We start from the raw sequence: 57,093 nt of genomic DNA, 5'->3' as shown, positions 1-57,093 counted from the left end.
CCGCTACCGCGTTGATCCAAGTCAGTTGTTTACGCCCGCGATTAGCGCTTTGTATTTCTCGTGCTCGACCGCCCATAAATCCATGCGCGATTCGATCGTTCTTCCGTCCAGAAGCGCCTCGATAACGTCCAGACAAACGTGCCACCCGGCAAGGTCTTTAGGCGTATGATCCGTTATTTTGCCGATCTTCTCGATTAGCAGCATTCGACAGCCGCCGGGCTCCGAGCTCAACTCGAACCGAACGCTATCTTCGCCCCACGTATAGGAAAGAACGGAATTAGATACCACCTCTATAATCCGCATATCTATGAACGTGCCGTTGCGCATATCGAATTTAATGATGCCGCCTTCCCGAAGGTCCTCGACGCTTAATTCGGAGAACCATTGCGATAGCTTGTCATTGTGCGTCAACCATGACCACGCTTGTTCGACCTCATGCTTCAGATGACGTTCGAAACGCGCTATGTATTCGCCGCCGGCTTTCTCTAATGAAGCCAAAGCTTGCATGCTATCTCTCCTCTAATGAATGCGTCAGACGTGCGCGTCCGGAAATTTATCGGCTACCAAGTTCAAAATAACGTTATCCGTTCTCGCCGTGAACGTCCATTCGGCCACGGTATAACCGCCTGGCTCTCCCCTTCCGCTATTATCGTTATCTCTACTATAGCATGCCCTTTAGTCTCTCATTATTTACCTTCTCATAGACGGCTACGCTCAGTATACTTTCAGCCAATTATCATATTCGTTTAAGGAATGGGCTCTATAATGAATTCGTAACCGGGAAATATCCGACTCTGTTACACTCTACTTGCACGGAAACGATTCAAGGAGGCTCACACGCCAATGAAAAAGGACAAATGGCTGAAATGGAAAATAGGCGCAGTCGCTTCCGTCGGCGTTGCCCTCTTGTTTCATGAGGTCAGATCAAGCGTCGCCTTCGAGCAAGCGACCGCCTCATCCTTGAACGATTCGGTGCCCGTCGCCGTCCAACAACAGCCGCAGCAACTTCCGGCACCCGATCAACTCGATCGCACGGACCGTAGTCAGACGAATAACGGCACGTTCGAGAATAGACACAATCGCTCCGAATTCAGACCGCAAACGAGAACAAGACGTTCTTAACCCACTCCGACGCGAAATAGGTGCATGAATAATGCCAAATCCCGTTCAGTCGATTACGTTCCAAGCCATGAATACGCATATAGATCTTATGTTCGTAGCCGAACCGACGGCCGTCGCCCCTATAGAACGGTTCGCTGTCGATTCGTTCCGCGCCGCCGAAGAGAGGTTCAGCCGGTTCATCTCGGGCAGCGAGCTCAGCCAACTGAACCGCGTAGCCGGAGCGCGTTGCCTGGTGTCCGAGCCGATGATAGAAGTGCTCCTGCTTACGGAAGGTTATCGGCAAATAACCGACGGCGCTTTTAACCCGTTAATCTTGCAGGCCCTTGAGCATCTAGGTTACCGTGAAACATTTGACCTCGTTAAACAACGTGCGGAATACCCTGTGCAGCCGGAAGAGATTAGCGTCGTTAATCTAGCGGAGCTACTTATAGACCCTTCGATGAAATCCATCAAACTCCCTCCGCAGTCCAAGCTCGATCTAGGCGGCATCGTCAAAAGCTGGACCGTCGACCGACTCGCTAGCGACCTTAGAAGTCTGTTCGGCGTTCAACAAGCGTTCGTTAACGCAGGCGGAGACCTTACGGCGTGGGGAGGATCGTTCACAAGCGGAGATCCGTGGGTCATCGGAATCGAAGATCCTTGGGACACGCAAGTCGATATTGGCATCCTGACGTTAACCGACGGTGCCGTTGCGACTTCCAGCAAGCTAGGCCGACAGTGGTCGACGAGCCAAGGAATGATGCACCATCTCATCGATCCCGTCCGCATGCTTCCGAGCCATAGCGATGTCGTCCAATGTACGGTCATCGGTCCCAATGTCATGGACTGCGAAGTATGGTCGAAAACGATTTGCATACGAGGCTTCGAGGTCGGACTGGCTTTATTCGAACAGAACACGCTGGGCTACGAGGCGCTGCTTTTCACATCCGACCGCCGGGTTCATTACTATGGTAGCGAGAGTTCGCTTGGTCAAACGTGGCACGGTATTCCGATCGACCAATGCCGGTTCCGGCCGGCGATTATATAAATGAAATAAGTAGGTGAAGCCGTTGATCGATCTATTCGTGGATTTACCGACTTGGCCTATGATCCGCTCGCTCGGGATCGCGTCGTATCTCATGCTGGGCATCGGCATTTGCCTAGGCATCCTATATAGCTGGCCTAACCAACTCCCCAAGAGAAAGCTGTTCCGCTATAAGCTGCATACGTTCTTCACCGTCGGCGGAACGGCCGTCGGCATGCTTCATGGCGTCATTACGGTCATCGACACTTATATGCCGTTCGATTGGAGCGAGGTTCTCGTTCCTTTTACCGCGAAACACGAACCCCTATTGAACGGATTAGGGACGTTAACCGTCTATGGTCTGCTGATCTTGATCTTCACTTCGGATATTCGCAACAAGTTGAAAAAGAAGCTATGGTACGCCATCCACCTGTTCTCCTATCCGATTTTCGCGATGGCGTTCGTCCATGGTTATTTTATCGGAACAGACACTTCGAACGAAGCCATCCGATGGACGTACTTCGCGACTCTGATTGCCGTATTGGGATTGACCGTCGCTCGGGGGATCGTACGGAGCGCGCCGGACAAGAAGCGACTTGCGTCGCGGGGGACGAGTTCTTCCGCTAGGTAAGGGTTGTCTTCTGACATAAGTTCGACTTCCCTAAGATACACATCTCTTTAGGAACATTTCCTATACGGAGGGGATGCTGTGTCCACGGCTTTCGTCGCGCGGTCATTAGACGAGGTCAGGTTCTGGTCTCGAATCATGAAGGAGCACTCGCTGTTTTTGCGGCTTGGATTTCGATGCGAAGATACGCAATTGATTAACGAGGCGAATCAGTTTTATTCCGTTTTCGAAGCGATCGAGAATAGAGCCAATACGTTCGACAAAAACACGGACCCGCAAGTGATCCAACGGTTTAACGTTGAAGTCCATACGGCCGTCTCCCACATTTGGGCGTTCAAACGGAAAATACTCGGCCTGATCCTCCAATGCCAGCTACCCGGCGCGAATAATTTTCCGTTGCTCGTCGATCATACGAGCAGAGAAGCGTTCTACTTCAGGAATCGGCTGGAACAGCTCAATGCGGGGAAGCTGGACCCTCTGCCGGACGCCATCATTAACGAGAACGTATTTTTCTTAAGAATCATGGCCGACCACGCGAAATTCATCGGTCACCTGCTGGATCCGTCAGAACGGAAATTGGTCGATCAAGCGCGCGAGTTCAGCGAGGACTTCGACAAACTGCTCTTCCAGGCCAGAGACCTCGATTCCATGCGTCCGCAATCCCAGACCCCGCCTCTGTTGGATCAATTTTTAGATCAGAATAGAGTGTCCGTTAAATCTTTGCGCGATTTCAAAAAGACAGCCAGCGACTTGATCGCGGCTTGCCGAATCAAAAGCATCATACATCCGTTGCTCGCGGACCACGTCTACCGCGAAGCGGAAAGGTTCCTGCACATTATCGACATGTTCGAGAGTGCTTTGACGGGCCAGCCCATGCCAAGTATGTCGTTCGAATAACCGTACGCGCACGAATAAAGCCCCCTCGTTCGAGGGGGCTTTGCTTGTTGCCCTATTTGACCGCCAGCAAGTACAGAGGCAGGACGATCGCCATGCACAAGGCGAATTTGTAATTCGCCCTCGCGAGCTCGAACACCGGCTTCTTGAATAGCCCCGCCAGCAAATTGTTGACGGCGGAAGCCGGAGACACGGAATTGGACGCCCCCCAGCTGCCCAGAAGCAGCACGGCAAGCAATACCGGCGTGAGCCCGACGGAAGCCGGGTCTATTCCATTGGCGAGCACGGTGACGAGGACGATCGGATGAAGAGCGATCATCGAAGTCGCGACGATGAGAATAACCGTTAAAGCGGAGAACGTTACGTCGATCGGCAGCGGGATTCGATCCAGCAGCTTCGGGATAGATTCGCCGAACCCGGTGGAACCGATGGACCCGCTGAAAAATCCTGCCGCCAAGAACAGCGCGATCTCTTTCTTCAACGCGGGCAACGTAACGGTCACGTGGTTCGCCAGCCCTTGCCGGTAGGTTGCCATAGCGTTCTTCGCCATGCACCAACCAAGCGGGAAGAGGACTGCGGCCATACAGGTGATGAGGAGCATCGGCAATTCGAACAATCGCTCAAGTGCCAAGACCGCGACGATTGCCGATCCTAAGTACATGCTTAGGCCCGCCGGGAACGACGCCTTGGGAGGTATCGCGTCTTCTCTCGCCACAGTCTTACCTTCGCTTCGTGCTTCGGTTGCGCGCAACCCCCGCCAGTCTACGGCCAAGCTGACCAGAAGGGTAAACGCCGACAATGCGAGCGTATACGGGAGCAGCGCCGACCAGCTAACCGACAGCGCGGAAGTAATGAGCGCCATCGCCGCAAAATACGGCGACCATAGGATCGCTCCGGCGAACCCGCGGTTAAGCGCATTGGCGAGAAACGGCGACAAGCCCGGACGCGGCTTAACGAACGCCAAGTTATAGACAACCGGAACCGATCCCACGTTGATGAACACGCCCATGATCATCGTGAGCAGCTGCGTGCCGAAGAACATCAAAATCCCGCTCCGCAGGCTCGTTTCGTAGAATCGCCTTAACGCTTCGATGTAAGCCGGAATTCTTACCGGAATACCGAACAAGGGCGCGAAGACGAACAACGTAACGATCGTGGCGTTAACGCCGGCCGCGTCGAACCACGTTCGCGCATCGGCCCGCTGAGTAATCAGCAATAACGAACCGATGACCATGAACGCAACGGTGAGCCATAGCGTCATGCCTCTCAGCTTAGGCGTCATAACGGCGATCGAGAGCAGCACGAGGCCTCCGGTCGCCCAAAACAACGGATCCCAGTGCGTGAGCGCAGTCACGATGTATATCGCGGCAAGCGCGAATATGATCGCAAGATCCGGGGCTTTTCTGAATGTCGATAACATGTTGATTCCCCTTCGCTGGTTCCGCGATGCTAGCTCAAATTCTGGGCGAACTTCAGATCGCTTATGAGTATCATCTTACTATCGCTCTGGAGCCCGAACGATATGATGAGCTTGTCGGTATTCGCAAGGTTTCTGTCGTCGGTGTTTTCGAGGATCTCATAAGCTTTACCGCCCTTCGGCGTAAAATAATAATCCCTGAACGTATACGTGTCGGGATCCATTCCGGGTGGCGCTTGGGATTTCCCGTAAGCCCGAATAATCTCGTCGTCCGCGCTATGGATTCCGATATTTCTCATCGTAACATATCGATCCGAATTTATGACTTGCATGCCCGCGATATGGTCCTCGCGATAGTAGATCCTGATGCCGCCCGCGTATTCGAACATGCCCGGAACGAGTACACCTCCATTCGGCTTCCCGACAACTCGTTCCGCTTCTTCCTTAGTCATGCCCAAATAGATCTTGCCGCGAGATTCCGTGTCGTAGAAAGCCAAATCTTCCTTAGTGAATTTGCCCACTTTGTATCCGTACTTCGGACCCGAAGCAGATGATCCGGAATCGTACCAACCGAGCTTGTCTCCCAGCAGCGCTAGCACCGCGACGGCTAGACAGACGATGACGACAGCGAGAAGCGTAATGATCTTTTTATTCTTCGCAGTTGCGGAAGTCAGGCTCACTCGATTCACCCTTCTTTTCCCAATCTCATTGAACTATATTATAAAGCCACTCCACGTTATGCGGAGCGGCTTTAGTGGATTTTAATAATAAGTGTTCCCGAAGTCGTAAGAGACGTCTAGCGTCTTCCCTTTCTTGATCTCGATTTCCCGGACTTCGTGATTAGTCAGCTTCAGATTGAACAACACGAACGTATCCCAATCCGCGAACAACGGCTTCAATGTCGATACGACATAGTCGCTTAAGTCCTCGTCCGAGTTCCTTGTCGTGTTCTTGGACGAGATGACGATATAGTATTTGCCTGCAGGAATATCGTTCAGTTCGTATTGTCCGAAGCCGTTTACTTTAACGAACTGCAGGCCCGAGCCTTTCGGTACCGCTCCGATCATGGAGTAAAGATTGCTTTCATCTGCCGTTATACTCTTCTTATCGAAGCTAGTCGGTATCAAGAACACTTTGGCCCCGACATCGGCTTTCGTTCCGACGAAATCGTTGTACTGCCAGGTGATTGCCCCTTTAACGTTACCGACTCCGGCTTCCTTGGCGGGAACGGAGCTTTTGTTCGATATCGTATAGGTTTTGGTCTTATCGTTATATTGCGCCGTATAGCCTAGCAGCGTCGAGATTTCATTCAAGGACACGTAATCCGTTTTATTGATCGTGACCGGTTTCGTCTTCAGCGACTTGGCTTGTCCGTTCACCAGCAGCTTCATTTCCGAATATACGGCGGATATTTTACCGCTCGCGAACGCCACCGACGTACTAGCAAGCATCACTCCGAATACTAATCCGACAACCAGACTCTTTAAATGTAATTTCTTCATTATTAAGCTCCTCAAATATAATGTGTATTTCTTCCAATACTACAATTAATATCGAAATTGTAACATGCAAATAATTCCACATGCACAAGCGCTTTTGAAGTCAAAAAAGGGCTCTCCTCCTCTCCCACGTCCAACTCTCTATCGGCCTGGACACAGAAGACCCTATTCGCACCTTGTAAACGTAATATTAAAAGCTGCGGACATCAGAAGCTTTATCCAGGACCTAACGCCGCTATTTCAAAGGGTTTTAGCGCAATAACGGCCCCTATGACCGCAAGTTAGACCGCAAGTTAGAGAAAACACAAGTAATTCGGTCGAATAACGCCTTGTGTGTCCGGTTCGTTAAAGACAATCGAAAATCGATAGGAATAAACAAAGAGGCTGTTCCGAAAGTCATCTTGCGATGACTTTCGGAACAGCCTCTATTGCGATAAATTCGGGGACTCCGCGGCTCTTACACCGCCACTCGCTCGCCCTTCTGCAACTGGTACATCTTATAATAGCGTCCGCCGAGCGCCATAAGCGTATCGTGGTTGCCGCGCTCGACGATCTCGCCGCGATGGAGCACGAGAATTTGATCGGCCTCGCGGATCGTGGACAGCCGGTGCGCGATGACGAACGTCGTGCGACCTTCGCTGACGACCTTTAGCGCGCGTTGGATAAGTCCTTCGGTCTCGCTGTCGATGCTCGCGGTAGCTTCGTCGAGAATGAGGATCGCAGGGTCGAAGGCGAGCGCGCGGGCGAACGAGATGAGCTGGCGTTGGCCGGCGGACAGCGTGCTCCCCCGTTCGACGACCGGCTCGTCGTAACCGCCGGGCAGCTGCTCGACGAACGTCGACGCGCCGACGTCGCGGAGCGCTTGCTTCACCTGCTCCGGCGAGATGCGCTCATTGTACAAGCTCACGTTAAACTTAATGTCGCCCGCGAACAGGAACGGATCCTGCAGCACGATTCCCATATGCTTGCGAAGCTCTTGCTTGGACGTGTTCGCGACGTTGCGCCCGTCGATCGTAATCGCGCCCTCACCCGGCTCGTAGAAACCGAGCAGCAGGTTCATGATCGAGCTTTTGCCCGAACCCGTGTGGCCGACCAACGCCACCGTTTCGCCTTTGCGCGCCTCGAACGAGATGCCCTTCAAGACGTTCTCCCCGTCTTTGTAGCCGAACGACACGTTGTCGAACTTAACCGCGCCTTCCGGCCTCTTAGCTGAGCTCGCGTCCTCTACCTCGACGCCTTCCATGTCCATGATCCCGAACACTTTGTCCGCCGCCACGAATGCCCGCTGCGCGTTCGTCAGCTGATCGAAGATGCCTATGATCGGATTGAAGATTCGTCCCAAGTAATCGATGAAAATATAAAAGACTCCGAAGCGGATCGCGCCATCCAACGCGTTGCCGCCGAAATACCAGACGACCATCGCCGTCACCAATGCGCCGATCGTTCCGACGGCGTTGCGGGAGGACAGCGAGAATACGCGGAACTGCTTCACCTGGTTAACGTAGCGGTCCTCGTTCAGCACCTCGAATTCCTCGAGCGTCTTCTTCTCCCGACGGAACGCTTGTACAATCGGCATAACGGCGATCGATTCGTTGATCGTCGCGTTCATGTCGCTCAGTCGCGCGCGCATAATGGTGATATATCCTTTAGAATATTTCAGATGCACGTACATAATGAGTACGAAGATCGGCGGTAAAATCAAGCAAAACAGCGCGAGTCGATAATCGAGAATGAACAGCGCGGTGTAAATACCCGCCAGCTGCAAAATACTAACGATGAACGTCGCCATGAAGCTCATGAACAGATCGCGAATCGCTTCCGTGTCGTTGGCGATGCGCGAGACGATCTGCCCGATCGGCGTGTTATCGAAGTAGCGAATCGGGATGCGCTGAACGTGCCGCATCAGGTCCATCCTCATGTTCTTAATGATCTGCAGCGAGGTCGACTGCAGCAAGTAAGATTGCGAGAAGTTCGCCGCCCCCGCGAGAACTAGCAAGCCCAAGTAACCGCCGAGCAGCGCAAGCACGGGCGTCATATCTCCCTCGTCTAGCGAAAGGTGTCCGTCGATAATCGTCTTAATAATATAGGGACCGCCCAGCTCGGCCACGACGGCGCAGCAAAGGATGAGGATCGCGGCAATAATGCGATACTTATACACTAGCGCGTACGCTAACAGCCTTCTATTCGATGATGGCTTAGTGTTCATAGCGCCTCCTCCAAGCTGGCTTCCATCTGTTGACGATCCCATTGTTCCTTATACCATCCACCGCGCAGGATCAATTGCTCGTGCGTGCCTTCCTCGATGACCCGCCCTTGATCGAGCACAAGAATCCAGTTGGCATGGCTGACCGCGGAAAGCCGGTGCGTCGTTATGAACGTCGTTTTGCCAGAACGCTCTTTGCGGATGTTATGGATAATGCGGCTCTCCGTTCGCGCGTCGACCGCCGAGAGCGAGTCGTCTAGCAATAACATTTCCGAATCTATTAAGAGAGCGCGTGCGATCGCTAGCCGTTGCTTCTGACCGCCGGACAGCATGACGCCGTTCTCCCCGACGATCGTGCCAAGCCCTTCCGACATCTGTTCGATGTCCTGCGTGAAGGAGGCCATCTCGACCGCGCGCGCGATTTCTTCGTCCGTCGCGTCCGGCTTGCCGAGCGCTATGTTGTCCCGAATCGACTTGGACAGCAACAAGTGCTCCTGCGGCACGTAGGCTACCCAGCTTTTCACGCGCTCAAGCGCGATATTCTCTATCGGCACCCCAGAGACGAGCAACTTCCCCTGCTCTAGCGGGTACTGCCTCAATAGCTGCTTCAGCAGCGTGCTCTTGCCGCCGCCCGTCTTGCCTACGATCCCGAGCGTCTCTCCCCGCTCCAGCTTGAAGGAGACATCCGATAAGCTAGCCTGTGCCGCCGACGGATACGTGAAGCTAAGCCGCCTCATCTCGATGATCTCCGGCACCTCGACCGGAACCGGATCGCTCGCGTCCGTGACGTCCGCCTGTTGCTGCAAAGCCTCGTCCAGACGCTCAGCGGAGGCGCTCCCGCGTTGGAGCACGTTAATGAACTCTCCGAAGGAGATCATCGGCCAGATCAGCATGCCCAGGTAAATATTGAAGGAGATCAGCTTGCCGATCGTAATCTGATGTTCGTACACCAAGTACGCGCCGTAGCCGATACCGATCGAGAAGCTTAAGCCCACGATAATCGAGATGAGCGGCTGGAACAAAGCGTTCAATAGCGATACGCGGCGGTTTTTGTCCCGCACTTGCGACGTGATGCGATCGAAAGCCGCCAAGTCGTTCTCTTCCTGCACGTACGCGCGGACGACGCGAATGCCCGAAATCGATTCCAGCGCATGGTCGTTCATTCGCCCGAAAGCCGCTTGCGCTTCCATGAATCTGCCTCTGACTTTATTGCCCAGCTTGCTGATGACGACCGCCAGGAAAGGCAACGGTACTAACGCGGCGAGCATCAGCTTGAAGCTGATGAACGATACCATCATTACGATGACGACGGAAGCCCCGACGAGCGTGTTCACAAGCGTCATTACCCCGTATCCGGACGTATTGCCGATCGCCAAAATATCGTTAGTCGCAAGCGCCATCAACTGACCGGTGCTGTTGCGTTGGAAGAACGACGGCGACATTTTCGTTAAATGCGCGAGCAGCTTGCCCCGCAGTACCTTTTCCAGAAGCACGGAATTTCCGAACAGCGTCGTAATCCAGAAATACACTAATACATATAGAAGTATGGCGAGACCGCCCAACCAGCCGACCGTGGCATACAGATCCGAAGCGACGAGCGATCCGCTCCTAATATGGTCGATCGTATTTCCGATCAGCTTAGGCGGAATCGTCGCGAGCAAGCTGACGGTCGTCATTAACGCGATTGCGACGGCGTAAGTACGCCACCTTAGCTTGAAAAACCAATCTAATCTCCTAACGAAGCTCATGTCCTCACGTACCTCCAACGCCATAGGTTAAGGGCAAGAAAGCCTCGGGCAACGCCCGCGGCTCTCTAGTCTTCCGGCAAATTATCTTTGCAAAACGCGGCGAACTCCGCCTTTTCGTCGTCCTCGACGTCGATGTCGAGAAATTTGTGCGTCGTGCGCTCGTATAGATCGCACGTTATAATGCCGGAACGCTCCTCGTCCGCCTTGTACACGACTTTCGCGTAGACGCCATGCTCCGAGTGGAGCTCGTCGTCCTCGGGCACGTCCAAATCCAAAATGAACTCGTATCTCTTGCCCGACAAGATCCCGAACGGATCCTTAATCAATTCGACGCTGTATTCCGTAATCGCAAGCATTTTCCTCATCCTTCCACTCCAGCTCTGTTCCTATTATACACGAACAAGCCTAAACGACTCACGCCGTTTATTGGAACAAATAAACTTTCAAAAGTCGACAAAAAGCGTAAACCATTTTGCCGCGTCCTTCGTCTAATTTAATGTCCAGAAGAACAGAAAGCGATTATCGGTCTCGGCGGCCAGGGGTGGGGATCCCTCCGGCGAGATCATCCCCGTCCGCCTCTCGTATCTGTTGGAAAGATGAACAGTGGAGGACTCCATTTATGAGGGGAACACGAAAGCAAGTCTCACGATTCCGTACAAAACGGTACCGTCTGTTCGCCGTCGCCGTGCTCGCGGCAGCGATCTGCGGCTTTACGGCGCTTCAACTATGGGGCGGAAGCCTGCTAGGAAATAGCGGCCTTTCGGAGGCCGCCGCTGCGGCGCTGGAGACGCCGGCGCCAACGGCATCGGCATCCGCTGAGCCTACGATGCCGCCGGAGGTAACGCCGGAACCTAGCGCGCCCGCGCCATCGCCAAGTCCCGAGGCAACTTCGTCGCCCGAGGCTCCGACAGTTGCGCCCGAGAAGCCGGTCGTCACGCCGGAGAAGCCCGCAGCCACGCCAGTAACACCAACGCCTTCGCCGGACAAAGCAACGTCTAGCGGCAAAGATAAGCGCAAGCTCGTCGCGCTGACGTTCGACGACGGTCCGGACGGCAAATACACGCCCCAGGTGCTCGATATTTTGAAGAAGCGCGGGGTTAAGGCGACATTTTTCCTAGTCGGCCCTCAAGTGAACAAATATCCTAAGGTCGCGAAGCGCATCTTGGATGAAGGACATAGCATCGGCAATCATACCTGGTCTCATAAAGACGTATCGAAGCTTACCGCCAAGCAAGTCGCCGATCAGATCGACAAGACGCAGCAAGCGATCGTCGACGCAACCGGATTTACGCCCGAGCTCATGCGCGCTCCATATGGCAGCATCTCCGACACTTTACTGGACGCGCTGCACGAACGCGACATGCTGCACGTCTATTGGACGGTAGATACCCGAGATTGGGCCGGTACGCCCGTCGCGTTCATGCGCAAAAACGTGCTCGCCAACACCCGTCCCGGAGCCATTATCCTCATGCATTCGTTCGGCGGACGCAAAAACGCATTGGAAAATACGACGAAGCTGCTTCCGCTAATCATCGACGATCTAACGAAAAAAGGCTTCGAATTCGTTACCGTGGACGAGATGATCGAAGCCGGCCAAGTGCATAAATCCGTCGTTAAATAACTGTTAATTGAAAAGCAAGCCCCTCCGCCTTATGCAGCGGAGGGGCTTGCGCGCGTTAGACGAAGCCGCGCTTAATCCATGCGGTCCCGTTCGGGATGCCGCTCGATCAAGCTCGCGACCTCCTGCTCCCGGACCGCATGAGGGCTGTATCTCGCCTGTTCGTATAGACGGAGCAACGATTGGCGCATTCCCGCGAACCAGCTCCAATAGGCGGCTTTTTTCGCCGGTTGCGCGTCCGCTTGCCCTTCTCGCCATTGCTCCAGTCCTTCTAAAGCTTCCGAAGCCGTATGGTGCGCTTGGTGGGCGTACCCTGCCGTTACGCCGGCCTCCATAGCGTCCGCATACAGTCGCCGAACCTTCTGCGCGTTGTTCAATCGCTTCCAATCGGGACCGCGCGGAGCTCGCTGGAACAGCTCTCCCCAACGCGACTTGCGCTTCGCCTTCTTCAGACTTCGTTTTTCTTCCACGTAAGGGAGCTTCTCGTCCCTCCGGTCGCGCATGAACAATTTGCGCAGCGCATCTTTCCACGCTTGCCAAGTCCATTTTCTATCCCGCCACAACCATAGTGCGAACCATGCCAATACGAGGATTGAGAGTCCGCCCGCGATCCACGCGATTTTATTCCAAATGGGATTCGGATGATACGGTTCGTGCGGGAGTATCTCGATCGGTTCGGTCTCCTGAGGCTCGGGCAGCTCTGGCGCTCCTCCCGGCGGTAGGCTCATCTTCACGTGAGGGAGCTTGAGCCATTGCAGCGCGTAGCTTAACGTCACTCCGAATAGAACTAGCGCTACCGCAAGGAATAGGAGCGCATACTTGCGGCTATCTTTGCGAACTGCCCGGGTGGCGATCGAACTATACAATCCGGCCTCGTTCACGAAGTAGCGGTTTAACGAAACGAAGTAAGCGATAATCCAACCGATCGCAATAACGATTAGATAAATCCGATATTGCGATGCCTTGTCCACGTTCGAGGCGACAAGAACGCCAATGGTGGCTACCAAGAAAGCGAGCGCGTAATGCGGAGGACCCGTGTTCCCGTATTGACCACGCCATGTGACGGCTGCCAGCCATACGCCGATCCACGCATAGTGCGGGTCGATGCCCGTCGTCCCCGCAACTAAGCCGAGCATGACGACCAAAATCGCAATCAGTCGCCAAGGCGGCCGCATATGAGCGAACAAATAACCTACGAACATGCAGCATACAGCCGCTGCCAGCGACTTAAGCTTCATATCCGGTTCATAGAGCAACATGAGGATGAGCCATGCCGGAAGCCAGAGCATCAGCTCGAACAGAAGCCTTCCCGCCAGCCTTGCCGCCGCTATCGGCCAAGCAGGTGTGCCTTTCATGTTAGGCAGCCTCCTTATACAGCAGCATCACTTCGACCGCGTTGCCGCATTGACGCAGCCGCTGAACGAGTTCTTCCTGCGCCGCGTCGATGAACCCGGTAATATACAAGAAGTTCAGCCCCCGCGTACGCTCGGCAATGAGTTGTTCCAGCAAATAGGACATCCCGAGCCTCGTCACCGGCTCGATTCGCGCCAATGCTTCCATGAGGGTATCGAGATGCGCCGCACCTGCTTTGGCCGGTAGCCGATACACCGTCTCCCCATGGCCGACGACCGTCCCGTTGTAGATTAATCCAGCCTTGCCGCCTCCCGCGATAATATAATGCGCAGCCGAAGCGGCATAGCTAAGCGCACGCTCGAATTGCTCCTTCGTCACCCGCCGGTTATTCGCCTGATCGAGCAGCTCCGCGTTGACGAGCAGGTGCAGGTCGTTGTCGCACATGCTTTCTCTCTTATGGACGAGCAGTTCTCCGGTCTTTGCCGTCGCGTTCCAGTTGATCAGACGGAACGAATCCCCGTCACGATACGGGCGTACGCCGGCCACGTGATAGTGATCCTCCCGGATCGGCGAGAGCATGCTGCGGATGCTATAGACGTATTTGCGGGCGGAGAGCGGCAAATCCTTGAAGTCCATTACTTTGGGAAAAACGACGATCTCGCTGACGGATGGCGCCCGCGCTTCCGACTTGACCGACAAGCCGACCAGATCGCCCAAGGAAATCGAATAGCTCGATACGCTGTAGCAGCCTCTTTCCGGACATAACACCTCATGCTTGCGCACGATTTCCGTATACGACGGAATGCTGAACAGGCTGGCGTGGTTTTGCAGCTGGTCTCCCCGGTTGATGGACAGGTCGGTTTCTTTGTTGATGAAAACAAGCTGAGCAGGCATAAGCGTCTCGACCCGCAGCCAAGGCAACGGAAGGCGCTTGCGGTTGGCGATCGTCTCGCTCAGCCATACCGTCTGGCCCGCGAAGAGCTTCTCGGCGCTAAACGAGCGGTCATAAGTAACGGACCGCATGCCGAAGCGACGGTAGACGACTCTCTGCAATTGATAAAGAAGCAACAGAACGATGACGATCCATAAGATGACCGTCATCGGATTATTTCGACCCTATGGCCGACTCCGTCGGCACGGCGATGTCCGCGAGCAGGTGCTCCAACAGCTGGTGCGTCCGCGCAGCTTCCCCTCGGAACGTATCGCGAAGGACGATCCGGTGCGCGAACACGGGACCGACCAACGCCTTGACGTCGTCGGGAATGACGTAGTCCCTGCCTCGAATGACCGCTCTGGCCTGTGCCGCCTTGATGAGCTGCAAGCTGCCCCGCGGGCTTACGCCGTACGCGATGTCCGGATGCTTCCTCGTAGCCGTCACGATCGCCAGTATGTATTGCACGAGCTCGTCGCTTACGTAGACGGTAGACACGTGACGTTGCAGCTGCGCGATTTCCGATTTGCCGATGACCGGTTGCAATTGCGCCAGCGGATCGCTCGTCGTAAACCGTCTGAGGATCGCTTGCTCCTCGGTTACGGAAGGATAACCCATCGACACGTTCAACATGAAGCGGTCGAGCTGAGCTTCCGGCAGCGGGAACGTACCGTGGTTGTCGATCGGGTTTTGCGTCGCGATTACGAGGAACGGCGCTTCGAGCGCGTGCGTCCGGCCGTCGATCGTGACTTGCCGCTCCTCCATGCACTCCAGCAAGCTGGACTGGGTGCGCGGCGTAGCCCGGTTCAGTTCGTCGGCTAGCAGCACGTTCGTAAAAGCCGGACCGCGCCGCAGCTCGAAGCTGCCCGTCTGCTGATTATAGAAGTTAATGCCCGTCACGTCCGATGGCAATAGGTCCGCCGTGAATTGAATCCGTCGAACCTCGCAATCGAGCGTTTTGGCTAATGTTTTGGCTAGCAATGTTTTGCCCGTACCCGGGACGTCCTCGAGAATAATGTGACCGGATGCAAGAAGCGCGATCAACAGTTGCTCCAATACGTGTTCCTTGCCTACGACGACTTTATTTACGTTAGCGATAACCGCTGAAAGTTCATGTTGCGCATTCTTTTCCATAATACAAAAAAGCCCTCCCCCCATTTTCTACATTTTAACAATGGTGGGGGAGAGCGTAAATTGTATAGAGGTCCTATCTTTTTCGGGAATGCTCACATCGGATGCCGGGAGGTATGCGGCGTGATGTATGCCGGTAATAGCTAGGCTAGCACTTTTTCGCGTTCCGGCGCCAGGGCGGGCGTTGCGGGCTCCTCCGCAAGCCCGTAGGGCAGGCAAAGCGGCGCGCCCGTGCGAGGGTCGGGTATAACGTCGGCGTCGATGCCGAATACGTCCCGCAGCATCTGGCTCGTCATGACTTTTTGCGGGTTGCCCTCGTATAACACGGTACCCTGCTTCAACGCGATCAAATGCTGCGCGTATCTCGCGGCGTGATTCAAGTCGTGCACGACCATAATGATCGTGCGATGCTGCTCGCGGTTCAGCTTCTCCAGTAAGGACATGACTTCGATCTGATGCGCCATATCGAGGAACGTAGTCGGCTCATCCAATAGCAGGACGTCCGTGCCCTGCGCGAGCGACATCGCGATCCATGCCCGCTGACGCTGACCGCCGGACAGCTGGTCGACCGAGCGATCGCTGAATTCGGCCATGTTGGTCGCATGCAGCGCCCAATCGATCATGCGGTTATCTTCCGCGGACAAGTTGCCGAAGCCCTTCTGATGCGGATAGCGGCCGAAGGACACGAGCTCGCGTACCGTCAGCCCCTCCGGGGACGTCGGATTTTGCGGCAAAATCGCCAGCTGCTTCGCGACTTCCTTCGTCGGCTGGCGATGAATCAGCTTGCCGTCCAAGAACACCCCGCCGTTCACCGGGTTCAAAATACGAGCCATCGACTTCAATATCGTCGATTTGCCGGAGCCGTTCGCCCCGACGAGCGCCGTAATTTGGCCGTCCGGCACTTCGACGTTCAGCAGTTTCACGATCTGTCTGTTGCCGTATCCCAGGGATAGATCCGTTGTGCGCAACCGAGACATATCCTCATCCTTCTTTCGTAAGCGGTATAGTATGTATTCATACAGTAGCATAGTGTCATACTCGTACATTCGTCTTATCTTATAAGTACATCCGTACCTTATCGTCTTGTGTAATGATAATGGTTCTCATTATCAATGTCAATGCTTAAAATGTGGGTTGCTCGTGCCAACTTGGCCTCAGTAACTATATGATGCACCCTAACCTCACGAGGAAACTTTACAGTAGCGGTGATGTTCCTTATTTCCAAAGTTACATCGCTCTCACTCGTGGGCTCCCACGCTCCAACCTCGATTTCCACGGTTACATCGCTCTCGCTCGCGGGCTCCCACGCTCCAACCTCGATTTCCACGGTTACATCGCTCTCGCTCGCGGGCTCCCACGCTCCAACCTCGATTTCCACGGTTACAGCACTCGCGCTCACGGGCTCCCACGCTCCAACCTGGATTTCCACGGTTACATCGCTCTCGCTCGTGGGCTCCAGCGCTCCAACCTCGATTTCCACGGTTACATCGCTCTCGCTCGCGGGCTCCCACGCTCCAACCTCACGAGGCAACGTTACAGCTGCGGCGGTGTCACTTCCGGCGCTCTAACCTCGCCTGGCAACGTTACAGCAGCGGCAGAGTCACTTTACGCTCGAACCTCACGAGGCAACGTTACAGCTGCGGCGGTGTCACTTTACGCGCTCGAACCTCACGAGGCAACGTTACAGCTGCGGCGGTGTCACTTTACGCGCTCTAACCTCGCCTGGCAACGTTACAGCTGCGGCAGAGTCACTTTCGGCGCTCTAATCTCGTGTGGCAACGTTACAGCTGCGGCGGAGTCACTTTACGCGCTCTAACCTCGTGTGGCAACGTTACAACGGCGGCGGAGTTACTTTCCACGCTCTAGCCTCGCATGGCACCGCTACAACAGCGCCGGACGCGCGCCCCCACACACAAAAAGCCCCGGCACAAGGCCGGAGCTCGCAAGTCCTATTTCGCTATCAGTCCCCGCCGAACAAGTCGCCGAAGACGTCCATTACGCTTTTCTTTTTCTTCTTGTGCGGGTATTGCGCGTGCTTGTCATCATAGTGCGGTTGGCGCTGTTGTGGCGGATACGGTTGTTGTTGCGGAGGATATGGTTGCTGCGGCGATTGATATTGCTGTTGTTGAGGCGGATACGGCTGTTGCTGTTGCGGGTAACGCCGCTTGTGCCGATCATCGTCGTCATCATCGTCGTCATCGCCGTAGTACCATTGATTATAATCCTGGCGAACTTCCTGTACGCCTTGCATCAGCTTGTCCAACTCTCCCCGATCGAGCCATACTCCTTTGCAGGACGGGCATATATCGATGAGAATACCGTTCTTCTCGACTTCTCTCATGCGAGTACCTTCGCAAACCGGACAATTCATAACGAACGTTGCCTCCCTTATCCAAATAGGTTTCCCTATCTAGTACGGGGGAGGCGTCACGCGGTTTCACCAAGCCGCGCTCTTACGCGTCATTGCTTCTTGTTCGCCGCGATGAGTTCCGCAAGTTCGTTCAGTTCGGTCCAACGCTCCAATAGCTGATCCAGCTTCGCTTCGAGCTGCTCTTGCTCGGAAGACAGCTGTTGCAGCCTAACGGAGTCGCTGCTTGCTTCCTCCATCCGCTGAGCCACGCCCTTCAGCGCCTCTTCCGTCTCGGCGATCCAACCGTCGATCTGCTCGTAATCCCGTTGCTCCTTGAACGACATTTTGAGCGCGCGCTCCTTACCGTCCGTACGTGGAACGTTTGCCGCGGGCTTAGCAGCCGAGGCCGCAGCCGCTGCCGCAACTTCAGCCTTCTCTCTAGCCGCCTCGCGCTCGCGGTACTCGGAATAGTTGCCTTCGTGCTGCGTAATGACGCCATCGCCCTCGAACGCCAAAATCCGATCCACCGTGCGATCCAGGAAGTAGCGATCATGCGATACTGTTAAGACGACACCCGGAAAATCGTCCAAATAATCTTCGAGCACCGAAAGCGTCGATATATCGAGATCGTTCGTCGGCTCGTCCAACAGCAGAACGTTGGGAGCGCCCATAAGCACCCGAAGCAGCTGTAGCCGGCGTTTCTCGCCGCCCGACAGCTTGGAGATGACCGCCCAATGCGTATTCGGCGGGAAAAGAAAACGCTCCAGCATCTGGCCCGCCGAAATCGTCGAGCCGTCCGCGATCTTGACCTGATCGGCGCTTTCGCGAATATACTCCATGACCCGCAGCGATTCGTTCATCTCTTCGTGCTCTTGGCTGAACCAGCCCAGATTGACGGTCGGCCCAAGCTCGACGCGACCGGCGTCCGGAACAAGCTTGCCCGCGATCAGCTTCAATAACGTCGACTTGCCGCTGCCGTTAGGCCCGACGATGCCGACGCGGTCTTCGGGCACCGCGATATAGTTAAAGTCCCGGATCAACGCGCGACCGCCGAGACTTTTCATCAAATGCTCCGCTTCGAGTATCTTCTTGCCCAGCCGAGTGGACGACACGGACACGTCCAGCTTGCCCGCCGCTTGCTTAGGCGTCTGCGCCTTCAGCGCCTCGAACCGGTCGATGCGAGCCTTCTGCTTCGTCGAGCGCGCCTGCGCGCCGCGGCGAATCCATGCCAGCTCATTGCGCAGCAGGTTTTGCCGCTTCGCTTCCGAAGCCGACTCGCGTTCTTCCCGCTCCAGCTTCAGCTCCAGAAACCGGCTATAGTTCGCCTCATAGAAGTATGCGCGCCCTTGATCCAGTTCAATGACCCGATTGCTGACGCGGTCGAGAAAATACCGATCATGCGTAATCATGAGCAGCGCGCCTTTGCGTTTTTGCAGCATGCCTTCGAGCCACGCGACCGAATCGTTATCGATATGGTTCGTAGGCTCGTCCAAAATGAGGATGTCCGAAGGCTGCAGCAACGCCGCGGCCATCGCGACGCGCTTGCGCTGACCGCCGGAGAACGTCGACACGAGCTCGTCGTATTGATGAATGCCAAGCTTCGATAACGCGGCCTTCGCTTCGCTCTCCATCTGCCAAGCGTCCAGCTCGTCCATCCGCTGATTCGCCGAGATTAGTCGTTGTTGCAACGCCGCATCGCCCGCGTTCGATTCGAGCGCCGCCGTTACGTCGGCGAGTTCTCTAACCGCCCGCAGCTGCGGAGAGTCTCCGCCCAGCACATGCTCCAGCGCCGTCTCGTTAAGCGCGAACGCCGGGTCTTGCGCCAGCATGCGCAGCTTCACCGATCTCCCCATGGATACGGTGCCGGAATCCGCGGGCTCGATCCCCGCGATGACTTTCAGCAACGTGGATTTACCCGTGCCGTTAACGCCGATAATGCCGATTTTGTCGCCCGACTCCACGCCGAACGTCACGTTTTCGAACAATATTTTTTCGCTGAAACTTTTTGAAACCCGTTCAACGGACAATAAATGCATGTTCAGCCCTCACTCCAGGAAGTCCTTCAACCGCTTGCTTCTGCTCGGATGTCTGAGCTTCCGTAGCGCCTTCGCCTCGATCTGCCTAATCCGCTCGCGCGTTACGCCGAAAGCCTGGCCGACTTCCTCTAACGTGCGGGAACGGCCGTCGTCCAGCCCGAACCGCAGCCGAAGCACGCTTTCTTCGCGCTCCGTGAGCGTCTCGAGCACGTCTTCCAGCTGCTCGCGCATCAGCTCGAACGCGGCCGCGTCGGCCGGCTCCAGCGCATCGCGATCCTCGATGAACTCTCCGAGCTTCGAATCGTTCTCTTCTCCGATCGGCGTCTCGAGCGACACCGGTTCCTGCGAAATTTTCATGATCTCCCGGATTTTATCGAGCGGAAGATCCATCTCCTTGGCGACTTCTTCCGGAGTCGGCTCGCGGCCGAGTTCCTGCAGCAGCTGCCGGGAGATGCGGATGAATTTGTTGATCGTCTCTACCATATGAACGGGAATACGGATCGTCCGTCCATGGTCCGCAATACTCCGCGTAATCGCTTGGCGAATCCACCACGTCGCGTACGTACTGAATTTAAAGCCTTTGCGATGATCGAATTTTTCCACGGCTTTAATAAGGCCCATGTTTCCTTCCTGAATCAAATCCAGGAATAGCATGCCCCGTCCGACGTACCTTCTGGCGATGCTGACGACAAGACGCAGGTTCGCTTCCGCGAGTCTGCGCTTCGCTTCTTCGTCGCCTTGCTCGATCCGGATAGCGAGCTCGACTTCATCTTCCCCGGACAGCAGTTGGACGCGACCGATTTCTTTTAAATACATTCTAACGGGGTCGTCGATCTTAACTCCTGGGAGCCATCTTAGGTCTTCATCGTTCAGTTCGTGCTCGTCGTTGCGCTCGTACGTCATCCTGCAACCCCTCCTAGATCTTGATCCCCGAGGCGGCTTGCCGCGTTCCGCCCATTGACGCATCGAAGAAATTATGATATATTGAAGAAAGATATGTTTACTCTCGCGCGCGACTTTTCGTCGCTATCCGCCATTTTATCAAATTTTAGAATGATTATCAACTACCAAAACCTTCTTGCTGAAGCCGGCAAGAAGGTTTTTCTAATTATACGTATGATGGACAAAAGGAGTTGCAACCTATGCCCGCTGACCTATCGAAATAAACACGGTCGCGAGTAGGCCTATCGGCAGGTTAATGTAGACACCCAGTGCCACGTCGTATGGTCGACGATCCAGCCGCCGATTTGCGGCCCTAGAACGGAAGATAAACCGAACAAGCCGCCGAATATCCCCTGCCACTTCGCGCGTTCTTTGCCCGTGAAAATATCCCCGATAATGATATGCTTGAGTTGTTGTTCCGAGGCCGATAGTTCGTTGCCGGATTCATTGGGTTCATTGATCGTGTTGACTTGAGCCCGTCCCGTCAAACGAATACTCGGACACCCGCAGTTTCCGTTCGCGCCGAAATTAGTTAAAATAGGAACAGTGCGCTCTCGGAGCAGCTTATGACAACCACGAATCGCATCCGCCATTCTGGTTTACCGAAAGGAATTCAGTTAATGATTATCAAACCTAGAACAAGAGGCTTTATATGCACGACAGCGCACCCTACAGGCTGCGCCGCGCAAGTTCAGGAACAAATCGATTACGTTCAAGGCAAACCCGCCGTTCAAGGCCCGCGCAAGGTGCTCGTCATCGGCGCTTCGGCAGGATTCGGCCTCGCGGCCCGTATCGTCGCGGCATTCGGAGCAGGCGCCAGCACCGTCGGCATCTACCGACAAGGCGAGCGGTCGGCGGGACGCACGGCTTCCGCGGGCTGGTACAATTCGGCGGCATTCGAAGCAGCGGCGAGCAAGGCAGGGTTGCAATCGTTCAGCGTCACCGGCGACGCCTTCACCGACGAGACGAAACACAAAGCGATCGACCTCATCCGCAAGGAGCTTGGACAGGTCGACCTGGTTATTTATAGCGTAGCGACCGCGCGTCGGACGAACCCCGTGACGGGCGAAGTATCGAACTCGGTACTGAAGCCGATCGGCAAGCCGTACACGAATAAGACGGTTAACTTCCATACGGGCGAAGTAACCGACATTACGATCGAGCCCGCGACGGAGCAAGAAATCAGCGAGACGGTCGAGGTTATGGGCGGCGACGATTGGAAGCTGTGGATGGACGCGCTTCGCGAAGGCGGCGTGCTTGCCCCGGATGCAACGACGGTCGCTTATTCCTACATCGGATCGGACATTACGCAAGCGATCTATCGCGAAGGCTCGATCGGCCAAGCGAAGGATCACTTGGAAGCAACCGCGAAGCAGCTGAACGATCAGCTCGCCGCAACCGGAGGCCGCGCGTTCGTAACGGTCGCCAAAGCGCTCGTCACCCAATCGAGCTCGGCGATTCCGGTCGTGCCGCTCTATATATCCGCTTTGTATAAAGTCATGAAAGAAAAAGGCGTGCACGAGGGCTGCATTGAGCAAATGTACCGTCTGTTCGCAGACAGACTCTACGCTGACGGCGCCGTTCCTACGGACGAAAAAGGCCGCATCCGCATCGACGATTGGGAAATGCGCGAGGATGTGCAAGCCGAGGTCTCGAAGATCTGGAACGCGCTGACGACGGACAACATCGAGCAATTGAGCGATCTTGTTGGATATCGCCGCGAGTTTTTCCAACTGTTCGGCTTTGAAACGGACGGCGTGGACTATGAAGCCGACGTCGATCCCCAAGTGGAGGTGCTGCATGTCTATTAAAATGCTGGAAATCTCAAGAGGCGCGCCCGGTACGGCGATTTACCCTACCGTGCTTCACGACGATACGACGTTCGTGCTCGTCGACACGGGCATGCCGGGCTTTCGCGACGCGATCTTGGAACGCGTTCGCGAAGCTGGGCTAGGCGAGCTGCGTTTGACCGACATCGTGCTGACGCACCAAGACGTCGACCACATCGGCGGATTGCCGCAGTTTCTCGGAGCTGCGGAAGCTGCCGGAGACGCTCGCCCTAACGTTTACGCCCACGCGGACGATAAGCCCTATATCGAAGGCGAGCTGCCGCTAATTAAAGTTCCCGAGGAGAGACTGAACATGATCCTCGGGCAATTTCCGGAAGAGCTGGCTCGGCAGTACCGCGCTACCTTTTCCACGGCAACGCCGGACAACGTAAGTCATCTGCTGACGGACGGACAGAAGCTGCCGTTCGGCGGTGGCGTCACCGTTATTCATACTCCTGGCCATACGCCAGGGCATGTCTGTCTGTACCACCATGCGAGCAAGACGTTGATCGCGGTCGACGCGATGATCGTGCATGAAGGACAATTGATGGGCCCGAATCCGAGCTTCACGCCGAACCTCGATCAAGCGCTTCAGTCTTTGAAGAAGCTTACCGCATTCGATATCGCGCAAGTAATCTGCTATCACGGCGGCTTGTACACCGATCGCGTGAACGAACGCATCGCGGAAATCGCCGCCCAAGCTAGCTGATGTCTACGCAGCGCACGACCAACCGGACAACCGCGATCGGGATAACCCTCCTAATCGCGTTGGTGTCCGGTTTGCTGTTCACGTTCATCCATATGCCGATCCCTTGGCTGCTCGGTCCGATGATCGGGGTATGCGCCTTCGCTAGAACCGTACGGTCTATCAAGCTCCATTGGCCTGGCTACGCCCGCAACTCAGGTCTTATCATCGTCGGTTACGCGATCGGCATCGCGTTCACGAAGGACACGCTTACGGAAATTTCGCATCAGTTGCCTACCATGGTGCTCATGACGACGTTGCTGCTATTGCTCTGCGCGCTCATTGCCTACGGCATGTCCAAAGCAACGGGCATCCCCTATCCGACGGCACTGACGGGAAGCATCCCGGGCGGGCTTTCGCAGATGGTTTCGCTCGCCGAAGAGACGAAAGGCATAGACATGACCGTCGTTACGTTCCTGCAAGTGTCGCGGCTCATGATGATCGTCGTCTTCGTCCCGCTCCTTATTTTCAGTCCGTGGCTGGACGCGGCTTCTTCCGATGCGGTTGACACGGCTATTTCGTCGGTTGCTTCTTCGTCCCGGTTGTGGAGCGAGTTGCTCCCCGACATCTTGCCGTATGCCGTTCTCTGCACCGTATTCGCGCTACTGGCCCGCCGGGTGAACTTCCCGACGGCGTTCTTGCTCGCCCCGTTGATCGTGGCAGCCGTGTTGCACCTGTGCGGATTGACGGCACCTTCTCTGCCATCTCCGATCTTAGGCGCGGCGCAAGTGTTGATCGGCTGTTACGTCGGCTTGCTTCTGAAACCGGAGAACTTGCCCAACAAAATCCGGCTCATCACGTTCGCCATCCTTAGCGGGGTAACGTTGATCGGCGGCGCATGCGGACTGAGCTACATGCTGACCCGCTTGCATCCGATGAATCTCTCTACTTCGCTACTCAGTCTTGCGCCGGGCGGGATGGACCAAATGGGCATTATCGCGCACGAGATCAACGCCAACGTCTCTATCGTTTCTTGCTATCAGCTGTTCCGGACTTTCTTCATCTTCCTAGCGGTTCCGCCGTTATTGAAAGTGTTGTTCAAGGTGCTTCAGCGACGAAAAGCGGTAGATTGAAGGTTGCGGGGTTTCGACGCTCCAGCGGTGCCACGCACCGTTAAACTAGCGGTTTACGAGATTTCGACGCTCCAACGGTGCCACACACCGTTAAACTAGCGATTTACGAGTTTTCGACGCTCCAACGGTGCCACACACCGTTAAACTAGCGGTTTACGCGATTTCAGCGCTCCAGCGGTGCCACACACCGTTAAACCAGCGGTTTACGAGATTTCGGCGCTCCAGCGGTGCCACGCACCGTTAAACCAGCGGTTTACGAGTTTTCGACGCTCCAACGGTGCCACACACCGTTAAACTAGCGATTTACGATATTTCCGCGCTCCAGCGGTGCCACGCACCGTTAAACTAGCGGTTTACGAAATTTCGACGCTCCAACGGTGCCACACACCGTTAAACTAGCGGTTTACGCGATTTCAGCGCTCCAGCGGTGCCACGCACCGTTAAACCAGCGGTTTTCGAAATTTCGACGCTCTAACGGTGCCACACACCGTTAATACAAACAAGGTGACGAGGATCATTCATCCTCGCCACCTTGTTCTTTATTACACGATGTCCGTCATCTGACTCCGGCTGTGGCTATCGAGCGCCGTCAGGTCGGGGATCTCGCAACGCCTGCCGTTCATGTCCGTCAAGATGATCCGATTGCCTCCGGGGAACAGCATGTGCTCGTGCAAATTGCGCATCGTGATCCGCGTCGGACCGAGATTCGTCTGCAGATCCCATAGCCACAAGTCTGCCCGGTGCTTCACGCGGTCGACGCGCGTCACCTTCGGCAAGAAGTACCGGAATTGCAGTTCGGCGTCGAGCTCCTTGGCGCTCTCGGCATCCAATTCGTCGATATCGCGCACGATGCCGATTTCGTCGCCCTTCACGTCCCTAATCGAAATGTACTCTCTCGTATAGGTGAAAGGGAACGCCCGGAAAATCATCAGCTCCGTATAAGATTTACTGGAGACGACGCCTTGCAGCACGCCTCCCTGCCCCCGGCTGAAGCTAGCCTTATCCGGATCGATAATCGTAATCTCGTAAGGATCTTTAACCTCGTTGACCGTCTCCATCACTGCTTCGGTTTCCGGCATTAACCTTCAACCCCCTTAATCTTCGACAGCTCTCTTTGCGCCTCTACTAGCTTGTAATAGAAGCCGCCTTCCTTCTCCAGCAGCTCTTCGTGCGTCCCCACCTCGACGATTTTCCCGTGGTCGAGGACGACTAACCGGTCCGCGTTGCGAAGCGTAGACAGCCGGTGGGCGATGGCGAACGTCGTGCGCCCCTTGATCAGCCGCGAGATCGCCTCTTGAATTTGGCGTTCCGTCTCCGTATCGACCGAAGCGGTAGCTTCGTCGAGAATGAGGATGCGCGGATCGTGGATGATCGCCCGCGCGATCGATACCCGCTGCTTCTCCCCGCCCGACAAGCGATGCCCGCGCTCGCCGACCCGCGTGTCGTAGCCGTCCGGCAACTTCACGATAAAGTCGTGCGCGTTCGCTATCTTAGCCGCACGCATAATGTCCAACGGCGTCGCGTCCGGCTTGGAATAAGCGATGTTCTCGGCGATAGTTCCGTCGAACAGGAACGTCTCCTGCAGTACGACGCCGATCTGCTTGCGCAAATCCGATTGGCTGATGCTTCGCAAATCGTGACCGTCGATCAGAATCGTGCCTTCGTCCGCGTCGTAAAACCGGCAGATCATGTTAATGAACGTCGACTTGCCCGCGCCGGAATGGCCGACTAGCCCGATCATCTCTCCCGGCTTCACTTCGAGATTAATATTTTTGAGCACCGGATGGTGTCTTTCGTAGCCGTACGTCACTTGCTTGAAGCTGACTTCGCCCTTGAGCGTGCCGATCCGAACCGGATCGCGAGCATCCGGCACTTCGGAAGGCGTATCCATAATCTCGAATACGCGATCTGCCGCCGATAGCGCGTGGCTAGCCCAGTTAATCATTTGGCTAACCCATTGCAGCGGACCGAACATCATTCCCAAATAAGCGATGAGCGCCATTAGCACGCCTAACTGTAAGTCCCCGCTCAGTACCGCCGAACCGCCGTTATACCAAATAAGCAGCGTGCCGATGGCGGCGATGAGAGAGAAGAACGGGAAGATCCCCTGCCATAGCCCCTCGATGCGAATGTTGTTGCGTACGACGTTATGGTTCGCTTCCTCGTACCGCGACATCTCCGCCGGCTCCTGTCCGAACGCCTTCACGACGCGAATGCCTTGGAGCGAGTCGCCCACGAGCACGTTCAACCGGAAAATCGCGCGCCACTGCTGATACCACCGTCGTCCGATCTTCGGCCAGATAACCATGGAGAACAAGATCATGACCGGCATCGGCAGCAAAGCGAACAGCGTCAGCTTCCAATCCAAACCGAACATAATGATGAAGATCGCGATCATTTTCATCGATTCGCCGGTCACCCAGATGACGCCGTCCGTCATGAACTGCCGCATCGCCTCGGAATCGTTGTTGACCCGTCCGATGAATTGGGACGTCTGTCTGCGATCGAAGAAGGATAACGACAACCTCATAAGAGCGTTATAAATATCTTTACGCAAGTCGCCCATCAGCTTGGAGCCGACCCACACTCCGATCAAGCCGCGAACGGTCTGCATCCCCGACAAGACAAGCGAGGTTGCGCCAAGACCTAACACGACGAGCAAGAGCGAGGTTCCGATCCCCTTCGGCTGCAACACGTCGTCGATCAAGACTTTCGTCAAATACGGAGGGATCAGCTCGACGAGCGTCGTGAGGATCAACAAGACCGCCGCGGCGATCATCTGCTTCTTATAGGGTTTCGCATAGCGCAGCATGCGCCCGATCACTTTGCCGTTATTTTTGCAGGCCGGACAAGTCTGCGTTCCTTCCGTGAGCGGATTGCCGCAGCTCGGGCAATACCTCGGAAGCTCCTTCTCCGATATCGTCGGCCTCTCCTCGGCTTTCGCCATCGCGGTAGCCAGCTTCGCCGCGAAGCCGAACGCGGACGTTAACGCCGCCGTATACCTCGCGATGACTTGCGGCCCCTGCTTCGTATCGGCAATGAGCGAGCCGCCGCCAACGCCGCCTACCGCGCGTACCTCGGTAATGTCCGCTAGGTCAAGTTGCGAACAGCGTGTGCCATTCGGCTGCCATAGCTCTATCGTCTGCTCCGTTATCGCGAGCCATAACGTAGCGAAATGCCCGTCCTGCTGTAAGTCCGTCTTCGTGCTGAATAAGGGCTCTTGCGGCAATTGCCTCCTGATCGATTCCGGAAGGTTGTTCTGGATAGACATGTGTTCCTCCAACTCTCATATAGATGGTTTCCGTCCAAGTATAAAGCCGGAACCTCCTATTTAGAAGGTTCCGGCTTTATCCTTTTTACCTCTCAAAAGCGACTTTATTTGCCCGTAATGCCGGGTCCGACGAACTCGAGCCAGTTGACGTTGAACAGGAAGCCGTCGCCGCCCTTGAAGACGAAGTAGATGTCATGCTGGCCATCCGATGGCTTAGTCTGAAGCGGTGATTCGAGCGTCTCCCACTTCTGCCAATCGCCCGTGCTCTTCACTTGAACGCTGGCCAGCAACGGCCCGTCGACTTTGTCGGCGTGCATCTCGATCGTGCCGCCAGCTCCCGCGGAAGATACGCGGTACTTAAGCGAATCGATGCCGTGCAGGTTCATGCCCTTCCACATGATCCAGTCGCCGTTCTCGATGAACGCGACGCTCTTGCCGGTTCCCGTATCGGACGTGTCTTCTTCCTCCACGCCGTGCAGCTCGTCGGCATGCTCCGCTTGGCGGTCCTCCGAGAACAGCTTCGCGGTCGCCTTGCCCGTAAGCGCCGGCACGCCGTTCGCTCCGTTATCCGTATACGTGGCTTCGAGAATGTAGAACGTATTCTCGATATTCGTATCCGATTTGACCGTCGTGAACGTACCCGAGCAGCCGGTATGGTTCGTATCGGCATGCGCGTGCTGGTCGTGACCCAAGCTTGGCAGCAAGCCGACATTATCGCAATTGATCGAGCTATCTTCGGTATCCGTAGCCGTAATCGTATACGGGATCGTATCGCCCCAAGCGAAGAAGCCGCCGTTATACGGGGTATCGATCGTTACTTTTGGCGAGTTATTGCCGACGACGATCGTCACGTTGGCGTTCGATACGCCTCCTTGATCGTCCTCTACGGTCAGCTTCGCCACGTACTGCCCGTTCTTGTCGTACGTATGAGCAGGGCTCGGTTCGGTCGAATCGATCGTTCCGTCGCTCTCGAAGTCCCATTTGAACGTGAACGCGTTGCCTTCCGGATCCGCCGTTCCTTCCGTGGAGAACTTCACCGCAAGAGGTCCCATTCCGTCCGTCTTATCTTCGGCCATCGCGATGACCGGAGCTTTGTTCACGCCGCCCGTGTATTTGATTTGCACGAGGATCGCGTCGTTGTTGTCGCCCCAGCCCGTGCCGTATTCGAGCATATACATGGTTCCATCCGGGCCGAAGTCGATGTCCACCGGACGCTTGAAGGTCGTGCCCGGCATGAACGGATTGATCTTAAGCAAGTTGCCGTCTTTGTCGAGCCTCACTTCCTTGATCCAGTTGCGGGACCAATCCATGAAGAACAGCGTCCGGTCGAAGTATTGCGGGAACTTATTTTGCGCCTTCAGCTCGGGATCGTACTTATACATCGAGCCGACGACCGCCGTCCGTCCGCCAGGTCCTTCTTCCAGCTCCGGGAACTCCGCACTCTTGCCGTACGGATAGTAGATCAACGCCGGTTGCGCCGGCGGCAAGTTGGAGATGCCGGTATTGTTCGGCGAATTGTTAATGATCGCGGCGCAATTGTTCTTCTTGTTGAACGCGGTCGTCAGGAAGTCATAATCGTTATACGACTTATTGTCCGCGATACAGTACGGCCAGCCGTAGTTGCCCGCGACTTTCGCCTGATTCACCTCGTCGTAGCCTTTCGGTCCCCGCGTTATTCTGTCTTGCCCCGCATCCGGACCGACCTCGCCCCAATAGAGCCAGTTCGTGTACGGATCCGTCGTTATGCGATAAGGATTTCGGTCACCCATGACGAAAATTTCCGGCCTTCCCTGAGAACCGTCCGCCGGGAACAGGTTGCCTTCCGGAATCTCGTACGTTCCGTCGTCCTTCGGCTTGATTCTCAAAATTTTGCCGCGCAAATCCTGCGTATTGCCGGCCGTCCGCTGCGCGTCCCACTTCGCGCGGTCTTTGCGTTCGTCCATAGGACCAAAGCCGTCGGATTCGAACGGGTCGGTATTGTCGCCGAGAGAGAGGAACAAATTGCCCGCCGAGTCGAATTCCAGATCGCCCGCCGAATGACAGCATTCGGTTCGGTCGATCGGCGTCTCGAGCACGATTTTCTCCGTATCGAACGCGATCTTTCCGTCCTTCAGCGTGAACCGGGACAGACGGTTAACGGCCTTGCTGCCCTGAGGAGAATAGTACAAGTAAATGTTCGAGTTTTTCGCGAAATTAGGGTCGAGCTCCAAGCCGAGCAAGCCGTCCTCGTGCTCGAAGTAGACCGGAACTTTGCCGACAAGCGTCGTGGCCGCCGTCGCAGGATCGTAAACCTTCACGTTGCCCGAACGTTCGATGAAGTACACTTTGCCGTCTTGCGCGACTTTGAGCGTCAAAGGCTGCGCCAGTCCCGTCTGCAGCGTCACTTTCTCGAACGAGCCGTCGTAATCGGTCGCCGTGCAGTCGCCCTCGGCCTGCCCCGCCGCCCATTGAATACCGCCAAGCACGTGCTGCATGAAGATAGGGTCGGCGAAGCTTTCGATAGTATGACCGCCCCCGGTATACCAAGCGCGACCTCCGTCATAGGCTTGGCACCACGCCGTCGGGTGATCGAAGCCCATCGTTCCGCCCTTGTAGCTCTTCTCGTCGAGCGTCGCTAAGACGTGAACTTTGCCGCGCGGATCTTCCTTGAAGTTGTACCATTCGTCCGTACGCGTCCAGACGGGCGGCAGCATGCTCGTGGAGGGATGCACCAAGTCGTTCATAATGACGTTCGCGGACTGTGGCTCCGGATGATCCTTGAAGTACGTGCCGATGAGATCTCCGTACCAAGGCCAGCTATATTCGGTGTCCGAAGCCGAATGAATGCCCACGTAACCTTTGCCGGACTCGATATACTTCTCGAAAGCGGCTTGCTGCGCCGCGTCCAGCACATCGCCGGTCGTGCTCAAGAAGATGACCGCCGCATACTGCGCCAGATTAGCTTCGGTAAATACCGATGCGTCTTCCGTAGCGTCGACGGTAAAATGATTGGCATCCGACATCTTCTTGATCGCTTCTATTCCGGCAGGAATAGAGTCGTGCCGAAAGCCCGCCGTCTTGGAAAACACTAGAACCTTATAGATCAAATGACTTGGCGCGTCCGCCGCCGTGGACTTCGATTGCTGCTGTTGCCAGACCAGCGCGCTCGCCGCGAGGATACATACGATAAGAATAAAAATAAGTGTTCGTTTATTATTGCGTAGTCGTCGCAACATGACCTTCTCGCCTCCATGAACTCTGCTCCGTATAACACTCTTATTTAACCGCTTCTGCCGGCGATACGCCATGAGTCATTGTTAAACTTTACACCCGCAGGATTAGCCCCTTAAGAGGAAATAAAAAAACCGGGAGCGCTCCAAAGGAGCGTCCCGGCTATCGGCATTCTATGAGGCTACTTCGTATTACGGTATTCCGTAGGTGTCATGTCGTACTTCTTGCGGAACATCTGAGTAAAGTGGCGAACGTCGTTGTAGCCGATTCGCTCCGCGATGTCCATCAGCTTCAGCTCGGAGCTCGCCAGCAGCGATTTCGCCTGTTCTAGCCGCAGAGAGGTCACGTAGTCTTTGTAGCCTTGCCCCGTCTTTTGCTTGAACAGCAAGCTGAAGTAAGCCGGGTTAAGAAAGACGACGGCAGCCACTTTCTCGAGCGACAAGTCCTCCGCATAGTGGGCTTGAATGTAGTGCAGCGCGATCTCGATCGCCTTGTCTCCGCCGCTATCCATCGTCTCGAACTTGCCCGTTGCCGACGCTTGGCGGAATTGCGCCACGACGCTAGGCACGTCGCGAACTTCCGTTAACCGGTCCGAGTTAATTACCTGGAACGGAATTTTAAGATAATGCTTAAGATGCGCCCTTAAATCCGTCAGCAGCTTGCCGATCTCCTCGGCTTCGGTCAAGGTGACGAGACCAAGCAAGCTTTGCCTGTCGATGGAGATAACGAAGCCGTCTCCCCGCATGTCGATCAACTCGGCCAGTACGTTCTCCACTATAAAATGCTCCAGATGAACGTTGCGGGTCCCCGCATCCAGCGCGACCATGACCAGATAAAAGCTAGGGTGCCTATCCGAGAAAGGCTGCAGATCGACCTTCCCCAGATCCAATCCCGCCGCAAGCCTTTGGAATACCGCCTCGCGCAAATATTTCAACCCGTTGCGCAGCAGCACCCCTTCGCGGGAAGCCTCCTGCTCCTGCGACACTTCCGCTTGCAGCGTCTCCATCAGCTCGCCTAGGCGCTGCTTGCCGATCGGCTTCAGCAAGTAATCCCGCGCGCCGAGCTGCACCGCTTTCTGGGCGTAGCTAAATTCGGAATGGGCCGAGATGACGACCCATTTCACGTTCGGATACTTCCGGCGCGAGACGCGCATAAACTCCAGACCGTTCAGTCCGGGCATAAGAATATCCGTCAGCACGACATCGATCGGCAGTCTCTCGAGCACGTCGGCCGCATCGGCCGCGTCGGTAGCCAGCGATACGTTGAACGACGGGAATTGCGCCAATATCGTCCGTTCGATTCCTTCCCGGATGACGCTCTCGTCGTCGGCGATTAATATATTCATCTATTGTCACTCCTCTCCGGAAGAAGCCATACCCGGATCTGCACGGACGTGCCTTCTCCCGGAGCGCTATCCACGCTTAAGCCATAGTTTTCCCCGAACATATGCTTCAATCTCCGTTGTAAATTCGAAATTCCGATTCCGCCCGCCTCTTCCGCGGACTCTTCTTGACCCGTTTCGAGCGAGCCGCTCTCGGCGGCCGTGCCGTCGTCGCTTTGACCAAGCGAGCGTCTGAGACGGATGAGACGTTCCTCCGACATGCCTACGCCGTTATCCGCGATCGTTATCGTCAGGCTGTCCCCTTCGCGCGTGGCGAATACTTTGAGCTTGCAATCTTGACCTTGCGGCTCGAGTCCGTGCTTAACCGCGTTCTCGATAATCGGCTGCAGGGTCATTTTCGGTACGCGTACCCCTCGCCATTGTTCATCTATGTCGACCTCGACGGTCAGACGCCCATGAAGGCGCAGCTCGATGATCGTTAAGTAATGCCGAATTTGTTCCAGCTCCGCGCCAAGCGTTACTTCGTCTTCCCAATGGCTGCTGTATCGGAACATATGGGATAGCGCCAACACGACCTCGGCCAAGTTATCGTTGCCCTTCTTGTCGAGCAGCCAGTAGATCATGTCGAGCGTGTTATACAGAAAATGCGGATTGACCTGCGATTGCAACGCCTGCAATTCGGCGTTCTTCTCGCTGACGGAAACGATCTTAACCTGTTCTATCAATTCGGCGATCCGCGATACCATTCGGTTGAACGAATCCCCAAGTTGCCCGATCTCGTAATACGATTGGATGGTCAGTACCCGGCTGAAGTTACCCGTCTCTACCTGCTTCATCTCGCGAACGACGCGCTTAATCGGCGACGATATCGTCCGCGCGCCCCACATCGCGATGACGACGGACAAGCAGACGAGCGCCACGAGCACGATAATCATATACCGCTGCATACGCTCCAGCTCGACGTTCAGATCGGATTCGGGCGTTTGGCTTATAATCGTCCAGCCGGCAGTCGGAATGGAAGAGATAATGATCCAGTCGTTGTTGACTTTATATAGCCCGGAGCCTTTGGCCATCAGATCCTTCAGATCGACATCCGGAGGGAACCCGGGTACGTCGGAGTAAGCAAGCACTTCGCCGGATTCCGAGACGATGTTGACTTGGCTATTCAGCCCCAGCTTCAAGTTGTCCATAGCGGACAAAATCAGCTGCGGTCTTGCCTCGAACAATACGATTCCGATCGGCTCGTATTGATTCACGTCGTAAATCAACCGACCGAACGCGAATACCGGCAACCGCTGCGAAGTATCCATGATCGAATGCGGAAAAACGCCGAGCCAGACCATATGGCCCTGCGAATCTTTAAGCTGCTTAAACCATTCCGTGTCTTTGTATGCCGGATCGATGACGTTGGCATAGTCGCCGTAGCTGATCACTTTGTTGTTCGCGTTAGAGATGACGTGAATGCCCATCAAATCTTCCCGAGAATAGTAAATAGCGCCGATCACGTTCATGATCGAGCGCTCGTTGATGAATTCGACCGCAGGTCCGGCGTTTTTCTGCCCTAACAGCCTCGCGACCTCGACGTTGTTACTAATCGACTTCGATAAACTATCGTAGCCCTTCAACAATAAGTCGAAGAGGGCTACGGTTTGCGAGCTATTTTTTTGGGATAAATCCGTTACCTTGCCTCGAAACTCGTTCGTCGAGCGGTTGTAGAACAATCCGCTTACGATGAGCAAGATCGCGGTCATACTGACAAGGAACAAGAGGAACAAGCGAGACTGAATCGTATTGTAATTGCTCCTCCGCAAGACAAACGACTCCTTAACGAAGGATGATTAGCCTTTGACGGCGCCTGCAACCATACCCTTCGTGATTTTCTCGGATAGGATAAAGTATAACAGAATAACCGGTGCCGCGCCCATTACTAGGAAGGCGCCGATATTTCCGTAATTGACTTGGTACTGGCTCACGAAAGAGTATACCCCGAACGGCAACGTCTTCAGATCCGTACTCGAGATGAACGTCGCTGCCAAGATGTATTCGTTCCAGATGTTGATGAACGTCAGAATACATACGGTCATAACCGGCGGAATCGAGATCGGAATAATGATCGAACGGAAAATCCGATATACGCTGGCTCCGTCGATGACCGCCGATTCCTCGATTTCATGCGGGATAGCTTTCATGAAGCCGCTCAGCAGGAATACCGCGATCGGCGTCGAGAACGCGATGTACGGAAGAATGAGCGCCCATCTCGTGTCGAGAAGATGCATGTTTTTGAACACGACCATAAGCGGCAGCAACGTTGCCTGCAGCGGAATCATGAGCCCGATCAAAAAGATGAGCATGACAAGGTTGCCGTACTTGAAGCGGAATCGCGTGATAGCGAAAGCAACCATCGAGCTGAACAGGATAACGCAAAGCATCGTCGTAACGGTAACCAAAATGCTATTCGTCAAATATTGAATGTAATGACCGGACTTATACGCCTGGCTGTAGTTTTCCCAGATCGGATGCTTCGGCAAGGCGAAGAAGTCGCCGCTTAGAATCTCTTCGTTCGTCTTCAAGGAATACGTGAGCAACCAGAAAAGCGGGTAAAGCTGGGTGACGCAGAGTACCGCGATCAGGAGATACACGGCCCATTTTTTGAAGTTAACCATTGGAAGTATCTCCTTTCTAGGTAAATCTGCGCTCTAACCGATTCAACAATGTGTTGATTACGACGGTAAAGAAGAGACACAGTACGACGAGGAACGAAGCGATCGCGCTTCCGTAACCGTATTGTTGGGACAAGAACGTGCTGTTGTACATATGGGTCGAGATAACGTCGGTCGCATGCGCAGGTCCGCCGGCGGTCATAACCATGACCATGTCGAACGCTTGCAAGGAACCGATAAACGCCAAGACGATCGATATTTTAAAGATCGGCACGATCAATGGCAACGTAATGTAGCGGTCCGCTTTGACCCCATCCGCTCCGTCGATTTTAGCCGCTTCATAAATTTCGGAAGGAATGTTTTGAACGCCGGTGAACTGAATCAGCAAGTGATAACCGAAATATTGCCACAACGATACGATGTAAATGCTGTACATGGCGATCTTCGGTTCAGTTAACCAGCCGTGCTTCCAGCTATCGAGTCCCAGCGTGTGGAGTACGTTATTCAACATACCGCCCATCGATTCGGGATCGTAGATCGTTTTCCAAAGCTGACCGATAATAACTACGGAAAGAATAACCGGCGTAAAATAGATGGATACGAACTTGTTCGGCTTGCGCACGTAACGGTTAAGCAGGATTGCCATAAGTAAGCAAAGCGGAATTTCAAGCATGGAAAATACGGAATACATTAACGTATGTTTGACCGATGGCCAGAAAACGGGATCATCGAACAGCAGTTTGTGCCAGTTATCGAATCCGACGTGTTTAGCCGTGTTGATTCCGTCCCAATCCAGCGTGCCCGTATAGAACGACACTCCGATCGGGATGAATACGATACACACGTACAGTAACAGCGCCGGCAAGATGAATACAGCGATAGTTCGCGCCGGAACCTTCAGGACGTTCAAGACTGTCGCCTCCTTGTTGGAAACTCGAATGGCGAAGGGGCTGCATCGCGGCGGCCCCTTCGCGTTCATTCTGAGCTAATTATCGTGGTTTGTAAATATTATCTTATTTGTTAGCGTCGTATGCAGCTTGGTGTTCTTTAGCAACTGCAGTCGAGTCAACGGATTGTACGAACAGGTTTTGCAGGCTGTTCAAGTGAACTTGAGCGATAGCTGGTTTCATCGTGTTATCGAACGCCAGGTCGCCGCCGCTTACTTTAGAGAACAGATCCATTACGGAGATCGCAAGGTCGGAGTATCCGGCTGCTTTCAGGTCGCCGTCGACTTTTTGCGGAAGACCTACAGCGTTCTTGTTGTCGAACTGCATTTTAGGGAAGTTCGTCGTGTAGAAGTGCAGGAAGTCTTTCGCTACGTCAAGGTGCTTGCTGTTCGCGGACAACGCGTATGCAGTACCTGGAGCGAGCATGAATTGGTTGATGTCGCCTTTGCCGTTAACAGTAGGGAATTGGAATGCCGCTACGCTCTTACCAACGGAGGAAGCATCGATTGCGCCAGTTTCCCAAGTACCGATTACGTACATTGCAGCTTTACCCGTTTTGAACAAGTTCGTACCTGCGTTGTAGTCGATCGAAGTTGCGCCTTCTGGGAACGCGCCGGCTTTAACGAGTTTTTGGAACGCGTCAACCGCTTCTACGAACGCTGGATCTTCGAACGTTTTCTTGCCGGCAAGTACGTCAGCCAGGAAGCCTGGGCCTCCGTTCGTGCGAAGCAAGATGTTCATGAACAAGAACGAACCCGTCCAAGTATCTTTTTCGCCGATAGCGATTGGCGTGATGCCTTTAGCTTTCAATGCAGCAACGTCAGCGAGAAGCTCGTCGAACGTAGCTGGAGGATTAGCGATGCCCGCTTGAGCGAACAGGTCTTTGTTGTAGTACACGACTTCGATGTTGTTACCGTCTGGAAGCGCGTATACTTTGCCGTCGAAGCTGTAGCTATCGAGCAAGCCGCCTTGGTAAGTATCTTTCAGGCCGTCTTTTTCGATTACATCGTTCAAAGGAGCGAACAGGCCTGCGTCAACGAATGGTTTCATTTGCGCAGATGGGTTAACCATCGTGATGTCAGGAATCGTTTTAGCAGCAGCTTGCGTTTTCAGCTTTTGCTTTTGTTGGTCCGTGTTCAACGTGTCGAGCTCGATCGTGACGTTCGGGTGAGCGTCTTCGTATTGCTTAACGAGCGCGTGCATCGTTTTTGCAGTTGGAGTAGTTTCGTCTGGGTAGATGTTTTGGAACGTGATCGTGACTTTCTCGCCGTTGTTGACTTGGCTTGCAGCCGGGCTAGATGCTGCTGGAGTCGTTGCGGATGGAGAAGCAGCGTTGTTTGCGTTGTTCTCGTTGTTGTTGTTGTTGGATCCACATGCCGCCAAGCTAAGCGTCAGTACGCCTGCCGCAGCGACAGTGCTCATCACTTTCAACTTGTTTGCCATTGTCTAATATCCCCCTTGCGTGAATGTAACCCTATTATCATGCATGTCTAGGACGCGTAACAATGCGCTAACTTTATGAGTTAAGGTTTACTTTTTTTAGGTCAAAGCGTTGCGAGTATTGGGGAAAACCCACCTAAAGGTAATAAAAACACACCCTCCTTTCGCGGAGGGCGGCAGTCATAGGGCCTATTAAATCAGCCTCCCGTCGGGTGCAGCGCGAGGAAAGGCCTCCCAAGCTGTGGTACACTTGAGCTAACGATTACCTAAGAAGGGGATTTAGTGGATGAAGCTTGTCTCATGGAATGTTAACGGGTTAAGGTCTTGCGTGAATAAGGGGTTCGTCGATTACGTGCATCGGTCGGAAGCGGATATCGTCTGCGTGCAGGAGACGAAGCTGCAAGAGGGTCAGATCGAGCTTGCGCTCGGCGAGAAATTTCAAACTTATTGGAATTACGCAGTGAAAAAAGGATACTCCGGCACGGCTGTCTTCACGAAGCACGAACCGCTGTCGGTGCGATATGGGATCGAGGACAACGAGGAGCCCGAAGGGCGGATCTTGACGTTGGAGTTCGAAGCTTACTATCTCGTAACGGTGTATACGCCGAATGCCAAACGGGATTTGTCGAGGCTGGACTATAGAGTCGAGTGGGAGGATCGGTTCCGGGGCTACTTGAAGGCGCTGGACGAAGTGAAGCCCGTCGTCGTCTGCGGGGACTTGAACGTCGCCCGCGAGGACATCGACATTAAGAACGCGAAGGGGAACCGCGGCAACTCCGGCTTTACGGAAGAGGAGCGCGGCAAAATGAACGAGTTGCTCGGCGCGGGCTTCGTCGATACGTTCCGCCACCTCTATCCCGATCGGGCCGACGCGTTCACGTGGTGGTCGAACATGCCGGGCGTTCGCGAAAGAAACGTCGGGTGGCGGATCGATTATTTTCTCGTATCGGAGAAGCTTGCGCCGGCGATCGTCGATGCGGGCATCGACGCGCACGTGCTTGGCAGCGATCACTGTCCGGTCAGCTTGACGTTGGCGCTCGATTGATCGGCAAGCTGCTCGGGTTTAGCCGGCGGGCGCCAGCCGCCCTGCAATTCTCGGATCGAATAGCCGAAATCCATCTGCAAATGCGGATAGTCAGGGAAGCTCTTCCAGTCGCCGCCCCAGGAGAAGCCTAGCCGCTTCGCGATCGCTACGACTTCCATCCAGTCCGCGCGGCCGTTGCCGTTGCCGTCGTAGTTCAAATCCCAAATCGCTTTGCCTTCGGGCGTAAGCAAGGCAAAATCGATCGCGAGCCCGTAGTTATGGTACGACTCGCCGCCTTTGGCGTTCGTCACGATGGCTCCGCCGTCGCTGCGTCCTTGGCGGTATAGGGCGTCTTGCGCTGTGACGCTGCGATAATCATCGGTAATGAGCACGTCGATTCCTTTGTCCAAGCTTAGCGCTACGAGCTTATCCGCGTTGTCCGCGACGATCGGATTAAGCTGCGTCACCTCGGGAACGTCGCGGAACCATTCGATCGGAATCCAACGGTTCGCAAATCCCGTCTGAATGAGGATATATCCGGCGGCGACGGTTAGAACCGCTCGCGTGAGCCATTTGATATGTCTATTCGCGCTAGATCTCGTTCGTTTAGCCGGTGCAGGCAACGTCGATGGGTTCATGGCACGTGTCTGAGTCTCGGGCATAGTCTGTCCTCTCTATTAAAGGTTCTTAAAAGCTATAACTCTATCACTAGCATAACCACTCTAACGATAATTATAAGGCCGGGTTGTTCTCCTGCAAGAGGAGTTCGCCCGGCCTTATGTTGCCAATTACGATTTTTGCCCCGTGTAAATCTGAATCGCATCCCTCAAAAATTCCGCCGTTCCCGGCTGTTCCTTGTCGTAGTATGCCGTGAACCGCTCGTCGTCGACGTACATCTGCGCGAGTCCCGCATGCGCTTCCGGGCTGTACGAAGGCCAATAATACAGGAGCCAACGCTTGTGCAGCTCGGCGGCTTGCTGCGCCAATTCGCCTGCCGGGTCGCCCGTGCGATACGCATCGGCCAAAGTCGTCGCAAGCTCTTCGCCCAGCTTGGTAACCTCGGCATATTGCGCTTCCGTCATGTTATGGAGCTTGGCATTCGACTTAGCCACGACGTCATCGCCGTATTTCTCGCGAATTTCTTTGCCGTACTTCCGTTCGTTCTCGTCGATCAAACTTTGCTTGAAGCCTTCGAACTTTTCTTGGTCGCTCATCGTTAATCTCCCTTCCGTTAACGCGATCGTCTTCTCCACGTTCGCAATGAGCAGATCCAGCTGGCTTCTTCTCTCGAGAAGCTGCTCGCGATGCTCCTTCAGGGCGGCGGCTCCGTCGAACGCCGGATGGGTCACGATGTCCTTGATCGTATCCAGCGGAACGCCAAGCTCGCGGTAAAACATAATTTGCTGCAGCCGCTCGACTTCCTTCGCGCCGTAAATGCGGTAACCCGACGAGTTCGTCCTGGCCGGCTTCAGTATGCCGATTCCGTCGTAATAGCGCAGCGTGCGCGCGCTGATTCCCGCCAGCTTCGATAGCTTCTGTACCGTATACTCCATGCCGTCACCCCCTAAGCCAACGGTACACCTTGACGTAACGTCAATGTCAAACGGTTATTTTCGAATATCGTCATTAAACGAGCGGATCTTTAATTAGTAGTCCATTATAGCCTTGCACGCCTTCCATCTTCTCCGTCTCCAGCGTTCCGAAATCATGGAACTTCCACACGCCGTCCTCCTGCTTGAGCTCGACCTCGAGATGCGCGGCGAGGCCGATCGCGTACCACAAGTTTAACGTGAATGTGAACCGGATCGTATCGGGAGACACGAACTCCGCATGGATCGGCGCCCAAGCGAAAGCCCGCGACGGATTGCCGTCCGCCGCGCTCTTGGCGAAGTCGCCTTGCAATCGCTTGAAGCCGGGATTGCCCAACGCTTGATCCGAGAAAAGAGCTTTCAGTTCCTTGTCATCTACATGAATATCAGAATGACTTCCTTCCGTTAAGCCTAAAGCTTGTTCCAGCAAACCCGTATAACGGTTCGTTATGCTCGCCAATCGGTCATATTCGCCACGGCGATCCGTTACACGCCTCCATCCAATCTTTTCCTAAAATAGTTAGACGAGACGAAGCCCACAATAGTTGTTGTTCGATTGCAATAATTTATCCCCAATTTCGCACTATATATTCCTTGACAGGAATATTGTCGAATGGGTAAATTAAAGACATGAACACAGCGACCTTAAGCGCTCTAGCAGAGCCCAACCGATTACACATCGTCGAATTGCTGCGCACCGGCCCTCGTCCCGTCGGCGAGATTGCCGATGAACTTCGTCTGCAACAACCGCAAGTATCAAAGCATCTTCGCGTGTTAAGCGAAGCCGGAATCGTTGAAGTACGACCGATCGCCCAACGGCGCATCTACCAGCTTCGCCCGCAACCTTTTCGGGAGTTGGACACATGGATCGAATCGTTCCGCCGATTGTGGGAAGAGCGCTTCGACCGACTGGACGACTATTTGCAAATGCTGCAGGCAACGCCGCCTACCGACGGAAGCAACGAATAACTCAGCCAATGAACGCGGATCAACCACATCTTATTGAGGGAGGACCGCAAAGCTTCACACCATTCAACGCATACAACACGATAAACAAGACCACCGAGCGTCTATTCCCGCTTCGGTGGTCTTGTCGTTCATATTTGGATTAGGCAGTCGCTTCGCCTTCGCCCAGCAGCGTCACGAAACCTTTGAACGCCGCCGATTGCCATTTTCGCTTCGCATAGATTAATTGGGTATAAAACCTGCACTCGGGATGAACGAACGGAGTCGCGCTTACGAGACCTTGGCGAACGGCTTCGGCAACCGCGATGCGAGGCAGCAGCGCAACGCCGAGACCGTAAATTACGCACTGCTTGATCGCTTCCAGATTGCCGAACTCATAAGCGAGCTGGTAACCGACTTGCCCGCTCCGCAACAGCTTCAGCAGCATCGCCCTGTAGGTACATCCGTCCTCCGTCAAAATGAGCGATTCGTTCTCCAGGTCTTCCAGACGAACTTCGCTCAGTCCGCCGAACCGATGATCCGGATGCGCGATGATGACGAGTTGCTCTTCCCTAAGTACGACCGTATGTAGCTCCGGATCGGAAAACGGAGGATCGAGGATGATGCCCACGTCCAGCGAGCCTTCCTTAACCTCTTCGATAATATAAGGCTCGTTGCCCGGTTGCAGCGTCACGTTAATGTCCGGAAATTGCTTGCGGTATGCTTGCAAGTACGGAGGCAAGTAGAACGCCGCCATCGTCTCGATCGTACCGACGGACAACGTCCCCTTCGACTGCTTCGATACGACTTCCTTAGACTCTTCGTGCAGCCTGGCGATTTCGTCCGCATACTGCAGCAGCGTCTCCCCGGCCAGCGTCAGCTTCATTCCTCTGCCGTAACGCTCCAGCAATACCGCGCCGTAAGCCGCCTCCAGCTTCTGAATCTGCGTCGTCACGCTCGACTGCGCATAGCCGAGCGTCTCGGCTGCCCGAGTGTAGCTCCCGGACTTCGCTACTTCCCGGAATGTTTTTAAATACGTGAGTTCCATCTAGTCGCTTCCTCCTACTCCGCCCTCCGTTATCTGGCTTTAATGATAACCCATTTTTATAACAGATACCTCACATACACATATCCGCTAGCCAGCACGATCGAAAGCAGCATGAGCGGAAAACCGATTTTCAAATAGGCGACGAACCGAATCGGATGACCTTCTTTCGCAGACAATCCCGCCGCGATCAGGTTGGCGCTTGCTCCGATCAGAGAGCCGTTCCCGCCGAGGCAAGCGCCGATCGCCAAGCTCCACCAGAGCGGTTCTAGATTGTCGATGCCGCTGTGACCCATCTCTTGAATCAAAGGGATCATCGTTGCGACGAACGGAATATTGTCGAGGAAGGCCGAGGCGATCGCACTAAACCATAAAATGAGCATGGAAGCCGCCGCTACGTTGCCGCCCGTCAGATCAATCGCTCGCGCAGCGAGTTCGGCGATAACCCCGGTCTCGATCAACCCCGATACAAGCACGAACAAACCGACGAAGAAGAAGATCGTCGCCCACTCCACCTTCGTGAAGGCGCGCTCCATCGCATGCTCCCCGGTTAATAACAGCAACAAGAAGGCTCCCGCCAAGGCGACCGTAGCAGATTCCAGATGTAGCGTCTGATGTAGGAAGAAGCCAAGTATCGTTAACCCGAGTACCACCAAGCATTGAACGAGCAGCTTACGATCCAATATAAGCCCGCGCGCCTCTATATCCATTATCCGCTGCTTCAGCTGCGGGGTCGTATGAAGCTGTTTGCGGTAGAGCATGACGAACAGCGGGAGATATACGATCATAATAATGACGGCGATCGGAGCCAGATTGTTTATGAACGCCATGAAGGTCAGCTCCTTCACCGCGCTGCCGATCATAATGTTCGGCGGATCGCCGATGAGCGTCGCCGTCCCGCCTACGTTAGAAGCGATAATCTGCGTAAGGATATACGGGATCGGCGGCACCTGCAATTGACGCGTGATGCTGAAGGTGACGGGAACCATGAGCAGCACGGTCGTCACGTTATCCAAGAAAGCCGACCCGACCGCCGTGATGAGCGCCAATGATAGAAGAATACTTACCGGATTTCCCTTCGCCTTCTGCGCCGCCCAGACGGCGATGCACTTGAATAGACCGGTCTCCGCCGTTATCGACACGATTATCATCATGCCGACGAGCAAGCCCAGCGTGTTAAAGTCGATATGCGCCAGCGCTTCGTGCTGGTCGACGATGCCGACAACTACCATGAGCACGCCGCCGATCATTGCCGCGATCGTTCGGTGGATCGCCTCCGAAATAACGATACCGTAGATAACGAGAAAAATACCGATTGCCACATATGCTTGCTGATCCATTGTCCACCCATCCTCCCTGAAAAAACGCAAAAAGAGCCCGTCAGTGACAGGCTCCTCCAGATTGCGTTAAAGTATTCGGTTATTTCCATTATACCCCGATAAATAAGCATTGGCAATCGCTAACGTTGTTCTGAGAACCATACGGAGCATACCTACTCCCAAATACCTAAAAAGGTATCGACAAATTCCTTCAAACCTACTAATATTATTTCTTGTATATAGTGTGGGATATATTCCCTGTACATACACATAATCTCGTACATATAAACGGAGGAATCACCCCACAATGAGCACGCTCGTAAAAGTCAGACTCATCAGCGCCGCAGTTATCCTGATCTCCATCTTCCTGCCTTACATGAAGCTAGGCGACGGCTTTCTCAGCTTGAGCGTCAGCCCCTTCAAAATGATTACGACCGGCGTGTCGTGGGATGTAGAAGGCATAAAAGCCGTAGGATTGTTCTTCTCTATCGTTCCGGCATTGGGTCTCTTAACGCTGCTCCTTAGAAAATCCAGAGTTGCGGGCATTACGTTCGGCATTATTTCCACCTTGATGTCGCTTCTAATGATCGTCATCCTCAAAAACGCGTTCGAAGACTGGCTATTCACCGTAACCGCGGGATATGGACTTTATCTTGCATTCATCGCTTCAATCGTTCTCTTCATCTCTAACGTCGTTAAAGATAAAGGCGCTGTAGCAGCGAATGCGAGTAAAGCGGCTTAATTATTAATCGCATCAAATGTAAACCCCGACGCTTCCGCGCGTCGGGGTTTTGTCATGGTATGAGCTATGTTCGCGGAAAAGCGTACGCCCGTTGGTCTGATACAGCCCCGTCTCGGGCTATTGCAAGACAACAAAACAGGCACCCAACCGAAGTCGGATGCCCGCCAATGCCCACATTCCCTATTTAAGCTAAAATTTCATCGATCTTCTGAATCGCATCAGCCGACAAAGTCACTCCGGACGCGCTGGCGTTCTGCTCGAGCTGTTCGATCTTCGTCGCTCCGACGAGCGCGCTTGCCACGCTGCCATGGCGCAGCACCCAAGCGATCGCCAGCTGCGATAGCGTGATGCCCAGCTCTTGCGATAAGGCGATCAGCTTCTCGACCTTCGTCAGGTGCTCCTCCGTCAGGAAGTTCTTGATCCACATGTTCGACTTTGCGTCGTTCGCGCGGCTGTCTTGCGGAATTTGCTGACCGAGACGGTATTTGCCCGTCAGCACGCCTTGCGCGAGCGGAGAGAACACGACTTGCGAAATGCCGTTTTTCTCGCTCACCGGAATCGTTTCTTGCTCGATATTCCGATAAAACATGCTGTATTGCGGCTGATGAACGACGATGCGGTCGAGCAAGTATTTGTCCGATACGCGAAGTCCCTCTTGGATTTGTGCCGCCGTCCACTCGCTCACGCCGACGTACAGTATTTTGCCTTGACGAACGAGATCCTCGATCGTGCGAAGCGTCTCTTCTACGGGCGTATTAGGATCATAGCGGTGACAGTAGAAAATATCGACGTAGTCCATTTGCAGCCGCTTCAAGCTCGCATGCACCTGTTCGAACACGTGCTTGCGCGACAAGCCGCGATCGTTCGGTCCGTCGCCCATCGGCCAGTAAGCTTTGGTCGCTACGACGTACGAATCGCGCTTATGTTGTTTCAGCGCTTGGCCGAGCAACAGCTCCGCTTCTCCGCGCTCGTAGACGTTAGCCGTATCGAAGAAGTTAATGCCCAGCTCGAACGCGCGGTTCGTTAATTGCGCTACGATATCCGTACCGACCGAATTGCCGTACGTTAACCAACTGCCTAAGCTGATCTCGCTCACTTGCAGGCCGGTGTTACCTAATTTCCGATACTTCATTCGTATACCTCCATGCATATTATAGGGATGACGTCCTTGAACGTCTGTCTGTAAACGCGTGTTCATTGTGCGTAAAAGCTCTCCGCGAACGCGCGTTCACTCTGTCGTAAGCGTATCAAGTCGCTTATCCGCTGTCAACCGATACCGAGCTTCCTTCGTTCGCAAAATCAGCCGGCTTCGCGGGAAAGCCGGCTTCGCGCGCTATACCACTTTCGTCACATACCAGAACTCTTCGTCCTTGCGCACCGTAACATAGGTCGGTTTAATTTTCGACCAATCTACCTCGCGATCCGCATCCGTGGACGTACGGTAATCGAATTGTACCGGATAACGCACGCTGCCGTCGTCTTGCTTGACGCCCTTGCCGATCCGGTAACGCGCGATCCATGGACTGGATACTCCGGTAACCCAATTCAGTTCCTCGAACGTCTTACGCTGTTGCTCGCGAGTCGTCGGATCGAGTACGGCGTACTCCATTGCTCCGTTGCGCGTGCGTCGCGCTTCAGCCAACGTCTTGACCGCTTGCTCCGCAGATTTGGCTCCAAGCGCCCGTTCTAACAACGAGATGCGCATCTTAGTAAGCTCTTGCTCTTGCGACTGACCGCCATCCGATGCTTGAGCTTCCTCGGACATCGTGTCGCTCGGAGCCGGGGCGGGCTCCGCCGTCGGCATCTCCTCCGACGTTATCGTATCCGAAGCCGTTACGCTCGCCGCCTCGGCTACCGGCGATTGGTTCGAGTTTGCCGTGCCACATGCCGCCGACAAGCCGACAACAACGGCGCCTACGACCAGTAGATTTATCCATTTGTACATAAGTAAGCCTCCTCCATCTAACGATTAGACGAAGGCGCTTGGGATCCGGTTCTATCGTTCTCGGCAACGAGAACGCCCGCCCCGTCTCATGCCTTGCCGAACCTCTTCACCGACCGCGCCTTCGCGCGCTGCAATTCAACCTCTCGATCTTTAGCCGGCGCGTTCGTCACGAGCGAGTCCAACAACTTGCGCGCCGCTGCGGTAACTTCCTCGATCGCGAGACGGAACGCTTCTTCGTTCGCTTTCGATGGCGCGTTAAAGCCCGACAGCTTCCTCACGAATTGAAGCGACGCCGCTTGGATCTCGTCTTCCGTCGCCGGCGGGTTGAAATTATGTAGCGTTTTAATGTTTCTGCACATCGCGCTCACTCCACTATTCCCATTTTCAATTATTATAATGCCTGCCTTACTCTTCTCCATAGATAATTCCTCGTATTCTCTCCTCGCTCAGACAAAACCGCAAAGCCAGCTCGGTTACGGTCGCCCCTAGTTGGAACGAGTTTACGATCAGAGCATTGCGCTCCTTCAGTTCTTCTCTGATTCCCGTTTTCGTTCCCCAAGCCTTGCGTTGCGTCTGCGGGATGTAGAGGTGGCCACCTTGTATATATTTCTGGATTTCTTCCACTAAGCTCTGCGGCAAAATATCCTTAGCGTTCTTGTATTTTCCCATCGGGTCACCTATATGGACTTTACTAGCTGAATTTCATGCGGCGAGAGGAAGTCGAAGCCTTCCGATGCAAGCAGCACAATTGTCGTGAAGTGACGAGAAGATGCGCGCAACCAAACCCTCTCGGCCTTCATTTGTTTAATTGCAGCTAATGTTGCGGTAATGAATCGCCTCGTATCTTCCCTAGAAATCTCGTATTGGGGTCGAAAATGAACACCGAACGCAACGGTCAGAGCATCACCACGATGCTCCCATATCTTGCAATAGGAAACTGCTTTAATCTCGCCATCCCTATTATCCTTCAACGTAAAGAACAAATGATTCGGCCCGATGTCCGGATACTGAGAACGGTACTCTTCGGCCAAGTAATATTCCCGATCCTCATCCAAGATATCGAAGATACGCGCGATGTCCGCTATGTCTGCGAATGCGATATCGTCCATGAGTAGACGATCAGGACCATTCCATTCACGGAATCGATCATTAGCCATCATGACATGGTAATAACCATCGGTAACGAACCCTTCACGCTCCCACAGCTTAAACTCCTCATTACGAATTTGCCCCGGCTGCAGCAGCGTACCTTTGAATAACTTGTTGCCCCCATGCCGCTTAACGACATCCATACACATCGTTAATAACCCGGAAACCATCTTTTCTTCTCGCTCATCGTCACATCCAAAATGCACATATCCGTTGTGAGTATCCGGGGAGATACCCACGGTCATTAGTGCTACAAGACAACCATTGCGTTCTGCCACGAAGCCGTAATAGGGTAGATGTTTAAGAATATCCCCGCGAGAATCGTCCGTTTCCGGAAATAGCAAGCCTTTAAAGTTAGTACGACGATAGGACATGCCAGGCCTCAGCAGGCCCGCTCGTGCGATCGTCTTATAGCTTAATTGCTCCATTGCCTCGAAATCATCGTCCATTCGAACTTCTCGGTACAGCAGTCGGGTATCGTTCAACGTAGTTCCCTCCATCTCTTCGCACTTCAAGCATGCCACATATCCAATGGAGGCGATAGTTCGAACTTTTTTATAAAAAATCTCATTGCCAAATTTGGAAACGTATCCGATAATCTTTCGCGAGGGAAGCACGATGCTCTTAAGAAACATGGTTCGAGGAACGGCAACGCACGCTCCGGCCAACCGAATGATTCAGCTTTGGCAACATGCTTTATTTGCTTGATCGGGGCTATGCGAAGGTAGCGCCGGTCCGGCGCGCCAAGAAGCTGGGAGGACGCAATCGCATCCATCAAGTCTGAATTAAAACGGGAGCCGCGCGAGGACGGCCTTCTGCAGTCGCTTGCAGCTGCTCGCATTGCCAACCGGCGCAGGTCACATCGGTCTCGTCCACTACGATTACGAGATCGATAATATGTTCTACGTAGCTGAGGAGTCGCGCTATTGCGCCATCGACTTCGACGATGACATGGTTCACTGGTATGGAATGGATATCGCGTTTCGATGCCGAGCAGTCGCCGGATTGGTCCGCGCAGCTGAAGGGTAAGCTTCAGCGCGTCTGCGACCGGATCCGCGCGCAATACGCTTCCGTCTCGATGACGCGGTAACGACAACAACCCGTCTCATCGGAATAAACGCGAGGCGGGTTGTTTATTTTCCAGTTCGGGAATGCAGGATTTGTCAACAAGCTATCGAATCGTACGTCATTTTCCTCTAGGAGGGCACTTGAATGGGATTGTTCAGCGGCCTGCTCAATAACTATTCCGAAGTATCCGTACAAGAGCTTACCGCTCAGTACGGCGCTTACCTCATGCCTCAAGAAAAAATCCTAATGGGCTTCAAGCTCGTTCGCGATTCGTTCATGTTCACCGACGAAAGATTAATTCTCGTTGATCATCAGGGCGTGACGGGCAAGAAAACGAGGGTCGCGTCCATTCACCTTAACTCGATCTATGAAGTGACGATGGAAACGGCGGGTACGGGCTTCGACGATAGCGAAGTTACGATTCACTACATTACTTCGCCCTATTTCAAAACCAATAACGTAAGCACGGCCACCTATAAGTTCGAATTCGGCAAAAAGTTCAACGTTCAGCCCATCTACGTCGCGCTCATGACCATCGCCCACCAGAATAACAAGAGATTGAACGCCTAATCTCGACTATCGCCAACGACCGTCTGCGAAGACGGTCTTTTTGTATCCCTCTAATACTCCCGATCCTGCAGATCCTTATCCGAGAACCAGACCTGAATCTTCTCTACAATGCTGTCGCCCTGCAACGAGATATAAAATTCGTCTTGCCGATAGAGGTGATTCTCCACGCTCTTGAAGCCTCGCTCCCAAAGCTGCATTTCCGATGACGCGATGTCGTCTTGAATCTTAATGTCATAAATCGAGTAGTCCGCGTTCGACGAGACAATATTGCACACGGAGCGATAACAGGAGCTTTCGGAATCGTCCGAGAATCCCAACTCGACCTTATGATCCTCGTACGTTCTGAAGTGCCCGCCGAACCCTTCCTGATTCGTCCCCTGTCCCCATCGATCGATCACGTCTTGCTCGGGCATATCCAGCCGGATCCCGTCCATCCGTAATTGCTTATTGATATCCTGAAAATGTAGCCGAGCATCCATGGAAAAATACACGGCGAACGACACCCCGATTACGATGACGGCCGTAAGCAGCACGACAAGCTTTTTCCCACTGAACACGCCCATCGCCCCCGTCCGATTCGTTCTCGGCAGCTTAAAGCTCAATCCCGATCATCGCGCCAGCCCTTTGAAATAATCTCTGACCTCCAACCAATCGTTCACGCGTACGTATCCCGTTTCATTTTTATTGTGGTTCGCCGTAAATAGAATGCTCTGGCCCTCGAAGCCCTTGAAATGCCTCGTATTGTCGTCGATCAGATAGTCGGCGCGAATGATGCTCTTATCTCCGCAAAATACGAAGTTCATCTCGTTAAGGAACCCGAAATGCTCCTTCAACCATTCGTACTTGGCCGTGAAGGACGTAGGAACCTCCATCGCCGCAGTGGCAATGAAGATTTCGTACGACTCCGATAGCTCTTTGATAACCTCTTGGCTGTGCGGTATTGGATTCAAATCTCGGAAAAAATCCGGCATTAGGATCAATTCGAAGATTTCGTGAGCCAACTCCGGCCGAAGGTCTCTGAGCTTCTTGCCGTGCAGCTCCTCCATCGTAACTTGTTCGTTAAAAGTGCGATTAAACAACTCCAGATGCTTAGTCGAAAATTCCGCAATAACTTCGTCCATATCGATCGCGATTCTTTGCATGCTAACCTCGCCTGCCCCTGCTGATTATTAATGTCATAATTTTGTAATGCCGTTAACGATTCTGTCAACTTCGTTATCGATTTAGTTCGGACTCGGCGGCATGTACCGTATTGCGGAGTAGCGTCGCGATCGTCACCGGGCCGATGCCTCCCGGAACCGGAGTAATCGCGCTGACATGGGGCAGACAAGCCTCATAGTCCACATCGCCAACGTTGCCGGGATTGTAACCTGCATCCAATACGACCGCGCCCTGCTTGATCCACGAGCCTTGAACGAACCGCGGCTTGCCAACCGCCGCGACGACGATATCCGCCGTCTTCACGATCGAAGCAAGATGCTGTGTTTTCGAATGGCAGATCGTCACCGTCGCGTTCCGGTTGAGCAGCATGAGCGAGACGGGCTTACCCAGAATCGGGCTACGGCCGATGACGACCGCATGCTTGCCTTCCAGCGGCACTTCGTACGCGTCCAAGATCGATAGAATCGCTTGCGGCGTGCAAGGTGCGTAGCTCGGCAGATCGAACGCGGTTCTTCCGAAGCCGAGCGTCGTTACGCCGTCGACGTCTTTCCCCAGCTTAATGCGTTCGAAGGCTTCTCGTTCATCAATATGCTCCGGCACGGGGTGCTGCAACAGAATACCGTGAACGAGCGGATCGTCATTCAGTTCGCCGATGACCCGTAGCAACTCTTCGGTTGTCGTTGCGCTCGGCAAGGTAACCCGCTTCGAACGGATGCCGAGGCGTTCGCAGGCGTTGCCCTTCATTCTCACGTACGTAGCCGATGCCGGATCGTCGCCGACGAGTATCGTAGCCAGACATGGTGTAATGCCCTGCTTCGCCAACTCCTCCACTCTCGTCTGCAACTCGGATCTCATGTTACGCGCAACGGCCACGCCATCCAAGATCGTGACTTGTTCGCTCATCCCAATCCCTCCCGGTAAATAGAAAGAGGCAAGGGATGTTCCCTTACCTCTGCCCAGGCGTACGGCTCGTGACGCCGTGCGCTCCCTCGCGGTCATCCGCGTTCGCCAGTTACGCACGGCCGTATTCAGTTGCTACCATTGTAAGCCCAACAGGCTTCGTCGATCAATACCGTTATCGAACAATCGGCTTCTTTCGCATCGTCGATATTATTGAATAATTGATTGCTTATATATTGTATAGCCGATCTTCCGTGCCGTTCGTCGTCACCGCGCAATCCGGATATTTCGATTCGATGAATAGGCACACCTGAGGATAGAACCTCGGCTTTCCCGTAAGAAACCGAACATCCGCCGCACCCTTCTCTTGAATGAGCAGATCACAGATCACCCTAGCGCTGCGAATACCGCGGCCGACATATTCGAGAACCGGCGCATGCCATCTGTCGTCCAGCTCCATCCCGACAGGGAGCGCCGTATCTTCTTGTGCGTTCTCATGCGTGTCTTCTTGCGCATTCCAGCTGAAGAGATCCACCGGAGCAGGCGGTTCCGCTACGGGCACGACGCGTTGTATCGGAATAGACTCGGCACGACGGGGAGGCGCGACATGCCTTAGCTTGGCCAACTGCCTATTGAGCAAGGGCAGGCCGTGACTCACATGCATGCGCACGTCTTCTGGAAGATTACCGCGGCCGACGATCTCAGGATCGTTCTGCCAGCCGTTCTTCACTTTGAGCAGGAGCTCGTCCAGCTCGTAGTCGATCGCGTCGAACCCTTTTTTCACCGCAGCTACGACTTCCGCGTCAATCCCGAGATGCTCCTTCAGATGCTCGATGCCAAACTTCTTTGTCTCTCCGGTCGCTTTATTGTCCACCTGATGCTGGTAGCGCAGTTGCCGACCGCATTCGCAGCGTAGCTCTGGCGAGACGCATCCCGCGTCGATATAGCCCGTATAAATCCAATCAGAAAGCAAAAACTCGATGTCTTCCGGATTCGTGTTGTCCGGTATATGGAAGCCCTTGTCGCGCGCCATCGCGTTCGCGAAGCTCGTCCGGCGGCTACGGTTCAATTGTTTCGTTAGAAAATCCCGTTGCTCCGCGCTCAAGCTCTCCATGATCGCATCGCGTTCTTGCACCGATAGAATTAACATAGCTAGCTCCTTCGTAGGCGTTACGACGCTAACAACCGCGCAAGTCTATTCTAACGGTTGCCACGGCCCTTATTCATGCGGAAAAGTCGGTTTTAAATAGAGGCTGTCGCTTCCGTTAGACAAGTTGCGGTGTTACGCGCCTCGGCATATAGATCAACGAAAGAGCAGATCCAAGGATATGCTCCTTCACATGTTCCACAACGTTAGCCTGTATTCCTGCCAGAATTTTTTGACGAATATTGACGACTGCGTAGATCAGAATTACACTCTAATTTGTGTACTTTAACTTACTCTCACAGGAGAACAATCTATTATGAACATCAAGCTCGTATTGATCAGCTTATATATCGTATTGATTTACTGGATTTCATCGCATCTGCCGTCCATGCATGCTCTGTTCTATCCGACGCTCGGCGCGTTCAGCTTCTTGTTGGCATCGCGCGAGTTCGATATGAAGGAAGCCGGCCGCGTAATGGCCGGAGCGACGATAGGCTCGGCCATCGGAACGTTGCTGCACGCGGCGAGTCCCGGCGTTATCGGGTTACTGGCCGATACGCTCTTCGTCGGATGGCTGATCCATCGGTTCCGTTGGAACGCGCCTCCGATTCTCGCCGTCTCCATTATTCCGTTCTTCGTCGCGCAACCGAACCTGTGGGCCGCCCCCTTATCCGTCATGCTGTCTATCGCGGGCTTGATCGCCGTGCTGGCAGGGGCTCGACAAGCCGAGTCGCTATGGAGGCCGGTCTCTTTTAGAAGCACAATCGCTCCCGAAGCGGAATAACCTAGCCGAATATTGAATGCCAACGCCTACCCACCTTCCGGTTAATGACATGGAGGTGGGTTTGTTGTTACTCTGGATCTATGACGCGAGCCTTATTTTTCCTATTGATTTTGTTGAAATCTGTCGGAAAGCGTGTAGAATAATAGAAGATTCGCACACTTCCTAAACATTTACATTGCAGGAAAATACGCATCTCCGAATACTCCGACACCACACAACTGGACAACCTCACCTAGACCAAGCATTTCTTCCGTTCAGTAGAATGAGAGGATGGAAAGACGACCATGTACTGTAGCCAATGCGGATCGCATAATGATCCGAACGCCAGGTTCTGTAAGGGATGCGGCTCATCGCTTCCAAAGCCCGACAGCTGTAAGCAATGCGGAGAGGAAGTAAGACCTGGGACGGCATTTTGCGCCCGATGCGGTGCCCGCCAATCGAACGGCGCAACGCCTGAGCAGCCTCAGCAACCGCAGCAGCCTGCCCAGTGGACGCCGCCATCGCCATTGCCGGTTCAACCGCCTCTGCCGATGCAGCCTCCGACCGCATTCTTTCCGCCGAATTCGCCGTTGCCGCCTATAACGCCTACGCCTCCTTTGCCATCTGAGCCGACGGCGATAATAATGCCGACACCCGAGCCTATGCCGTATACGCAGTCGCCTCAACCTACGCCGTTCGCACAGACGTATCAGGCCCCGTCTCCGTTGCCTGGTCAGCCTATGCCGACCGCGCAAGCGCAATCGGACGCAGAAGTAGCCGCTGCCATCGCCTTACCGCTGGAATCTTCCGACGCGCCTGCCGCGTCCCGGAAATTCAACTGGCTGTATGCTTCGATCGCAGGCGTTGCTTTGCTACTAGTCGTGTTCGCCGGGCTTTATTTCTCAGGCGTTATTCTCAAAGACCAATCTACCGAGGCAGTCATCGACTCCCCGCCATCCGCCGCGGCATCCGCAACATCGTCGGCGGCCGAAGTGGCCGTCGCTTCGGATATGTCCTTCACGCTCGATAGCGTAGACTCGTCGGCCTATCCGACCATTACCTTGATAGTGGGAGTTCATGGTGCATACGACGACAGCGCGATCGCGGACGCCAAGGTTGCGATTACCGAGCGCGGTCAGCCTCAGTCCATTAAAGAGAAACACGGGAGCGCGAACGCAAAGGCGCTGAATATCGTCTACGTAACGTCCGTAACGAACAGCAACCCGCCAAGCGGCGAAACCCGCATCGTCGAGCTTGATATCGCAGGCAGCAAGCTGTCCGGCTCCTATCAATCGCCGGAGCAATCCGCCGTGACGATCGGCGACCTGAGCTACAATACCGATCAATATCCGAAGGTTAACGTGTATTTCTCGCTATACGACTCGAACGACAATCCCCTCGAGGACTTTGATGGGGCTCAGTCCGCCGTATCGATCACGGAAGACGGCACCGCGCCTAGCAACGTTACCTTCGGCAAGCTGGCGCAGCTTCCGCAGTCGATCAGCACTAACCTGGTCATCGACGTCAGCGGCAGCATGGAAGAGGACGACAAGCTCGCGCGCGTCCAAACGGCGGCAACCTCCTTCTTAAGCCAGGCGGAATTCGGCGCGAACGACGTTGTCGGCTTGATGCAATTCTCGGACGAGTCGAATATTCAGCAATACGACTTCACGCAAAACATCGATTCGGTCCAAAACACGATCAACGGCTTGTATACGAACGGTTGCACGGCGCTGTACGAAGCGCTTAACCAAGCGGTCAGCAACACCGCTTATAACGACAGGGACGGGCTCAAATACGTCGTCGTCTTCACCGACGGCAAGAACGAGCTGTGCGACGGCTCTACGAACTGGGTGAGTCCGAACACTGTCATCAACAACGCGCTTCAATGGGGCGTGCCGATCTATGCGATCGGAGTAGAACAAGACTCGGATTTGCAACGCATCGCCGAAGAGACGAACGGCAAATATATTTTGCTCGGGGACGACATTACGCAGCTAAACGGCATTTACAGCGACATCTATAACCGCAAAAAGAACCAATTCGTCCTGTCCTACGAATCGGCGATTGCAGGCAAAAAAGAGCGCAGCCTAGCGATTAATCTCAACTTGCCGAACCATTACTCGAGCGGCGCCGTTGCGGTCTCGCCGAAACTGCTGGACAATCGGGACGTATCCGACGCGATGCAGAAGTACCAAATCGCATGGTCTCAGGCGATGAACGCCCGTTCCATGGATCCGCTAGTTCCGTACGTCACTTTGCCTCTAGATGCGCTAGACAAAAACTCGGTGTACAACATCGTCGACGCTCAAATTAACGGAGACATTACGTCTTCCGGTTCGCGCTCCGGTGGACTTGTTAATCTCAAGTACGACGAATCCGTCGTCTACAACATTCCGGACTATAAGCTCGTAGACGCCAACAAAGTATCGAACGACCTCTATCAGCTTCGGGTCGAGAAGCGCGTACAACGCGATGCGACCGTGCTCGTGAACCGGAACAAGCCGGAGCTCGGCACGTATCCTCCGCTGACGACGTACAAAGAAACCGCCTATACGTACAACGTCGTGCGCGATGACGGAGCTTGGAAAGTCCAATCCGTCGAAGAAGAGAACGTGGTACCGGTCTGCTACATGGATAGTACCTATACGGAGAAGTACGACCGTCAAGACCACGCCAACACGCAGGCGAACGGCAACTGTCCGGGTGTCGCGCCGAAAGAACGCTAACAAAGCAAGGAGCCTAGCAAGATGTCCGTGAACAAAATAATCGTATCGTTATTCGTCGTGTTGCTGATTGCTATCGTCTCGATCTATACGAGCAATCGCAGCGACGTGAAAAGTTTGAGCGCTCCTCCAGCGCTTCCGCAACAAACCGCCGACGCAAGTCCGACGACTCCGGCGGCCACGCCTAGCGAGATGCCGGCGAGCCCTGTCGCCTCGGCAGCCGCATCCGCTAGCGAATTAACGGAGCAGGCTGAGCAAGCCGCTTCGCCAGTAGCTTCGGAAAGCACGAAGGATGAGCACCGCGACAAAATGCCGGCTTGCCCGCTGTACGTAAGCAAAGATCCGAAGACGAAGCTTGCGGAAAGCTACGTACCGCCGGATCTGAAGCAAGTCGCCAGCCCCAAGGCTTATGACATCAAGAAGAAGCTTGCGGAAAACCTGAAGCCGGACGATGAAGAATCGCTATACAACGAGACGCTCCTGACTAAGCAAGCCGGCGAAGCGCTGGATACCCTGATCGCGGCGGCGGACAAGGAAAAGATCGAACTCGTCGCGTACTCCGGCTACCGCAGCTACAATACGCAGCGGCTTGTTTACGAGCGGTACGTGAACAGCATCGGCCAGGAGGAAGCGGATAAGATCAGCGCCGTTCCGGGCCATAGCGAGCACCAAACCGGGTTGGCAATGGACATTACGTCCAAAAAGCTTGTCGATATCTATAGCAAAGACAAAACGAAGAGCCCGCTGCAGCAATCGTTCGGCGAGGACCCGGAAGGCAAATGGTTAGCCGAGAACGCCCACAAGTTCGGTTTCATCATGAGCTATCCCGAAGACAAAGAGGACAAGACCGGCTATAGCTACGAGCCTTGGCATTATCGTTATGTCGGCGTCGATGTAGCGAGCATCATCTACTCGAGCAACGAGACGTTGGGCGAGTACGTGAGCGAGAGCTGCGGAGCGACGGAATAGTCGCGCTTATAGCGAAAAGCGACCCTTAGGGGTCGTTTTTTTGATGTACAGCTACGCGCGCGCGATGAGTGACCGGCGTAGGGGCGTATAACGTTATCCCATCATCTTATTGTTGCCTTAAGTTGCTCTTGCGCTGGAATAGCGTTACGGGATAATGTTATCGATCGTTACAATGCGCGTCTCCGCCGATTTGAAACACAAAAAAGCACCCCGCAAAGGGTGCTTCTTCGTATGCTCCTGCCTGGCGACGTCCTACTCTCCCAGGACCCTGCGGTCCAAGTACCATCGGCGCTGGAGGTCTTAACGGTCGTGTTCGGGATGGGAACGCGTGGAACCCCTCCGCCATCATTACCAGACCAGAAGTCATTAGATCAAGGCTTGCGCCGTCGCTCGACGGAGTCGAGGCGAACCGCAGACCGTAGGCAGCATTGCGAAGCAATGCGTTACGGGTCTTGCGCCTTGAAAACTGGATGCGAAATCGTGCAGCTTTAGCTGGCACGAACCGTATAGCCTGTTACGGCGATACGATCAAAGCGATTGGTGAAAGTGTATGAAACATCGTTAGCTTACCTAGTCATTAGGATAAGCCCTCGACCGATTAGTACCCGTCAGCTGCACGCATTGCTGCGCTTCCACCCC

The 57,093-nt window shown here is 54.4% G+C and carries 52 protein-coding genes, 1 rRNA gene, 3 pseudogenes and 1 riboswitch; of the genes and pseudogenes, 17 read left to right on the top strand and 39 right to left on the bottom strand.

Translation table 11 applies throughout. The annotated features are described in order from the left end of the window. Nucleotides 1-21: 21 nt before the first annotated feature. Nucleotides 22-507, bottom strand: coding sequence for an SRPBCC family protein (locus ACFPQ4_RS06255; RefSeq protein ID WP_378110924.1), 486 nt, complete (start codon nt 505-507; stop codon nt 22-24). A gap of 336 nt (nt 508-843) precedes the next feature. Between ACFPQ4_RS06255 and ACFPQ4_RS06250 the strand changes: the two genes are divergently transcribed. The 4 genes from ACFPQ4_RS06250 to ACFPQ4_RS06235 all read left to right on the top strand — a co-directional run bounded on the left by ACFPQ4_RS06250 (nt 844) and on the right by ACFPQ4_RS06235 (nt 3,650). Then, nucleotides 844-1,122, top strand: a complete 279-nt coding sequence (locus tag ACFPQ4_RS06250; protein ID WP_378110923.1) for a hypothetical protein — start codon at nt 844-846, stop codon at nt 1,120-1,122. Nucleotides 1,123-1,153: 31 nt separating this feature from the next. Then, nucleotides 1,154-2,149, top strand: a complete 996-nt coding sequence (locus ACFPQ4_RS06245; protein WP_378110922.1) for an FAD:protein FMN transferase — start codon at nt 1,154-1,156, stop codon at nt 2,147-2,149. 13 nt (nt 2,150-2,162) lie between these two features. Then, a complete protein-coding gene (locus ACFPQ4_RS06240; protein WP_378110921.1) occupies nt 2,163-2,756 on the top strand; it encodes a ferric reductase in 594 nt (197 codons plus the stop codon). 78 nt (nt 2,757-2,834) lie between these two features. Beyond that, nucleotides 2,835-3,650, top strand: a complete 816-nt coding sequence (locus tag ACFPQ4_RS06235) for a DUF2935 domain-containing protein (RefSeq protein WP_378110920.1) — start codon at nt 2,835-2,837, stop codon at nt 3,648-3,650. 52 nt (nt 3,651-3,702) lie between these two features. On the opposite strand, the gene ACFPQ4_RS06230 is transcribed toward ACFPQ4_RS06235, so the two are convergent. The 6 genes from ACFPQ4_RS06230 to ACFPQ4_RS06205 form a co-directional block, all read right to left on the bottom strand. Next, nucleotides 3,703-5,067, bottom strand: coding sequence for a hypothetical protein (locus ACFPQ4_RS06230; RefSeq protein ID WP_378110919.1), 1,365 nt, complete (start codon nt 5,065-5,067; stop codon nt 3,703-3,705). A 29-nt stretch (nt 5,068-5,096) separates the two neighbouring features. Continuing rightward, nucleotides 5,097-5,744: a hypothetical protein gene (locus tag ACFPQ4_RS06225; RefSeq protein ID WP_378110918.1), complete on the bottom strand. Its 648-nt coding sequence runs from the start codon at nt 5,742-5,744 to the stop codon at nt 5,097-5,099. Nucleotides 5,745-5,825: 81 nt separating this feature from the next. Further along, nucleotides 5,826-6,566, bottom strand: coding sequence for a stalk domain-containing protein (locus tag ACFPQ4_RS06220; RefSeq protein WP_378110917.1), 741 nt, complete (start codon nt 6,564-6,566; stop codon nt 5,826-5,828). A gap of 454 nt (nt 6,567-7,020) precedes the next feature. Next, the gene (locus ACFPQ4_RS06215) at nt 7,021-8,769 is read right to left on the bottom strand and encodes an ABC transporter ATP-binding protein (RefSeq protein WP_378110916.1); all 1,749 of its coding nucleotides are present in this window, start codon (nt 8,767-8,769) and stop codon (nt 7,021-7,023) included. Continuing rightward, on the bottom strand, nt 8,766-10,514 hold the full coding sequence (locus tag ACFPQ4_RS06210) for an ABC transporter ATP-binding protein (protein WP_378110915.1): 1,749 nt from the start codon (nt 10,512-10,514) through the stop codon (nt 8,766-8,768). Before ACFPQ4_RS06210 ends, ACFPQ4_RS06215 begins: the two co-directional genes overlap by 4 nt. A gap of 65 nt (nt 10,515-10,579) precedes the next feature. Next, on the bottom strand, nt 10,580-10,870 hold the full coding sequence (locus tag ACFPQ4_RS06205) for a DUF6509 family protein (RefSeq protein WP_378110963.1): 291 nt from the start codon (nt 10,868-10,870) through the stop codon (nt 10,580-10,582). A gap of 263 nt (nt 10,871-11,133) precedes the next feature. Between ACFPQ4_RS06205 and ACFPQ4_RS06200 the strand changes: the two genes are divergently transcribed. Then, nucleotides 11,134-12,135, top strand: a complete 1,002-nt coding sequence (locus ACFPQ4_RS06200) for a polysaccharide deacetylase family protein (RefSeq protein WP_378110914.1) — start codon at nt 11,134-11,136, stop codon at nt 12,133-12,135. Between the two features lie 71 nt (nt 12,136-12,206). Here ACFPQ4_RS06200 and ACFPQ4_RS06195 read toward each other — a convergent pair whose 3' ends face one another. The 9 genes and pseudogenes from ACFPQ4_RS06195 to ACFPQ4_RS06155 form a co-directional block, all read right to left on the bottom strand. Continuing rightward, nucleotides 12,207-13,487, bottom strand: coding sequence for a hypothetical protein (locus ACFPQ4_RS06195; RefSeq protein ID WP_378110913.1), 1,281 nt, complete (start codon nt 13,485-13,487; stop codon nt 12,207-12,209). Between the two features lies 1 nt (nt 13,488). Further along, nucleotides 13,489-14,586 (bottom strand): DUF58 domain-containing protein, encoded by a 1,098-nt coding sequence (locus ACFPQ4_RS06190; RefSeq protein WP_378110912.1) that lies wholly within the window; start codon nt 14,584-14,586, stop codon nt 13,489-13,491. 4 nt (nt 14,587-14,590) lie between these two features. Further along, nucleotides 14,591-15,550, bottom strand: coding sequence for an AAA family ATPase (locus ACFPQ4_RS06185; protein WP_378110911.1), 960 nt, complete (start codon nt 15,548-15,550; stop codon nt 14,591-14,593). Between the two features lie 140 nt (nt 15,551-15,690). Next, nucleotides 15,691-16,524: an ABC transporter ATP-binding protein gene (locus ACFPQ4_RS06180; RefSeq protein WP_378110910.1), complete on the bottom strand. Its 834-nt coding sequence runs from the start codon at nt 16,522-16,524 to the stop codon at nt 15,691-15,693. Nucleotides 16,525-16,622: 98 nt separating this feature from the next. Further along, nucleotides 16,623-17,027, bottom strand: coding sequence for a hypothetical protein (locus ACFPQ4_RS06175; RefSeq protein ID WP_378110909.1), 405 nt, complete (start codon nt 17,025-17,027; stop codon nt 16,623-16,625). A gap of 480 nt (nt 17,028-17,507) precedes the next feature. Beyond that, complete coding sequence (locus tag ACFPQ4_RS06170) at nt 17,508-17,918, bottom strand: TFIIB-type zinc ribbon-containing protein (protein ID WP_378110908.1); 411 nt, start codon at nt 17,916-17,918, stop codon at nt 17,508-17,510. Between the two features lie 89 nt (nt 17,919-18,007). Next, nucleotides 18,008-19,933, bottom strand: a complete 1,926-nt coding sequence (locus ACFPQ4_RS06165; protein ID WP_378110907.1) for an ABC-F family ATP-binding cassette domain-containing protein — start codon at nt 19,931-19,933, stop codon at nt 18,008-18,010. A gap of 9 nt (nt 19,934-19,942) precedes the next feature. Further along, nucleotides 19,943-20,827 (bottom strand): annotated as a pseudogene (gene rpoD, locus ACFPQ4_RS06160) (RNA polymerase sigma factor RpoD); the annotation flags it as partial. Nucleotides 20,828-21,085: 258 nt separating this feature from the next. After that, nucleotides 21,086-21,276, bottom strand: a pseudogene (locus tag ACFPQ4_RS06155) (MFS transporter); the annotation flags it as partial. Between the two features lie 219 nt (nt 21,277-21,495). Between ACFPQ4_RS06155 and fabV the strand changes: the two are divergent. Genes fabV through ACFPQ4_RS06140 form a run of 3 tightly spaced genes read left to right on the top strand, consistent with a single transcriptional unit; the run spans nt 21,496 to nt 24,522 of the window. Then, a complete protein-coding gene (fabV, locus tag ACFPQ4_RS06150; RefSeq protein ID WP_378110906.1) occupies nt 21,496-22,686 on the top strand; it encodes an enoyl-ACP reductase FabV in 1,191 nt (396 codons plus the stop codon). Then, nucleotides 22,676-23,413 carry an MBL fold metallo-hydrolase gene (locus tag ACFPQ4_RS06145; RefSeq protein WP_378110905.1) on the top strand — a complete coding sequence of 246 codons (738 nt, stop codon included), beginning with the start codon at nt 22,676-22,678 and terminating at the stop codon, nt 23,411-23,413. Before fabV ends, ACFPQ4_RS06145 begins: the two co-directional genes overlap by 11 nt. Then, on the top strand, nt 23,413-24,522 hold the full coding sequence (locus tag ACFPQ4_RS06140; RefSeq protein WP_378110904.1) for an AbrB family transcriptional regulator: 1,110 nt from the start codon (nt 23,413-23,415) through the stop codon (nt 24,520-24,522). The genes ACFPQ4_RS06145 and ACFPQ4_RS06140 overlap by 1 nt, the downstream gene beginning before the upstream one ends. 542 nt (nt 24,523-25,064) lie before the next feature. On the opposite strand, the gene ACFPQ4_RS06135 is transcribed toward ACFPQ4_RS06140, so the two are convergent. The 8 genes from ACFPQ4_RS06135 to ACFPQ4_RS06100 all read right to left on the bottom strand — a co-directional run bounded on the left by ACFPQ4_RS06135 (nt 25,065) and on the right by ACFPQ4_RS06100 (nt 37,395). Then, a complete protein-coding gene (locus tag ACFPQ4_RS06135; protein ID WP_378110903.1) occupies nt 25,065-25,601 on the bottom strand; it encodes a DUF1854 domain-containing protein in 537 nt (178 codons plus the stop codon). Further along, nucleotides 25,601-27,793, bottom strand: coding sequence for an ABC transporter transmembrane domain-containing protein (locus tag ACFPQ4_RS06130; protein WP_378110902.1), 2,193 nt, complete (start codon nt 27,791-27,793; stop codon nt 25,601-25,603). The genes ACFPQ4_RS06135 and ACFPQ4_RS06130 overlap by 1 nt, the downstream gene beginning before the upstream one ends. A 104-nt stretch (nt 27,794-27,897) precedes the next feature. Further along, on the bottom strand, nt 27,898-31,008 hold the full coding sequence (locus ACFPQ4_RS06125) for a ThuA domain-containing protein (RefSeq protein WP_378110901.1): 3,111 nt from the start codon (nt 31,006-31,008) through the stop codon (nt 27,898-27,900). 176 nt (nt 31,009-31,184) lie between these two features. Next, nucleotides 31,185-32,348, bottom strand: a complete 1,164-nt coding sequence (locus ACFPQ4_RS06120; protein ID WP_378110900.1) for a response regulator — start codon at nt 32,346-32,348, stop codon at nt 31,185-31,187. Further along, the gene (locus ACFPQ4_RS06115) at nt 32,345-34,156 is read right to left on the bottom strand and encodes a sensor histidine kinase (protein WP_378110899.1); all 1,812 of its coding nucleotides are present in this window, start codon (nt 34,154-34,156) and stop codon (nt 32,345-32,347) included. Before ACFPQ4_RS06115 ends, ACFPQ4_RS06120 begins: the two co-directional genes overlap by 4 nt. A 27-nt stretch (nt 34,157-34,183) precedes the next feature. Further along, on the bottom strand, nt 34,184-35,008 hold the full coding sequence (locus tag ACFPQ4_RS06110; RefSeq protein WP_378110898.1) for a carbohydrate ABC transporter permease: 825 nt from the start codon (nt 35,006-35,008) through the stop codon (nt 34,184-34,186). Nucleotides 35,009-35,024: 16 nt separating this feature from the next. Further along, nucleotides 35,025-35,915, bottom strand: a complete 891-nt coding sequence (locus tag ACFPQ4_RS06105) for a carbohydrate ABC transporter permease (protein WP_378110897.1) — start codon at nt 35,913-35,915, stop codon at nt 35,025-35,027. Nucleotides 35,916-36,018: 103 nt separating this feature from the next. Beyond that, the gene (locus tag ACFPQ4_RS06100; protein ID WP_378110896.1) at nt 36,019-37,395 is read right to left on the bottom strand and encodes an extracellular solute-binding protein; all 1,377 of its coding nucleotides are present in this window, start codon (nt 37,393-37,395) and stop codon (nt 36,019-36,021) included. A 283-nt stretch (nt 37,396-37,678) separates the two neighbouring features. On the opposite strand from ACFPQ4_RS06100, the gene ACFPQ4_RS06095 reads away from it, so the two are divergent. After that, nucleotides 37,679-38,437: an exodeoxyribonuclease III gene (locus tag ACFPQ4_RS06095; protein ID WP_378110895.1), complete on the top strand. Its 759-nt coding sequence runs from the start codon at nt 37,679-37,681 to the stop codon at nt 38,435-38,437. On the opposite strand, the gene ACFPQ4_RS06090 is transcribed toward ACFPQ4_RS06095, so the two are convergent. The 3 genes from ACFPQ4_RS06090 to ACFPQ4_RS06080 all read right to left on the bottom strand — a co-directional run bounded on the left by ACFPQ4_RS06090 (nt 38,401) and on the right by ACFPQ4_RS06080 (nt 40,465). After that, a complete protein-coding gene (locus ACFPQ4_RS06090; protein WP_378110894.1) occupies nt 38,401-39,078 on the bottom strand; it encodes a M15 family metallopeptidase in 678 nt (225 codons plus the stop codon). The two genes, ACFPQ4_RS06095 and ACFPQ4_RS06090, sit on opposite strands and share 37 nt — an antisense overlap. A gap of 126 nt (nt 39,079-39,204) precedes the next feature. After that, nucleotides 39,205-39,969 (bottom strand): MerR family transcriptional regulator, encoded by a 765-nt coding sequence (locus ACFPQ4_RS06085; RefSeq protein ID WP_378110893.1) that lies wholly within the window; start codon nt 39,967-39,969, stop codon nt 39,205-39,207. Nucleotides 39,970-40,042: 73 nt separating this feature from the next. Beyond that, nucleotides 40,043-40,465 (bottom strand): hypothetical protein, encoded by a 423-nt coding sequence (locus tag ACFPQ4_RS06080; RefSeq protein ID WP_378110892.1) that lies wholly within the window; start codon nt 40,463-40,465, stop codon nt 40,043-40,045. 170 nt (nt 40,466-40,635) lie between these two features. Between ACFPQ4_RS06080 and ACFPQ4_RS06075 the strand changes: the two genes are divergently transcribed. Next, nucleotides 40,636-40,974, top strand: a complete 339-nt coding sequence (locus tag ACFPQ4_RS06075; RefSeq protein WP_378110891.1) for an ArsR/SmtB family transcription factor — start codon at nt 40,636-40,638, stop codon at nt 40,972-40,974. Between the two features lie 139 nt (nt 40,975-41,113). On the opposite strand, the gene ACFPQ4_RS06070 is transcribed toward ACFPQ4_RS06075, so the two are convergent. Further along, nucleotides 41,114-41,998 carry a LysR family transcriptional regulator gene (locus ACFPQ4_RS06070; RefSeq protein WP_378110890.1) on the bottom strand — a complete coding sequence of 295 codons (885 nt, stop codon included), beginning with the start codon at nt 41,996-41,998 and terminating at the stop codon, nt 41,114-41,116. Nucleotides 41,999-42,054: 56 nt separating this feature from the next. Continuing rightward, a complete protein-coding gene (locus ACFPQ4_RS06065) occupies nt 42,055-43,335 on the bottom strand; it encodes an ArsB/NhaD family transporter (RefSeq protein WP_378110889.1) in 1,281 nt (426 codons plus the stop codon). A gap of 286 nt (nt 43,336-43,621) precedes the next feature. Here ACFPQ4_RS06065 and ACFPQ4_RS06060 point away from each other — a divergent pair, with 286 nt between their 5' ends. Then, a complete protein-coding gene (locus ACFPQ4_RS06060) occupies nt 43,622-44,056 on the top strand; it encodes a hypothetical protein (protein WP_378110888.1) in 435 nt (144 codons plus the stop codon). 184 nt (nt 44,057-44,240) lie between these two features. On the opposite strand, the gene ACFPQ4_RS06055 is transcribed toward ACFPQ4_RS06060, so the two are convergent. The 5 genes from ACFPQ4_RS06055 to ACFPQ4_RS06035 form a co-directional block, all read right to left on the bottom strand. Next, nucleotides 44,241-45,188 (bottom strand): aldo/keto reductase family protein, encoded by a 948-nt coding sequence (locus tag ACFPQ4_RS06055; protein ID WP_378110887.1) that lies wholly within the window; start codon nt 45,186-45,188, stop codon nt 44,241-44,243. 201 nt (nt 45,189-45,389) lie between these two features. Continuing rightward, nucleotides 45,390-46,001, bottom strand: a complete 612-nt coding sequence (locus ACFPQ4_RS06050; protein ID WP_378110886.1) for a hypothetical protein — start codon at nt 45,999-46,001, stop codon at nt 45,390-45,392. An 86-nt stretch (nt 46,002-46,087) separates the two neighbouring features. Further along, nucleotides 46,088-46,360 carry a DUF2277 domain-containing protein gene (locus ACFPQ4_RS06045; protein ID WP_378110885.1) on the bottom strand — a complete coding sequence of 91 codons (273 nt, stop codon included), beginning with the start codon at nt 46,358-46,360 and terminating at the stop codon, nt 46,088-46,090. A gap of 46 nt (nt 46,361-46,406) precedes the next feature. After that, entirely contained in the window at nt 46,407-46,670 is a 264-nt protein-coding gene (locus tag ACFPQ4_RS06040) for a CD3324 family protein (protein WP_378110884.1), read from the bottom strand. Nucleotides 46,671-46,678: 8 nt separating this feature from the next. Beyond that, complete coding sequence (locus ACFPQ4_RS06035) at nt 46,679-47,635, bottom strand: hypothetical protein (protein ID WP_378110883.1); 957 nt, start codon at nt 47,633-47,635, stop codon at nt 46,679-46,681. A 479-nt stretch (nt 47,636-48,114) separates the two neighbouring features. On the opposite strand from ACFPQ4_RS06035, the gene ACFPQ4_RS06030 reads away from it, so the two are divergent. Then, a complete protein-coding gene (locus tag ACFPQ4_RS06030) occupies nt 48,115-48,240 on the top strand; it encodes a hypothetical protein (protein ID WP_378110882.1) in 126 nt (41 codons plus the stop codon). Nucleotides 48,241-48,362: 122 nt separating this feature from the next. Continuing rightward, nucleotides 48,363-48,788 carry a PH domain-containing protein gene (locus ACFPQ4_RS06025; RefSeq protein WP_378110881.1) on the top strand — a complete coding sequence of 142 codons (426 nt, stop codon included), beginning with the start codon at nt 48,363-48,365 and terminating at the stop codon, nt 48,786-48,788. A gap of 50 nt (nt 48,789-48,838) precedes the next feature. Here the strand turns inward: ACFPQ4_RS06025 and ACFPQ4_RS06020 are convergent, their stop codons facing one another. The 4 genes from ACFPQ4_RS06020 to ACFPQ4_RS06005 all read right to left on the bottom strand — a co-directional run bounded on the left by ACFPQ4_RS06020 (nt 48,839) and on the right by ACFPQ4_RS06005 (nt 51,999). Beyond that, nucleotides 48,839-49,390: a hypothetical protein gene (locus ACFPQ4_RS06020; protein ID WP_378110880.1), complete on the bottom strand. Its 552-nt coding sequence runs from the start codon at nt 49,388-49,390 to the stop codon at nt 48,839-48,841. 6 nt (nt 49,391-49,396) lie between these two features. Next, the gene (locus tag ACFPQ4_RS06015; RefSeq protein ID WP_378110879.1) at nt 49,397-49,930 is read right to left on the bottom strand and encodes a 5' nucleotidase, NT5C type; all 534 of its coding nucleotides are present in this window, start codon (nt 49,928-49,930) and stop codon (nt 49,397-49,399) included. A gap of 73 nt (nt 49,931-50,003) precedes the next feature. Beyond that, nucleotides 50,004-50,852 carry a bifunctional 5,10-methylenetetrahydrofolate dehydrogenase/5,10-methenyltetrahydrofolate cyclohydrolase gene (locus ACFPQ4_RS06010; protein ID WP_378110878.1) on the bottom strand — a complete coding sequence of 283 codons (849 nt, stop codon included), beginning with the start codon at nt 50,850-50,852 and terminating at the stop codon, nt 50,004-50,006. Nucleotides 50,853-50,896: 44 nt separating this feature from the next. Continuing rightward, nucleotides 50,897-50,975: riboswitch (ZMP/ZTP riboswitch) on the bottom strand. 103 nt (nt 50,976-51,078) lie between these two features. Further along, complete coding sequence (locus ACFPQ4_RS06005) at nt 51,079-51,999, bottom strand: DUF3895 domain-containing protein (protein WP_378110877.1); 921 nt, start codon at nt 51,997-51,999, stop codon at nt 51,079-51,081. Between the two features lie 313 nt (nt 52,000-52,312). On the opposite strand from ACFPQ4_RS06005, the gene ACFPQ4_RS06000 reads away from it, so the two are divergent. From ACFPQ4_RS06000 to ACFPQ4_RS05985, 4 genes and pseudogenes are all read left to right on the top strand, one after another. Then, nucleotides 52,313-52,780: a hypothetical protein gene (locus tag ACFPQ4_RS06000; protein ID WP_378110876.1), complete on the top strand. Its 468-nt coding sequence runs from the start codon at nt 52,313-52,315 to the stop codon at nt 52,778-52,780. 284 nt (nt 52,781-53,064) lie between these two features. Beyond that, nucleotides 53,065-53,196: pseudogene (locus ACFPQ4_RS05995) on the top strand (zinc-ribbon domain-containing protein); the annotation flags it as partial. 207 nt (nt 53,197-53,403) lie between these two features. Next, the gene (locus ACFPQ4_RS05990; protein WP_378110962.1) at nt 53,404-55,488 is read left to right on the top strand and encodes a vWA domain-containing protein; all 2,085 of its coding nucleotides are present in this window, start codon (nt 53,404-53,406) and stop codon (nt 55,486-55,488) included. Between the two features lie 21 nt (nt 55,489-55,509). After that, nucleotides 55,510-56,454, top strand: a complete 945-nt coding sequence (locus tag ACFPQ4_RS05985; RefSeq protein WP_378110875.1) for a M15 family metallopeptidase — start codon at nt 55,510-55,512, stop codon at nt 56,452-56,454. A 239-nt stretch (nt 56,455-56,693) separates the two neighbouring features. On the opposite strand, the gene rrf is transcribed toward ACFPQ4_RS05985, so the two are convergent. Beyond that, nucleotides 56,694-56,810, bottom strand: a 5S ribosomal RNA gene (gene rrf / locus ACFPQ4_RS05980). Nucleotides 56,811-57,093 lie beyond the last annotated feature (283 nt).

The organism is Cohnella yongneupensis (assembly GCF_042655785.1).
Taxonomy (GTDB): Bacteria; Bacillota; Bacilli; order Paenibacillales; family Paenibacillaceae; genus Cohnella; species Cohnella yongneupensis.
This window is presented reverse-complemented; position numbering and strand designations above follow the sequence as displayed.

Excerpts from the sequence above, each read along its gene's own strand:
- ACFPQ4_RS06255 (WP_378110924.1), bottom strand. The coding sequence starts at position 507 with ATGCAAGCTTTGGCTTCATTAGAGAAAGCCGGCGGCGAATACATAGCG.
- ACFPQ4_RS06250 (WP_378110923.1), top strand. The coding sequence starts at position 844 with ATGAAAAAGGACAAATGGCTGAAATGGAAAATAGGCGCAGTCGCTTCC.
- ACFPQ4_RS06245 (WP_378110922.1), top strand. The coding sequence starts at position 1,154 with ATGCCAAATCCCGTTCAGTCGATTACGTTCCAAGCCATGAATACGCAT.
- ACFPQ4_RS06230 (WP_378110919.1), bottom strand. The coding sequence starts at position 5,067 with ATGTTATCGACATTCAGAAAAGCCCCGGATCTTGCGATCATATTCGCG.
- ACFPQ4_RS06220 (WP_378110917.1), bottom strand. The coding sequence starts at position 6,566 with ATGAAGAAATTACATTTAAAGAGTCTGGTTGTCGGATTAGTATTCGGA.
- ACFPQ4_RS06215 (WP_378110916.1), bottom strand. The coding sequence starts at position 8,769 with ATGAACACTAAGCCATCATCGAATAGAAGGCTGTTAGCGTACGCGCTA.
- ACFPQ4_RS06210 (WP_378110915.1), bottom strand. The coding sequence starts at position 10,514 with ATGAGCTTCGTTAGGAGATTAGATTGGTTTTTCAAGCTAAGGTGGCGT.
- ACFPQ4_RS06205 (WP_378110963.1), bottom strand. The coding sequence starts at position 10,870 with ATGCTTGCGATTACGGAATACAGCGTCGAATTGATTAAGGATCCGTTC.
- ACFPQ4_RS06200 (WP_378110914.1), top strand. The coding sequence starts at position 11,134 with ATGAGGGGAACACGAAAGCAAGTCTCACGATTCCGTACAAAACGGTAC.
- ACFPQ4_RS06195 (WP_378110913.1), bottom strand. The coding sequence starts at position 13,487 with ATGAAAGGCACACCTGCTTGGCCGATAGCGGCGGCAAGGCTGGCGGGA.
- ACFPQ4_RS06190 (WP_378110912.1), bottom strand. The coding sequence starts at position 14,586 with ATGACGGTCATCTTATGGATCGTCATCGTTCTGTTGCTTCTTTATCAA.
- ACFPQ4_RS06185 (WP_378110911.1), bottom strand. The coding sequence starts at position 15,550 with ATGGAAAAGAATGCGCAACATGAACTTTCAGCGGTTATCGCTAACGTA.
- ACFPQ4_RS06180 (WP_378110910.1), bottom strand. The coding sequence starts at position 16,524 with ATGTCTCGGTTGCGCACAACGGATCTATCCCTGGGATACGGCAACAGA.
- ACFPQ4_RS06170 (WP_378110908.1), bottom strand. The coding sequence starts at position 17,918 with ATGAATTGTCCGGTTTGCGAAGGTACTCGCATGAGAGAAGTCGAGAAG.
- ACFPQ4_RS06165 (WP_378110907.1), bottom strand. The coding sequence starts at position 19,933 with ATGCATTTATTGTCCGTTGAACGGGTTTCAAAAAGTTTCAGCGAAAAA.
- fabV (WP_378110906.1), top strand. The coding sequence starts at position 21,496 with ATGATTATCAAACCTAGAACAAGAGGCTTTATATGCACGACAGCGCAC.
- ACFPQ4_RS06145 (WP_378110905.1), top strand. The coding sequence starts at position 22,676 with ATGTCTATTAAAATGCTGGAAATCTCAAGAGGCGCGCCCGGTACGGCG.
- ACFPQ4_RS06140 (WP_378110904.1), top strand. The coding sequence starts at position 23,413 with ATGTCTACGCAGCGCACGACCAACCGGACAACCGCGATCGGGATAACC.
- ACFPQ4_RS06135 (WP_378110903.1), bottom strand. The coding sequence starts at position 25,601 with ATGCCGGAAACCGAAGCAGTGATGGAGACGGTCAACGAGGTTAAAGAT.
- ACFPQ4_RS06130 (WP_378110902.1), bottom strand. The coding sequence starts at position 27,793 with ATGTCTATCCAGAACAACCTTCCGGAATCGATCAGGAGGCAATTGCCG.
- ACFPQ4_RS06125 (WP_378110901.1), bottom strand. The coding sequence starts at position 31,008 with ATGTTGCGACGACTACGCAATAATAAACGAACACTTATTTTTATTCTT.
- ACFPQ4_RS06120 (WP_378110900.1), bottom strand. The coding sequence starts at position 32,348 with ATGAATATATTAATCGCCGACGACGAGAGCGTCATCCGGGAAGGAATC.
- ACFPQ4_RS06110 (WP_378110898.1), bottom strand. The coding sequence starts at position 35,008 with ATGGTTAACTTCAAAAAATGGGCCGTGTATCTCCTGATCGCGGTACTC.
- ACFPQ4_RS06100 (WP_378110896.1), bottom strand. The coding sequence starts at position 37,395 with ATGGCAAACAAGTTGAAAGTGATGAGCACTGTCGCTGCGGCAGGCGTA.
- ACFPQ4_RS06095 (WP_378110895.1), top strand. The coding sequence starts at position 37,679 with ATGAAGCTTGTCTCATGGAATGTTAACGGGTTAAGGTCTTGCGTGAAT.
- ACFPQ4_RS06090 (WP_378110894.1), bottom strand. The coding sequence starts at position 39,078 with ATGCCCGAGACTCAGACACGTGCCATGAACCCATCGACGTTGCCTGCA.
- ACFPQ4_RS06085 (WP_378110893.1), bottom strand. The coding sequence starts at position 39,969 with ATGGAGTATACGGTACAGAAGCTATCGAAGCTGGCGGGAATCAGCGCG.
- ACFPQ4_RS06075 (WP_378110891.1), top strand. The coding sequence starts at position 40,636 with ATGAACACAGCGACCTTAAGCGCTCTAGCAGAGCCCAACCGATTACAC.
- ACFPQ4_RS06070 (WP_378110890.1), bottom strand. The coding sequence starts at position 41,998 with ATGGAACTCACGTATTTAAAAACATTCCGGGAAGTAGCGAAGTCCGGG.
- ACFPQ4_RS06065 (WP_378110889.1), bottom strand. The coding sequence starts at position 43,335 with ATGGATCAGCAAGCATATGTGGCAATCGGTATTTTTCTCGTTATCTAC.
- ACFPQ4_RS06060 (WP_378110888.1), top strand. The coding sequence starts at position 43,622 with ATGAGCACGCTCGTAAAAGTCAGACTCATCAGCGCCGCAGTTATCCTG.
- ACFPQ4_RS06055 (WP_378110887.1), bottom strand. The coding sequence starts at position 45,188 with ATGAAGTATCGGAAATTAGGTAACACCGGCCTGCAAGTGAGCGAGATC.
- ACFPQ4_RS06050 (WP_378110886.1), bottom strand. The coding sequence starts at position 46,001 with ATGTACAAATGGATAAATCTACTGGTCGTAGGCGCCGTTGTTGTCGGC.
- ACFPQ4_RS06045 (WP_378110885.1), bottom strand. The coding sequence starts at position 46,360 with ATGTGCAGAAACATTAAAACGCTACATAATTTCAACCCGCCGGCGACG.
- ACFPQ4_RS06040 (WP_378110884.1), bottom strand. The coding sequence starts at position 46,670 with ATGGGAAAATACAAGAACGCTAAGGATATTTTGCCGCAGAGCTTAGTG.
- ACFPQ4_RS06030 (WP_378110882.1), top strand. The coding sequence starts at position 48,115 with ATGGAATGGATATCGCGTTTCGATGCCGAGCAGTCGCCGGATTGGTCC.
- ACFPQ4_RS06025 (WP_378110881.1), top strand. The coding sequence starts at position 48,363 with ATGGGATTGTTCAGCGGCCTGCTCAATAACTATTCCGAAGTATCCGTA.
- ACFPQ4_RS06015 (WP_378110879.1), bottom strand. The coding sequence starts at position 49,930 with ATGCAAAGAATCGCGATCGATATGGACGAAGTTATTGCGGAATTTTCG.
- ACFPQ4_RS06010 (WP_378110878.1), bottom strand. The coding sequence starts at position 50,852 with ATGAGCGAACAAGTCACGATCTTGGATGGCGTGGCCGTTGCGCGTAAC.
- ACFPQ4_RS06005 (WP_378110877.1), bottom strand. The coding sequence starts at position 51,999 with ATGTTAATTCTATCGGTGCAAGAACGCGATGCGATCATGGAGAGCTTG.
- ACFPQ4_RS06000 (WP_378110876.1), top strand. The coding sequence starts at position 52,313 with ATGAACATCAAGCTCGTATTGATCAGCTTATATATCGTATTGATTTAC.
- ACFPQ4_RS05990 (WP_378110962.1), top strand. The coding sequence starts at position 53,404 with ATGCCGACACCCGAGCCTATGCCGTATACGCAGTCGCCTCAACCTACG.
- ACFPQ4_RS05985 (WP_378110875.1), top strand. The coding sequence starts at position 55,510 with ATGTCCGTGAACAAAATAATCGTATCGTTATTCGTCGTGTTGCTGATT.